Source organism: Candidatus Cloacimonadota bacterium, from assembly GCA_028706475.1.
GTDB lineage: Bacteria > Cloacimonadota > Cloacimonadia > Cloacimonadales > Cloacimonadaceae > UBA5456.
The window spans coordinates 1-47,092 of record JAQWBI010000012.1 but is presented as its reverse complement, the minus strand read 5'-3'; the positions used below and the strand labels follow the sequence as shown (position 1 = coordinate 47,092).

General features: G+C 45.6%; 34 protein-coding genes, 1 tRNA gene and 1 pseudogene. 29 read left to right on the top strand and 7 right to left on the bottom strand.

All coding sequences use genetic code 11. The annotated features are described in order from the left end of the window. Positions 1 to 403 precede the first annotated feature (403 nt). Positions 404 to 1,489: a hypothetical protein gene (locus PHF32_03870; GenBank protein MDD4559864.1), complete on the top strand. Its 1,086-nt coding sequence runs from the start codon at positions 404 to 406 to the stop codon at positions 1,487 to 1,489. A 69-nt stretch (positions 1,490 to 1,558) separates the two neighbouring features. Here PHF32_03870 and PHF32_03865 read toward each other — a convergent pair whose 3' ends face one another. The 6 genes from PHF32_03865 to PHF32_03840 are packed head-to-tail and all read right to left on the bottom strand — an operon-like array spanning position 1,559 to position 10,583. Then, the gene (locus PHF32_03865; protein MDD4559863.1) at positions 1,559 to 2,278 is read right to left on the bottom strand and encodes an ABC transporter ATP-binding protein; all 720 of its coding nucleotides are present in this window, start codon (positions 2,276 to 2,278) and stop codon (positions 1,559 to 1,561) included. Next, entirely contained in the window at positions 2,278 to 3,240 is a 963-nt protein-coding gene (locus tag PHF32_03860) for an ABC transporter substrate-binding protein (GenBank protein MDD4559862.1), read from the bottom strand. Before PHF32_03860 ends, PHF32_03865 begins: the two co-directional genes overlap by 1 nt. 33 nt (positions 3,241 to 3,273) lie before the next feature. Continuing rightward, on the bottom strand, positions 3,274 to 4,203 hold the full coding sequence (locus PHF32_03855) for a tyrosine recombinase (protein ID MDD4559861.1): 930 nt from the start codon (positions 4,201 to 4,203) through the stop codon (positions 3,274 to 3,276). Continuing rightward, a complete protein-coding gene (gene guaB / locus PHF32_03850; GenBank protein ID MDD4559860.1) occupies positions 4,157 to 5,611 on the bottom strand; it encodes an IMP dehydrogenase in 1,455 nt (484 codons plus the stop codon). Before guaB ends, PHF32_03855 begins: the two co-directional genes overlap by 47 nt. Positions 5,612 to 5,634: 23 nt before the next feature. Then, on the bottom strand, positions 5,635 to 7,356 hold the full coding sequence (locus tag PHF32_03845) for a hypothetical protein (GenBank protein MDD4559859.1): 1,722 nt from the start codon (positions 7,354 to 7,356) through the stop codon (positions 5,635 to 5,637). Then, positions 7,356 to 10,583: a hypothetical protein gene (locus PHF32_03840; GenBank protein ID MDD4559858.1), complete on the bottom strand. Its 3,228-nt coding sequence runs from the start codon at positions 10,581 to 10,583 to the stop codon at positions 7,356 to 7,358. Before PHF32_03840 ends, PHF32_03845 begins: the two co-directional genes overlap by 1 nt. Before the next feature lie 585 nt (positions 10,584 to 11,168). Here PHF32_03840 and dnaN point away from each other — a divergent pair. The 28 genes and pseudogenes from dnaN (at position 11,169) to PHF32_03700 (ending at position 45,897) form a co-directional block, all read left to right on the top strand. Beyond that, positions 11,169 to 12,338 (top strand): DNA polymerase III subunit beta, encoded by a 1,170-nt coding sequence (gene dnaN / locus PHF32_03835; protein MDD4559857.1) that lies wholly within the window; start codon positions 11,169 to 11,171, stop codon positions 12,336 to 12,338. Positions 12,339 to 12,349: 11 nt separating this feature from the next. Continuing rightward, positions 12,350 to 13,423: a DNA replication and repair protein RecF gene (gene recF, locus PHF32_03830; GenBank protein ID MDD4559856.1), complete on the top strand. Its 1,074-nt coding sequence runs from the start codon at positions 12,350 to 12,352 to the stop codon at positions 13,421 to 13,423. Further along, positions 13,420 to 14,667: an MFS transporter gene (locus tag PHF32_03825; protein MDD4559855.1), complete on the top strand. Its 1,248-nt coding sequence runs from the start codon at positions 13,420 to 13,422 to the stop codon at positions 14,665 to 14,667. The genes recF and PHF32_03825 overlap by 4 nt, the downstream gene beginning before the upstream one ends. A gap of 10 nt (positions 14,668 to 14,677) precedes the next feature. Then, the gene (locus tag PHF32_03820; protein ID MDD4559854.1) at positions 14,678 to 15,736 is read left to right on the top strand and encodes a spermidine/putrescine ABC transporter substrate-binding protein; all 1,059 of its coding nucleotides are present in this window, start codon (positions 14,678 to 14,680) and stop codon (positions 15,734 to 15,736) included. Between the two features lie 14 nt (positions 15,737 to 15,750). Further along, complete coding sequence (gene aspS / locus PHF32_03815; GenBank protein ID MDD4559853.1) at positions 15,751 to 17,529, top strand: aspartate--tRNA ligase; 1,779 nt, start codon at positions 15,751 to 15,753, stop codon at positions 17,527 to 17,529. Then, complete coding sequence (locus PHF32_03810) at positions 17,496 to 18,116, top strand: formyltransferase family protein (protein MDD4559852.1); 621 nt, start codon at positions 17,496 to 17,498, stop codon at positions 18,114 to 18,116. The genes aspS and PHF32_03810 overlap by 34 nt, the downstream gene beginning before the upstream one ends. Then, positions 18,076 to 19,356, top strand: coding sequence for a tRNA (N(6)-L-threonylcarbamoyladenosine(37)-C(2))-methylthiotransferase MtaB (gene mtaB, locus PHF32_03805; protein MDD4559851.1), 1,281 nt, complete (start codon positions 18,076 to 18,078; stop codon positions 19,354 to 19,356). The genes PHF32_03810 and mtaB overlap by 41 nt, the downstream gene beginning before the upstream one ends. Before the next feature lie 346 nt (positions 19,357 to 19,702). Then, positions 19,703 to 21,796 (top strand): HDIG domain-containing protein, encoded by a 2,094-nt coding sequence (locus tag PHF32_03800; GenBank protein ID MDD4559850.1) that lies wholly within the window; start codon positions 19,703 to 19,705, stop codon positions 21,794 to 21,796. After that, positions 21,783 to 22,223, top strand: coding sequence for an rRNA maturation RNase YbeY (ybeY, locus tag PHF32_03795; GenBank protein ID MDD4559849.1), 441 nt, complete (start codon positions 21,783 to 21,785; stop codon positions 22,221 to 22,223). Before PHF32_03800 ends, ybeY begins: the two co-directional genes overlap by 14 nt. Then, a complete protein-coding gene (locus PHF32_03790) occupies positions 22,223 to 23,476 on the top strand; it encodes a hemolysin family protein (GenBank protein MDD4559848.1) in 1,254 nt (417 codons plus the stop codon). The genes ybeY and PHF32_03790 overlap by 1 nt, the downstream gene beginning before the upstream one ends. Next, positions 23,466 to 24,167 carry a DUF3108 domain-containing protein gene (locus tag PHF32_03785; GenBank protein MDD4559847.1) on the top strand — a complete coding sequence of 234 codons (702 nt, stop codon included), beginning with the start codon at positions 23,466 to 23,468 and terminating at the stop codon, positions 24,165 to 24,167. Before PHF32_03790 ends, PHF32_03785 begins: the two co-directional genes overlap by 11 nt. Then, entirely contained in the window at positions 24,164 to 24,526 is a 363-nt protein-coding gene (locus PHF32_03780; protein ID MDD4559846.1) for a VanZ family protein, read from the top strand. Before PHF32_03785 ends, PHF32_03780 begins: the two co-directional genes overlap by 4 nt. Then, entirely contained in the window at positions 24,523 to 25,239 is a 717-nt protein-coding gene (locus PHF32_03775; GenBank protein MDD4559845.1) for an ATP-binding cassette domain-containing protein, read from the top strand. Before PHF32_03780 ends, PHF32_03775 begins: the two co-directional genes overlap by 4 nt. Positions 25,240 to 25,243: 4 nt before the next feature. Continuing rightward, complete coding sequence (locus tag PHF32_03770) at positions 25,244 to 25,771, top strand: Gx transporter family protein (protein ID MDD4559844.1); 528 nt, start codon at positions 25,244 to 25,246, stop codon at positions 25,769 to 25,771. Next, positions 25,752 to 27,824, top strand: a complete 2,073-nt coding sequence (locus PHF32_03765; protein MDD4559843.1) for a PBP1A family penicillin-binding protein — start codon at positions 25,752 to 25,754, stop codon at positions 27,822 to 27,824. Before PHF32_03770 ends, PHF32_03765 begins: the two co-directional genes overlap by 20 nt. A gap of 2 nt (positions 27,825 to 27,826) precedes the next feature. Continuing rightward, a complete protein-coding gene (locus PHF32_03760; protein ID MDD4559842.1) occupies positions 27,827 to 28,996 on the top strand; it encodes a glycosyltransferase in 1,170 nt (389 codons plus the stop codon). After that, positions 28,977 to 30,182 carry a putative sugar nucleotidyl transferase gene (locus tag PHF32_03755; GenBank protein ID MDD4559841.1) on the top strand — a complete coding sequence of 402 codons (1,206 nt, stop codon included), beginning with the start codon at positions 28,977 to 28,979 and terminating at the stop codon, positions 30,180 to 30,182. Before PHF32_03760 ends, PHF32_03755 begins: the two co-directional genes overlap by 20 nt. Further along, the gene (gene ricT, locus PHF32_03750) at positions 30,167 to 31,009 is read left to right on the top strand and encodes a regulatory iron-sulfur-containing complex subunit RicT (GenBank protein MDD4559840.1); all 843 of its coding nucleotides are present in this window, start codon (positions 30,167 to 30,169) and stop codon (positions 31,007 to 31,009) included. Before PHF32_03755 ends, ricT begins: the two co-directional genes overlap by 16 nt. Beyond that, complete coding sequence (gene rlmN, locus PHF32_03745; protein ID MDD4559839.1) at positions 31,000 to 32,034, top strand: 23S rRNA (adenine(2503)-C(2))-methyltransferase RlmN; 1,035 nt, start codon at positions 31,000 to 31,002, stop codon at positions 32,032 to 32,034. Before ricT ends, rlmN begins: the two co-directional genes overlap by 10 nt. Then, on the top strand, positions 32,031 to 32,804 hold the full coding sequence (gene deoC, locus PHF32_03740) for a deoxyribose-phosphate aldolase (protein ID MDD4559838.1): 774 nt from the start codon (positions 32,031 to 32,033) through the stop codon (positions 32,802 to 32,804). The genes rlmN and deoC overlap by 4 nt, the downstream gene beginning before the upstream one ends. A gap of 6 nt (positions 32,805 to 32,810) precedes the next feature. Further along, positions 32,811 to 34,220: an FAD-dependent thymidylate synthase gene (locus tag PHF32_03735; protein ID MDD4559837.1), complete on the top strand. Its 1,410-nt coding sequence runs from the start codon at positions 32,811 to 32,813 to the stop codon at positions 34,218 to 34,220. 50 nt (positions 34,221 to 34,270) lie between these two features. Further along, positions 34,271 to 34,347, top strand: a tRNA-Arg gene (locus PHF32_03730). Positions 34,348 to 34,353: 6 nt separating this feature from the next. After that, positions 34,354 to 36,126: an ABC-F family ATP-binding cassette domain-containing protein gene (locus tag PHF32_03725; protein ID MDD4559836.1), complete on the top strand. Its 1,773-nt coding sequence runs from the start codon at positions 34,354 to 34,356 to the stop codon at positions 36,124 to 36,126. 440 nt (positions 36,127 to 36,566) lie between these two features. Continuing rightward, positions 36,567 to 36,860: pseudogene (locus PHF32_03720) on the top strand (septal ring lytic transglycosylase RlpA family protein). 58 nt (positions 36,861 to 36,918) lie between these two features. Then, complete coding sequence (locus PHF32_03715) at positions 36,919 to 37,845, top strand: pseudouridine-5'-phosphate glycosidase (protein ID MDD4559835.1); 927 nt, start codon at positions 36,919 to 36,921, stop codon at positions 37,843 to 37,845. Beyond that, positions 37,845 to 38,675, top strand: coding sequence for a M55 family metallopeptidase (locus PHF32_03710; protein ID MDD4559834.1), 831 nt, complete (start codon positions 37,845 to 37,847; stop codon positions 38,673 to 38,675). Before PHF32_03715 ends, PHF32_03710 begins: the two co-directional genes overlap by 1 nt. 176 nt (positions 38,676 to 38,851) lie before the next feature. Further along, positions 38,852 to 39,646, top strand: a complete 795-nt coding sequence (locus tag PHF32_03705; GenBank protein ID MDD4559833.1) for a type III pantothenate kinase — start codon at positions 38,852 to 38,854, stop codon at positions 39,644 to 39,646. After that, complete coding sequence (locus PHF32_03700) at positions 39,643 to 45,897, top strand: hypothetical protein (protein ID MDD4559832.1); 6,255 nt, start codon at positions 39,643 to 39,645, stop codon at positions 45,895 to 45,897. The genes PHF32_03705 and PHF32_03700 overlap by 4 nt, the downstream gene beginning before the upstream one ends. Before the next feature lie 185 nt (positions 45,898 to 46,082). On the opposite strand, the gene PHF32_03695 is transcribed toward PHF32_03700, so the two are convergent. Further along, positions 46,083 to 46,877, bottom strand: a complete 795-nt coding sequence (locus PHF32_03695; protein MDD4559831.1) for a caspase family protein — start codon at positions 46,875 to 46,877, stop codon at positions 46,083 to 46,085. Positions 46,878 to 47,092 lie beyond the last annotated feature (215 nt).

The window sequence follows — 47,092 nt, the reverse complement described above, 5'->3', positions numbered from 1 at the left end:
AGTTTGGGGCTATATGAGCGTCTGAGGTAGCCTGAATGGTCATGTTTTTCTGCCCTGATCAAGTGTGTTCGCAATGCTATTTTTTTAAAAGAGGCTGCAAAAAGCCACGAAATTCTGACCCAGTAAAAGCTATACACACGTAGTCATTTTTGTTGCGCATGAGCCCCTGAGGTGATTACAACGGCAAGTCTGTATTACCATGAACCCAATTTTGAAGCGAATGTGGCAAATCTGAAAAATGAAATACCTGGACATCTGCAATGGCTAACATCATATCTTTAATTGCTATTATAGACATGAGAACTCGATTTTTTGGGGGAATGCCAGTTAAGCCTTTCCCTTGACAAAAAACCAGGGACGCTTATCCTATGTATAAATACCCATAATGATTAAGGAGACAAAAATGAAAAAACTAGTTCTTGTTCTCATCCCATTACTGGTGTTGACCGGCTTGTATGCCGTTGAGTTTGACATTAGCGGAGAAAACCGCGCCCGAGCGGCTATCTACAACGACGCCACCGAAGTTGATGGCGGTCATATCGATAACCGTTTCAACATAGGTTTCGATTCTCAATTTCACCAAAACCTGAAATTCCGAGTTGCTGCAGAGATCGGAGACATCATTTGGGGAAATGGCGGTGGAGCCGTCGGAACAGATGCTGCATTCGACATCAAAGAATTGAATTTCGATTTTAATATCGAAGCTATCGATGCCAACATCATCGTAGGTCAACAATACTGGAATGACAGAATGAGTCTGGTGTTGGACGACTACTTCTCTGGAATCATGTTGAAGAAGCAGTTTGGCGATACCATTGATACTGAATTCGCCTGGATGAAAGTAAGAGAAGGCACTCTTACACAGAAAGACGATCATGATGTTGTCATGGCTCATGCCAGAATGAACTCGGACATGCCTTTGGGTATGTATCTGTTCTTCGGCAACTACGAGAATGTGGATGCAAGCAATCTTACTCTGATGCCATATTTGAGCATGGAAATGGGTCCAGCAGTATTTGATGCCAATGTCTTCATGGATATACAAATGCAGAATGATGACACCGAGACAGGCTTTGGTGCTGCAGTGAAAGCCAAGATAGATATGGATATCCTGGAACTGGGAGCCGACCTGCTGCTGGCTTCCGAAAACGGTTTGAGCACAGTGAGCCCCTGGTATCAGAACGGTCTCTACATCTATGGAATCGGCAAACATCATGATGGCTTGAACCTCTATTGGAACACCCCTTACCAGGGTAACACCGATATGTTCGCGAGCATTGTGGGAAATGTACGCGCTCCAGTAGCTGAAAAGATCGCTCTCTTTGGTGCTCTTGGTTACCTCACCGATATCGGAATGGAGTTCAATGCCGGTATGGAATATGAACTGATTCCTGATCTGCTCAACATGGCTGCCTATGGCGCTTATGGCATACACGACAATGAAACTAACAACTATATACTTGGTACCACAATGGCCATAGAATTCTAGATAAAATCTTTAAGAAACAGTAAAGGACATCTGCATATCGCGATGTCCTTTTTTTATGTAAAGTTCAATCTACAAGAGCGACCTGATGGTGAAGCTTAAATCCTTTATGTATTGTTCATTGGCATTTCTGTCTATATTGATGTTGTCGGAGAACATACCGTCCTTCATCACCTGTATACGGTCAGATAGTTTCAGGGCTTCATCGATGTCGTGAGTCACTAAAAGCACCGAAAGATTGAGCCTCTTCACGATGCTGGCAATCCAATCCTGTAAAGCGTTTCGCGTAAGTGCATCAAGATTTGCCAGGGGTTCATCCAACAACCATACCTTGCTTCCCGTCATACAGGTACGCGCTAAAGCAACTCGTTGCCGCAGCCCTCCGGAAAGCTGCCAGGGAAGATAATCAGCATAATTTTGAAGGCCAAATACAGGTAGTAGTGAATAAGCTTTTCCGCGTTCTTCCTTGATGTTTCTGCCCTTGACCCTTGCCGGTAAGAGCAGATTGTCAATCACCTTCAACCAAGGGAAAAGCAGATCATCTTGAGGCATATAGCCCAAATATCCGGTCTTTCCCGTGATCTCTTCATCGGTATAGCGAATGCTACCGCTATCCGGCATTGTGATACCCGCAAGCAATTCCAGTAAAGTGGTCTTTCCGCATCCGCTGGCACCTACTATGCTCACAAATTCACCTTCCTGCAGCTCAAAATCGATCTCTTTAAGCACACGGGATAGCGAGCCTTTGAATATAAAGGATTTGCTTACTCCATGTGCGGATAGTATCGTCATCAGGGCATCAAGTACTTGTTTGTAAAGGCTTTGTCTACATTGATGGATTTGCTGATAAGCTTTTCGTCACTCATCCATTTCGCAAAGCCAAACCATACATCCGAACTCTGATATCCCCAGTATTTAGCATCGGCCTGATACTGATCCGCCAGATAGTTCATGCTAAGCCTTACCTGATCTGTATTAAGCTCAGGTACGTGTTTCAGTAAGATCTCCGAAGCTTTAGCCGGCTCTTTTATACAAAATTCATAGCCTCTTTTCACTGCTGCCAGAAACTTGGCAGTAGTCTCTGGATTATCTCTCAGATAGTCCTCACTGCTGATGATCACTGGTGTATAGTAATCAAATACAGGATTCAGATCTTTTAGCGGAAGATAGTTCAGTTCTATACCTCTGTGTTCTGCCAATACGCCATCCCAGCCATAGTATATCCATTCGACGTCTGCATCTTTACCGATGGTGGAGAAGAAGTCATATACTCCTGATATCACATCCACCTTGCTGATATCTCCACCGACTCCTTCCACTACATTGGTCAGTATTGCTAACTCGGAAGGGCTGTCCCAACTGCCATAGCGCTTGCCTTCAAAGTCCTTGGGGCTGTTTATCCCCGCTTCCTTCAGAGAAGCAAAACCGGATGTATTGTGCTGAATAACCGCCGCTATGGATTGCAAAGGGATGCCTTCACTACGAGCTCGAATCACGTTCTCCTGATAGCTGACGCCAAATTCGCTCTTGCCCGTTGCTACAATCTGATCTGTGATTCCTTGCCCCGGCTGCTGGATATCAACTACCAGCCCTTCCTCGGCAAAGTAGCCGAGTTCTTGAGCTACATACAGTCCCGTATGATTTGTGTTTGGAGTCCAGTCCAGGGTTACGCTCAGTTTGTCCCCTGCGTTCTTTGATTTTCCGCAAGCAGATAAAAGCAGTAGCATCAATGCGAATAGTGTAAGTCTTCTCATTATTTCTCCTATGTATCCTAAGTCATTATCTCGTTATGCGCGGGGATGGAATTGTCTGTGGGTTTCCACCAGCCAACGCATGTCCACATGTGTATAGATTTGGGTGGTATTGATGCTTGAATGCCCCAAAAGACTCTGCACAATACGCAGATTCACTCCAGCTTCCAATAAGTGAGTGGCAAACGAATGCCGATAAGTATGAGGGCTAATGTCATGTTTGATGCCGGCTTTGACCACCGCTTCCCGCAGGATTTTCCAGAAACCCATGCGTGATAGCTTTTTACTAAAGCGATTCAAGAACAGGACATCACTTTGGTTGAACTTCAGCAGAATGGGACGATGAGTACTCAAATAGGAATCCAGCAAAGGATCAAGAGATTTCAGATAAGGCACATAGCGTTGCTTACTGCCCTTTCCCCGCACCAGCACAATATGCTGTTCACGCTTGAGATCGTGGATGCTGAGTCCCAAAAGCTCCGAAATGCGCATCCCTGTAGCATAGAGTAATTCCATCATGAGTTTGTTCCGCACATCCAGACTGTCGTTCAAGGGCAAGCCATCAAGCAACTGCTTCATTTCTTCCACCGATATCGTATCCGGCATGTAGTTCTCGGTTTTAATGGCGGGTACCATATCGAAATCCAGCTTCAGAGGGTAATCGTTTTCCAACAGAAAATCAAAGAACTGCTTTATCGCTACCCGCTTGCGCCTTAAAGAGCTTTTTTCCATGCCCATTTCCTGCAAGGCTGAGAGGTATTTGACCACATCATCGGGCAGGTAGTCTCCCAGAGCTTTGACTTCAAAGGCCAGAAAGTCCTTGATGTCACGCTCGTAGGCCTCAATGCTGTTCTTTGCCATTCCCCGCTCCACTTTCAGGTGGTAGAGAAAGGATGATAGCATCGCGATGTGAGAGGGATCAATCTCCACTATGATAGTTTGGAGTTTCTTTGGTAATGCGCACATCGTGAGGATGAGATTCTTTGAGTCCCGCCGGGCTTATCTCCACAAACTCGGCTTCTCTTCTGAGGCTTGTCAGATCTTTGGCTCCGATGTAGCCCATGCCACTACGCAAGCCGCCGATCAACTGATATATATAGTCTTTCAAGGGGCCTTTGTAGGGTACCATCCCCTCTATTCCTTCGGCAACCAGTTTACTTTCGTCGTTTGTACTTTGGAAATAGCGATCTTTACTACCCCGCTTCATAGCTCCGATGGAACCCATACCGCGATAACTCTTGAAGCGTCTGCCATTGTATATGATGGATTCTCCCGGGCTTTCGTCGCAACCCGCAAAGAGGGAACCAATCATCACCGCTGCCGCCCCTCCCGCCAAGGCTTTAACCACATCACCGGAGAACTTGATACCACCATCGGCAACAATGCCTACTTTCGCAATTTCTGCTTCCTCTGCGCAATCCATCACTGCAGACAGCTGCGGTACACCTATGCCGGCAACTACACGCGTGGTGCAGATAGAGCCTGGACCTATGCCCACTTTTACTGCATCTGCTCCGTTATCGATGAGATAGCGGCAAGCTTCTTTTGTGGCCACATTTCCCGCCATCACTTCGATGTTGGTCATTTGCTTTACTCTGCGCAGCGCTTCTTGAAAGTGGATATGGTGACCATGCGCTGTATCCATCACAATTAGGTCCACACCAGCTTTAGCAAGTTCCTGAGCGCGTTCCAGATAGTCTCCCGATACTCCGATTGCTGCTGCTACCAGGAGGCGATTGTGCTTATCCTGAACCGCTTGCGGAAAATTCTGACGCTTGATGATATCGCGCACCGTTATCATTCCCTTCAATGCCCCCAGAGAATCCGTGAGCAGGAGCTTTTCGATGCGATGCTTTTGCAAGAGCTGAATTGCATCCTCCCAATCTATGGATTCGGAAGCAGTGATCAGGCGATCCCGGGGTGTCATCAATTCCTTAACCTTACGCTTCAGGTTGTTCTCAAAGCGGATGTCCCGATTGGTGAGAATGCCCACCAATTTACCGTCTTCCAGCACCGGGAATCCCCCGATTCCGTGTTTTTCCTTTAAAGCAAGCACTCTTGCCAAGTCATCTTCTGGTGAAACGGTGTAAGGATTGCTTATTACTCCGCTCTCCGCCCGCTTCACAATATGCACCTGATTGGCTTGTGATTCGATGCTGAGGTTTTTGTGGATTACACCCAATCCCCCTTCCCGAGCGATGGCAATGGCGGTATCCGCTTCGGTAACGGTATCCATCGCTGCTGAAAGCAAGGGAATCTTCAGCAAGATATTTGGAGTAATCCTGGTATTCAAATCAACCGTGGATGGCAATACGGCCGAGTGTTTGGGTAACAGCAAAACATCGTCGAAGGTATAGGCTTTGCGTATCTTCATCGTCTCTCCAATTACTATTTTTCTTACATACTCATTTGGGTTCCGGACACACGGCTTATCATCTGCCGGAAACGTGGTGAAAAGATGCTGTTTGGCTTCTCTTTCAGGTATTCTCTGGCTCCTTGCTGTATCTCTTCACTATCATGCAAAAGCGACATGCTCAAGAGTCTTGCGTAGTCTCCTGCCAATTCGTCTTGAAACTCATGTTTTAGCAGTTGTTCCGCTTTATCTATATCCCCCAGCCCCACAGCCCATTCGATGGCCAATATCAATAACTCTTCATCTTTGCTTTGTTCGTAGAGCTGAGCGAGAGTATCCACTCCCCTCCTGTTATACAGATGCAGATCCCGAATAGCCGATCCAAAGCTACTTTTCTGAGCGCTATCCATCTCTATGGACAACATGTTTAGATAGATTATATCGTTTGCATAATCCGAACCAGGATGATGCAAGACATACTCATTCATTAGGGAATCAGCAATAGTGCTTTCCCCTTGCATAAAGTGGGATAAATACAGCAAATAATCCCGCATGGGGCTTAGCTCCCCCCCGACTGCTCCTTTTAGGGCTCTCTGAGCGTTCTCGTAATCTTCGTCCAGGATTGCCAGCCTGGCGAGTTCCATTTGCAATTCCTGCACTTCACCATGATACACACAGTAATCAATGGTATCTTGCAGCCATTTTCTTACCTGATTCAGTTCCACTCTCAGAGCGAGGTCATTGTTTGCCCTCAATCTGCGAAGTTTCACCAATATGCTGCTTTTGGGGGTTCCGGCAGATTTTGTCCAGAGCGAATCATTCAGCAGTTCATCCAACACCACGGCACAAGAATCATATTGAGCGCTTTGATGAAAGATAGTAGCCAGATCAAAGCCATAAGTAAGTCTCTGTATAGCTTGCGGGCTGTTTTGCATCAGGAAGCGATAAGCATCCCGGGCGATGTTATAATTGCGCAGTTTCATTTGCTCAGCGGCGAAATTCTTCATATAGGTAATGGGCAGTAGCTTATACACATCCAACGCATCCTGATACCGTTCGAGCGCAAGCAGAGTGGAAGCGAGCAGCTCTTTGGCCACATTATTATCGGTTTCGGTAACCAATTGCTGCACCATTTGTAACAAGCTGCCGTCTTCTTTCACAATAGCTGCCACTTGATTACGCACAAACAAATTGCTGTTTTGCGCATTCCTTGTCAGATCCAAGTACTCCGTCATTGCTCTTTGATACTGCCCTGTCTGCATGGCTGCTGAAGCGATCTCCAATTGAAAGAGCTGATTACCATGTCGCTCCCGGCCTTTGTCATAGATGCGCAACGCACTGTTGAAATCTCCCTTTTGGATAAAGAATCCGGCAATCACCTGATATTTCGACTGGTTTGAGCCGTACAAATCCAGATACGAATCTGCCAGACTATGTGCTTCGTCGAGCCTGCCCTGACTGATCAACAAGCGTATTCTGAATTCGCTATATGCGTTTTCCGGTATTGGGCGCTGATATTTCGCCAGCATTGCTTCCACTTTTGCATCTTTGGAGATAGTAAAATACATCTGGATAAGCTGATAAATACTATTCAGATCGTCCGGATACTTCTCCAGTATCTGTAGAAAAGCTTCTTCTGCCCGGTCATACTGTCTTTGCATCATCAGTTGATTGGCTTGTTGCACCAATATCTGACGCTCATCATATTGCCCGGCCAGAGGCATCAGGAAAAGCCCAAGAATCAGCAAAAGGATTGTCTTCTTCATCATTGGCTGCTCTCTTCCAGAAGTTTCAAGTATTCCATTATAAGTTGCTGATATTCTCGAGGATATTTCTTAAAATCATCTTCCAGCATCATAGCGCGGCGCAAGCGGTCATAATCCACCTGCTGCGGCTGGTTTTCGGACGCTTTTCCACTGCTGCTTGTAGCTTGCCTGCGCTCGCTGGTATCTCTCTTATTGATAGAGCGTTGCGCGTCCAAAAGGCGGCTAAGGATATTCTCCTGACGCCTCAAAAGGTCTTTATCGATTTGATTGTTGCGCAAAGCACGCGCCACCGCTTCTGCTTCTTCGATGATTTGTTTGAGGGCATTACCCTGCTTCTGAGCCTCTGGATCCTGCTGCAGAGCGCGTTTCAGGTTTTCCGCCAGTCTCTCGTGATCGGAGGCCAGTTTACCCATCTGTTCCCTCGTTGCGCTGTCCATACTGGATCCTTGGGCTTGCATCTGCATCATCATTTGCTGCGTCAGCATATTCATCGCCATCTGTTCCTGCCCCATTTGCTCCAGCATCTGCATCAAAGATTGCATACCACCGCCGCTTCCGCCACCTGCTGATGAACTTTGCAGAGCCAGGATCAGGTCGTGTGCCATCAGATTCAAGCTTTCTTGAATGGTCTCTAGATGCTTCGCGATATTGGGGCTGTAGCTTTGTCCCAATACAGAGAATACCTCCCGGAAAGCCCGATTAGTCTGGCTTAGGTCCATGTAGAACTTCGGTGGAATCACCATGCTCACTTGAGCTTCGCTAAATAATTTGTTCAATATGATCTGTAAACCTTCGTAGGAAGAAATGAATTCCGGTACCAAAGGATATATGTCGTTCTGATATCGTGCTTTAGTCTCCTCGTGCTTTTTGGAAAAGATCAGAAGCTCGCGAATGGCTTGCTCCAAAGCTTGTTTCATCTGCATCTGAGAACCAGAATTCATGGAACTCTTCATTTCGCCCAGTTTCAGGGAGAAACGCCGCATCTTTTCCATCGCTGAGGCTTGAAACTGCATGGATTGGCTACGCTGGTTCTGTTCCAAGGCTTGCTGGCTTTTGTTGATATCCTGCTTAGTGTCGCTATTTTTCATGTCCTGCAGCAATTCCTGCAATTGCCTGGAGGCATTCGGATCCTCTTTCAGCATTTCCTGTAGCTTTTCCAGTTCTTCGGCCAGAGTGTCATACTTTTCCGATATCTGATCCTGGTCTTTAGCCAGTTTCTGATGGTCCTGGCTACTGTCTCCGGTCTTTTCGTGCAGACTACTCTGCATCCTTTCCATTTCTTCAGCTATCTGCAAGGCCTTTTGCACGGCTTGCTCGTTCTTTATACTCTCCAGAAGGGCTAGAGTCTGCTCGATATTCTTGGCAAAATCTTCCATAGAAAACTTGAATTCTTCCAGAGCTTTTTTGAGGGCTGCCGGATCTACGCTTTCCATAGCCCGCTCCAGTTTACGCATGGCTTCCAACATCTCTTCGGTAGCAATTTCCTGCATCAGCTCTTGTATACGCATCATCTTTTGCAAGGTTTCCTGCGAAAGAGTGCTGTTGGCCTGCATCTTGTCGATCAGTTCCTGATAATCTCCGGCAATATTATCAACTTCTTCCAAAAGCTCTTCTTGTTTGGACAGTATGTCTTGAAGCTGCTCTTTGTCCTCCCACTCCAGTTGCGGATCTTTTAGTAATTCCCTTCGCTTCTGTTCAAAACGTTCCTGCAGATCCTTACTTTCTTCCAAGCTCTCACCCAGATCTTGTTTACGTTGCTGTTCCTGCTGCTCAATCTCGGAGTAAATTTCCTCAATCGAAGGGAATCTGGCACGATACCGGGCACTAGTACCTTTTTGCGGTTTCAGAGCGTTGTCGTAGATCTCTGCCCAATAACTTACCACATCTCCGGGAAAGAGTTCCAAGTCTTGCAAATGCCACAGATAATCTGTATTGAACATCTTGTTTGATATCACTTGCCGGATACTACTTTGCCTTACTTCATCGCTGTTTACCTGATAATACAAGATGCAATTTGCCAGACCGAAATCATCATCAGCACTGATTATCAAGGGTAGCATCAGGTTTTGATTCAGTATAGTATCCTCTCCAGGAAAGATAATGCGAATCTGAGGCGGATCATCAGGGATTACTCTGATGAATTTCTCTTCAGGACGGGATTTTCTACCCAGCTCATCTACCAGTTCCAAGTACCAGGTATGTGGATTTGTTATCTTTAGTTGAACCAGGTGCTCAGAGGCGCTCAGAGCAGTCAAATCCTTTCGGGAAGCGTCATCAAAGACCATCGTAGCTTGCGTAACAGGAATATTGGTGATCACTCGCAGGTTTACCACGCTGCTCTTGTAGGCTTCGATGTTGCCGTAGCTGAGGCTGTCTGTATATGCTGGTAACGCAGTATAGGCAGGATATGAGTAATGCACTTGCCACTTTTTCACTATGGGCTCGTCCAATACCATAATCCGATATACAGGGCTTTGGGTGATCTCGTTTTCAGCGTAGTATTCTATGGATTGCTCAAGGCGGGGAAACAGATATGAATAGCTGCTGAGCCCTAATTCCCGCCAGGTATCCCCCACTCTGAAGTACAACTTGTAATTCAAGCGTGGATCGGGATCTTCTACACGGATTAATAGCTGTTCATTCTTACCGATTGTGATGCTGCCGGGGCTAAGCGTAATCTCTTCTTTATAAATGATTTTGGGAGCTCTATTGGTGTAAAACTGTTTGAAAGCGACTGCAAAATCCCCTTGAAACCAATACCAAAATCCGCAAACGGCTAGCAGATAAAAGCCTATTAACAAGAGTGCCCTACCCGTCAGTATCCGGGGTACAGCATATTTCTGCTGCTGCATCCGATCTATGGCAGAAGCCATCAAGGCCTTGCTGATGGGGTTTTGGGCGTCCCTTATGCTCAATTCCCAGGCATTCTGATATAGATCGTCTTCGGCTCCATGCAACATATCCAGATAACGCGCCACCTTTGTGTAGTCCCACATATCACGATAGCCTTGCAGGACTAGGTACAGAATGCATAAGGCCAGACCTACCCGGATGGCCAGATTTGCATAGAGCAAAGCCGGAGAGTGAGCCCCCAGGATCAACCAGAGAATAAAATACAGGTGCAAACCGCAAATGAAGAGCATAATACTGCCTGTCACGGCACGGATTGTAATGCCGAGATTGATGCGTGTGCGGTATTTGTTTAACTCTGCTCTGTACTCTTGCATCTGTTTCTCCCTTATCTTTAAGGATAAACAAAATAGATGCCTTATGCTGTCAAGCCAAAAACCACTCCAACTCGGGATAGTTCATAATCATTGCTGTGATGAGGTCTTTTCTGCCTGATTGTCACCGATTCTCCAGAGATTGTCTGTTTCTGACGGACGTTATTTTGCGTATCTCTGCATCTTGTTCTTTACGTGGAGATTCTAAGCAATCATGGTAAACAAGGTATCAGTCAATCGGATATGTCTGAATTCATTAACATAGCTCTCTGCTTTAGCGCTTGCCGATCGAGATGTCATCGGTTAATAATCGGGTGCTCACTCGATGATAACACGATGATATCTACTTCAGTATAGCTTCATATAAAGGGAGAGATACTGGAAATGTGGATCCCATTCAACTCTGCCAATTGCACTAATACTACCTTTATAACATGTCTGTATCCCAAGTATCACTTGAACTGTTTTCAAGCGTAGCTCAAGAGCTGTTCAAGCGGACTTGCCATAGTGATAAACTCAAAAGAAATCCTTGACGGAATACCAAAAGATAAAATTCTGGAAAGAAGAATAAAATGAACAGGGGTTATCATGAGATTTGCCATAGAAAAGAAGGAATTACTGCAAAGCGTACAACATCTGGCTAGCGTAGCTCCAGCAAAAAACGCCTCCCCCATCCTCACAAACTATCTCATCGCTGCCGATGCCGAGACTGGTATGGTGAAGATTACTACATCCGATCTGGACATCACTGTAGTAGTGGAATTTGCCGCAGCGGTTAGTGAAGGTGGCACCATAGCGGTTTCCGCAAAGCACTTCAATGAGATCATCAACTACATGCCCGAAGCTATGATCAACTTCTGGCGTCATGATGAACTGCTGATGATCCAATGTGCTAAGATCGATTTTAACCTGCTGATTGCGGATCACACCCTCTTCCCTGTGGTTCCGGAAGTGAATTTGGACAAGGCCATCAGCATTGATGCCCAGCTCTTTAACCGAATGATTTCCAAAACTTCCTTTGCCGTTTCAACGGACGTGAATCGCGCAGTGCTCACGGGTGTATGTTGGAAGATATTGCCAAACGAGCATTTGATGGCAGCGACAGACGGACGGAAAGTTGCAGAAATCCGCGTGAAAAACGTGAAGCTGCTGCCCTCTGCAGAAGCTGAAACATCCAGCGAAGAGAATATCTTTAACACTCCAAATGAAGATATCAACGAAAAGATCATCCCCGTGAAGACTCTTTCCTTCCTGCAAAAGATATTTGATAACAGCGCAAAAGAGATCAAGGTCTTGCTGGAACGCAGTAAAGTGATCTTCAGTTACGATAAATACGTGGTTTTCTCCCAAGTGATTGAACACAAATATCCAGAATATCAAAAAGCTTTTGTAACTGATCTGCAAAACCAGTTTGTGATAGATCGGGATGCCCTCCATAGCGCTATCCGCAGAGTGGCTCTGGTAGCCCCGGACGACAACATGCGCATCCGCTTTGAGTTGGACAGCGAAGCCTTTGAAGTAAACACCAGCAATCGGGATACTGGAGATGCAAAAGAAAACTTGGAGGACTACAACTTCCAGGGCAGCAAAACCGGGGTATCCTTCAACTACCGCTATATGCTGGGAATTCTGGATGCCATCGACAGCGATAAAGTGGTGATCAAACTGGGAAGTTCTAAAGATCCCTTGATGATCTACAATATGAACAACCGGGAAAACGAAGAGGTTACATTCCTGTTGATGCCTCTGCGTTCATAGCACCTCCAAGATTGAAGCTGAATACTATCGAGCTGCACTGTTTTAGAAATTACCGGCAGCAGCGTTTTGAATTTACCCCCGGAGGCAACTTGATTATCGGGGCTAACGGGAGTGGTAAGACCAATCTTTTGGAGGCAATAGCCTACACTTCCATCGGCAAATCCATCCGCTTTCACCAGGATCAGGATCTGGTCTTCAATTCTGCAGCGCAATTTGCTATCAACGCCCTTTACTACTCAGACCTGGATGTGCCCAAAAAAGTGCATTTGAGCTACGTGAATGCTCGCAAAGTCTTGAAAATCAACAATGAAGTAAAGCGGCAATTGAGTGCGCTTTTTTCGGAAGTAAAGATAATCTACTGCGCTCCAGATGACATCGGACTCATCAATGGTTCACCTCGGATACGACGGCAATATTTCGATCTTGCCATATCCCAGATCTTCCCGGATTATATCGCTGTCCTGCGCGACTATCTGCATGTAGTAGATCAGCGTAACCAATTGCTAAAGAGTGACTACAGCCCGTCGGAGAAGAATAGCTGGGATGCCAGATTTGCCCAAAACCTCTGCGCTCTGTATCCCTATCGAAAACAGTATCTGAACCTTTTGAACGATGAGTTTATGGGTTCCTACAAGGAAATCTCGGAGAACACCAGAAACCTGAAGATAAACTATGTTCCGGTCTTGCGCGAGGCCTTTGCCCTGGATCCGGACGACATCGTGAAGCACCTGCAGATGCTAGAGAATCGCGAGAAGCTCTGGCAGCGCTGTTTGTTGGGTGCACACTTGGATGATTACTCTTTCCGAATAGAGGATTTTGGTATGAGAGCCCGTGCTTCTCAGGGGCAGAAACGGATCGCGGTAATCATCCTGAAAATGATTCAGGCGCATCTGATTGAGAGCAATACCGGTATTCGTCCCATATTGCTATTTGATGATGTCTTTGCGGAATTGGACTACGTACATGGCGAGAAGATCAAAGCACTATGCAACAACAACTACCAGATATTTGTCGCCAGCCCTAAAGAAGATGTGCGCCAGATATTTGGCAATCTGCCCGTGATCCGGCTGGGGAGTAGTGCATGAAGCTAAAGATAAACAGACAGATCTTTGGCTGGATGATGTATGACTTTGCCAATTCAGCCTTTACTACCATCATCGTAACGGTGGTGTACAGCGTGTACTTCATGAATCAGGTGGTTGGAGGTGAACCAGGATACGCAGAAATGCTTTGGGGCAGAGCCATCGGCATCTCCATGACATTGGTGGCTCTTACGGCGCCAGTATTGGGTGCTGTGGCAGATTATTCACGTTCCAAAAAGAAGTTTCTCTTTATCAACTGCTACCTCACCGTCATCTTTACCGCTCTCCTGTATTTCGTGGGACCCGGCGACATCAATAAAGGCATGATCTTCTTCATCATTGCAAACTTTGGATTCAATTCTGCCAATGTATTCTACGACGCTTTTTTGCCGGAGATTACATCTCAGGAACACATGGGCAAAGTCTCCGGATTCGGATGGGCTTTGGGCTACCTGGGCGGACTTTTGTCGCTGCTGGTATCCCTGTTTCTCATTCAATATGATGTCCGCTATATCTTTCCGATTATTTCCGCCCACTTCTTTGTCTTTAGCCTCTTTACCTTCTTCTGGCTGCGGGAAGTCCAGCGTCCCTCCAAACGCACAAACTACTTCAAGACAGCCATAATGAGAGTGTCCAGCTCCATCAAAAACCTGAAGGACTATCCGCAATTACTGAAGTTTATGCTAAGCTACTTCATCTACAACGACGGCATCACAACAGTAATTGCCTTTGCCTCAATTTATGGCATCACCCGCTTTGGGATGGACACTAAAGATATGTTGATCTATTTCATTATAGCGCAATTTACTTCTATTTTGGGTTCAGCAGTCTTTGGATGGCTTACCGATAAAAAGGGAGTGCGTTTATCGCTGTCCATTTCCATTTTGATCTGGATACTTGTAGTTATCTGGGCTTTCTTCTGCAATTCTGCTTTCGAATACTATTTCGTGGGCTTGGTTGCGGGATTGGCCATAGGGAGTTCCCAGGCAAACAGTAGAACCATGCTGAGTATGCTAACTCCCAGAGCCAGAGAAGCTGAATTCTTTGGCTTTTATACCTTGACAGGCAGACTGTCCTCAATTATTGGACCAATGCTATATGGATGGATCGCACATAAGACTGGTGAGATCCGCTATTCCATATTATCCCTGATATTTTTCTTCATAATCGGTTTTGTAGTGTTGCAGTTCGTAAACCCTCAAAAGGGGATTGCTGATGCCCTACATACTGCCAAACGACATTCCTGATGGAGGAACAATGAAAAGAACAATGATACTGCCCCTTTTGGCACTAATCATCATCGCATCACTCGTGAGTGCTTGCAGCAAAAAGAAAAATACTCTATACATCTTCAATTGGAGCGACTACATCGATACAGGGCTCATCAAAGAGTTTGAAGAAGCCAACGACTGCAAGGTCAAATACAGCACATTTGACTCCAATGAAAACATGCTGACCAAGGTGAAAAGCTCCACTCAGTCTTTCGACATCATCTTCCCCAGCGGAGATCACGTAAGCATATTGGCCGAGCTGGACCTCTTGGAGAAACTGGACAAGAGTAAACTCTCAAACTATGGCAATCTAGACCCTATACTCCTGAAGAAAGCCCAGTCCTTTGATGTGGACAATATCTATTCCGTTCCTTACGCTTGGGGACTAACTGGCCTGATGTACAACAAGCAATTTGTTCCGGAAGAGATAGTTGCATCCGGTAGTTGGAATATCCTGGGAGACTCTTTCTTTGATGGTAAAAACAAGATCACGATGCTGGACGATGCCCGTGAAGTGATAGGCGCTGCCCTGATCTATAGCGGATTCTCTGTGAACGACACCAATCCTGAAGCTTTGGAAGCCGCTCACGCTGTCCTGAAGGTCTGGGATCGAAACATCACCCAATTCGATAGTGATTCTTATAAAAACGAGCTGCAAGATGGCACCACCTGGCTGGCTCAAGCTTACAACGGAGACGCTCTGCAGCAGATGCAAGAAAACGAAGACCTCGCCTTTATTCTGCCCAAGGAGGGCGCTGCAATGTGGATGGACAACATGGTCATGCTGAAATCCTCTCAGAACAAGGAATTAGCGTACAAATTCATCGACTTCCTACTGGACGCCGAGAATGCCAAACGTAACAGTGAATACACCATGTATCCCACCCCCAATGAAGCCGCAATGCAAATGATGGGTGAAGCATTCATATACAATAAACTAATCAATCCCGATGATGAGTACTTGGATAAATGCCATATGATCGAATATCTGGGCGAAGAAGCCCGTAATATCGATCAGATCTATGAAGACATCAAAATGAACTGAAGGAACTTTATAAAATGGACAATCTCGGATCGTTAAAACGCAGTCACTACAGCACTGATCTGGTTTCTGCCACAATTGGCGCCAGAGTAATGCTAATGGGATGGGTACATCGCCGCAGAGACTTGGGCGGATTGATCTTCATCGATCTCCGTGACGTAAAAGGTATCATTCAGATCGTTGTGCGCCCTGAAGCTACAGAAATCTTCGCCAAGGCAGAAAAAGTGCGCAATGAGTATGTGATAGCCGTAAGCGGTGTTTTGGCTCGCAGGGACGCTACCAATCTGAACAAGAATATGCTCACCGGAGAGCTCGAGGTTATCGCTCAGGATTTCTATATTTTGAACGACACTCAACCTCTTCCCATTCAGATTGATGGCAGCGCAATGGCCGATGAGGACTTGCGGCTCACATATCGCTATCTGGACCTTAGGCGTCCGCGCTTGCAGGAGATATTGATCACACGTGCCAAAGTAACCAGCCTCATGCGCCGTTTCCTGGATAGTGAAGGCTTTTATGAGATCGAGACTCCCATGCTTATGAAAAGCACTCCCGAGGGCGCCAGAGACTATCTGGTGCCCAGCAGAGTGCATCCAGGCAAATTCTACGCCCTTCCACAATCCCCCCAAATATTCAAGCAACTACTGATGATCTCCGGTTTTGACCGCTATTACCAGATAGCTCGCTGTTTCAGAGATGAGGACTTGCGTGCAGACAGACAACCGGAATTCACTCAATTGGATATTGAACTATCTTTTGCTACCTGTGAAGAGATCTTTGATCTTCTGGAAAGGTTGATGTACACGATCTTCAAAGAGATAAAAGGCATAGAACTCCCCTTGCCCTTCCCCCGGTTGAGCTATGCAGAAGCAATGCGTTTATACGGCTGCGACAAACCTGATCTGCGCTTTGGCCTCGAACTGGTAGATTTCACGGATATCCTTACTCTCAGTGAATTTCAGGTCTTCAAGACCTGTCTGGAAAACAAAGGCTGCATCAAAGCTCTGTGTATCCCAGGTGGAGCCCCATTTAGCCGCAAACAGCAGGATCAATTGGTAGAACTAGCCAAACATCTGGGCGGCAAAGGCGTGGCATTCGCCAAAGTAAGCGAGAACGGGCTGGAATCTGGAATCGCAAAGTTCATCTCAACCGATGAGGCAAAGGCTATGATCGCTGCCTCCAAGGCAAAACCAAATGATCTGTTGGCCATTGTTGCCGACACTTGGGACACTACTCACAAAGTACTGGCAGGGCTTCGCAATGAAATGGGGCAACTGCTTAAGCTATACGACCCCAGCACTCTCTGTTTTTGCTGGATCACGGATTTTCCGCTTTTCGTAGCCAAAGAAGACGGAAGCGGTTGGGAGCCTGCCCATCACATGTTTAGCTTGCCCAAGGAAGAACACATCCCCTGGCTGGATCAGCCGGATAAGATCGGGGACATACTGGGTCAACTCTATGACCTTGTTTGCAATGGTATGGAGCTTTCCAGTGGTAGTATCCGTTGTCACCGCTACGATATCCAACGCAAGATATTCGCAGTATTGGGATTCACAGAAGAAGAACTGAAGCCCCGCTTTGGATTCTTTCTCGATGCCCTCAAATATGGAACCCCACCCCACGGTGGTATTGCTCCGGGATTGGACAGACTGATCATGATCATGACTCAGGCAGATTCCATACGCGATGTGATCGCCTTTCCCAAAACACTGCGTGCCACCGATTTGATGAATCAAGCGCCTTCTGAGGTTGACGAGGATCAATGGCGGGAATTGCACCTGAAGTTCAGCGAATAATCACTCTTAGCAGTGGCAAATCCCGAGGATCAAACCTCCTTGCGCTTCATAGCTACTTCACCGATGAGCAGCTTCCACTGGTAGTACATCGCGCCATTTTTACCTCCGCAAAAGCTCCAGCGATCCCTTTATGCACAGAACGAGGCATACCTTCCGTGGTGATTGGTGCCAAAGATATGGCAATATTTGAAGCAGCATTAGCCACGATGGTGGAGCGTGAAAACATCGCTCTGATCGCTCTCTGCGGTTTTATGAAGCAGTTATCCAAGGACTTCATCGTAAACATAAAAATCCCCATTCTAAACATTCACCCGGCCCTGTTGCCAAAGTACGGTGGGAAGGATATGTACGGCATGAATGTGCATAGACAAGTGCTTGATAACCACGAACTTGTGTCCGGCGCCACCATCCACCGTGTGGATCCCCTCTATGATCATGGCGAGATTATAGCACAGATCACCACGGATATTTCTCAATGCCACAGCGCGGAAGAGATCGCCGCCAAGGTATTGAAAGTGGAACACCAAATCTATGGACCTGCCATCTATGCCGAAATCCGAACGCACAAAGCCCAGAATAGCCATTAGCACTCTGGGTTGTAAGACAAATTTCTACGAATCCGCTGTGATCGCCCAAAGCTTTGGCGACATCGAGCTTGTGGATTTCGACCAGAATGCAGACATCTATATCATAAATACTTGCACTGTAACCAACCGTACAGATTACAAAAGCCGTAACCTGATTCGCAAAGCCCTGGCTTTCAAGTCTGACAGGCCTTCCGTTAAAGTAGTGGTAACAGGCTGTTTTGCCCAGCGCTCTTTCGAAGAAATCTGTGCACTCGGCGCTGTGGACCTAGTGGTGGATAATCAAAACAAACTGGACATAGCAGATATCCTGGCCGGCAAAGAGAACCATTTTACGGACATCATGGATGCTACAGATTTTGCCTACAAGCCAGTTGACAGTATGCTCGGCCATACACGGGCTTTTCAAAAGATACAGGATGGTTGCGATTTCTATTGTGCATATTGCGCTGTACCCTACGCCAGAGGACACAGTCGCTCCGCCCGCTTTCCGGATGTAATTGAACAGGCCAAGCTTTTCGCTGCCAATGGCTTCAAAGAGATCGTGCTTGGAGGTGTAAATCTGGGTTTGTACAAATGCGGAGACAAAGACCTCGCCGATGTTGTAACAGGCATCGCAGAGATCCAGGACATAGAGCTGATTCGCATATCTTCAATTGAGCCACAGTTACTTAGCACGGGATTGCTACAGAATCTAAAAGCGGTGGAGAAGCTCTGCCCTCATTTTCACATTCCCTTGCAAAGCGGAAGCGACAGCATTCTGAAGAATATGGGCAGGCACTACAATACTCTTCTGATCAAGGAACTCGTGGATAGCATCATCAGTTATTATCCCGATTCAGCGATAGGTTTTGATGTCATCTGCGGCTTCCCCGCTGAAAGTGATGAGCTTTTCGATGAGACTTATCAATTCCTACAGAGCCTACCAATCGCCTATTTGCATGTATTTCCCTATTCCAAACGCAAAGATACCAAAGCGGAGAAAATGCCCGGCCATCTGCCAAATATAATAAAAAGCCGCAGGGTAAAAGCTCTTACAGAGCTCTCGAACAGTAAAAGGCTAGCATACATAACCCGCTTACGTGATAACGGTACTGTATGCAGAGGTATCAATGAATCTACATCGTCGAAATATGCCGAAATACTCTCCGATCATTATATACGGTTGCGGATTCCCGGTACTTATCCTCAGGGCACGCTGGTGAACTGCAATATTCGGGATTGCGAAGTACAGGCCAATTAAGACCCACTTGATAGATAGTTATCAAACTCGATAATAGCTTCAGGACTACTGTTTCTCACATCAGAAATCGCCCCTCCGCGTTGTAGAGCTCCTCAATCCTCACATATACAACAGGAAACATCAACAAGATATGCTCAGCTTATCCCGTATAGATCAAGTAGTACCGAAGCAGATATAAAGCAGTGATTAAGCAGTCATCACTCGATGATAACGGGATTATATCAACTTCGGTAACCGATAAACAACAGGGGGAGCAAAGGTCAGACAAGCAGTTGCAGTCTGGAAGTGAAGAAGGCAAGGCCAAGAAGGTTCTTGACAATATTGTGCTTACGCCTAAACAGGAAAAATGAATTCGAAATACTTATTGATTATAACTTTGGCGGCCTTGGTGATTGTAGGGCTATATCACATCTTTGCGGTTGGACGCTACAACTACCCGGAGTTCCAGCTACGGGAAGGTCAAGTAGCCGATACCGAGGTGATAGCTCCCTTCGACTTTCCGGTATTGAAAAGCCCGGAACAGCTTAGCCGTGAGCAGGAAGAAAGCGTGCAAAGCCTGGCGACACCATACCGCATCAATGATGAACCGCTGTTTGACGCCCTCAGTGCCATAGATCAGATTTGGTCTGTGTTTTACCGCTTTCCGGATACAAACGGTGAGGACTTGGCAAAAGAGTTTGACAAAGCAGGAATCAAACTTACTCCTAAAGCATTGGCATTTGCTGCTCAACAGGGACAAATCGACGCAGTGTATGAGAAACTGCGGAGCGAAGTCACAGATATCTACAATAAGGGAATTTATGCTGATATTCAAGGAGACTCCATCAGCATCTGGAATCTGGACACTGAAGAGCGGCGACCCTTAAGTGATTTTTACAACATCGAAGAAGCACAGTCCCGCTTGAAGGAATCAGTAAACAACGCAGCTTCTTTCATCGATGAAGTACACGGCATACTACTCAAGCCAAACATCTTGAAAGATGACGAACTAATGGCCGAACTGAGCCAACGCAAGCTAAGTCAGATTCCGGAAACAGAGGGCTTGGTTTTACAGAATGAGATCATCATTCGCAAAAATGCCAGAGTAGCCAAGACCGACATCGAAAAACTAGAGTCTCTTCAAACTGCATATAGAAACCGAAACGTACAAAAAAGCGCATTACAACAGATGCTGTTGGCCTTGGGCTTGCTGATCTTTGTATTTGTAATCCTACTATTGACAAATCACTATTATGGAGTATTCAATAAGGATTCCGCGGGGGAATTTTCGGACTATTTGCCCATCAATCTCGGCTTTGTTTTATTGGTACTATTCGCAATTCTTACAAATCATGTTTTAGGACTGAATGGGCTTTTGATTCCCTTTTCACTCACGGTGATATCTGCCGCCATTCTGATGGGTGCCGAATTTGGCATCATGTATGCCATTACTTCAGCTTTGATCATCAGTCCTTTTATAAATTGGGAACCCTTTACACAGGTGGTCTTCATTCTTAGCACGATCACCACAATCATATTCATCAAGCATCAAAAGGCTCAACATGAGTACCTTTCGATCTGGTTTTATTTGTTAGTGAGCGCCAGTGTAGCAAATCTGGCAATTTCGATCTACAAGAGTGATCCCATAAACATCGTGTTCCGGAATATCGGATTTAGCATGATATCCAGTTCAATCAGCATTATGGGAGTCTTGATGGTGGTTCCGTATTACGAAAAGAAATGGAACAGGGCTACAAAGCAGACTCTTTTGGAACTATTGGATTTCAATCATCCGCTGTTGAAGAAACTAGCAACATCGGCAGTGGGGACTTATCATCACAGCCTGATCGTGGGTAATCTGGCAGAACGCGCTGCAGAGGCAATCGGAGCAAATCCACTATTGGCCAGAGTAGGCAGTTATTACCATGATATCGGCAAGATTATCAATACAGAGATCTTTACAGAGAATAATGCCGATTCCTCGGACATTCACGATGATATGAGCCCGGATAGAAGTGCTTCGCTAATCAAAAATCATGTGTCGGAAGGGATCACGCTGGCCAAGAAGTATAAGATACCTCAACCAGTGATAGATGTAATCATGCAACACCATGGGAATAGCATTATCCGCTACTTCTATGATCGCGCGGAAAAGATGAATATCACAACTGACACTCAGAACTATCAATATCCCGGACCACGACCCCAAAGCAAGGAAGCCGCCCTAGTGATGATTGCAGACATCGTGGAAAGCACCACAAAAGCCAAAACTATCACAAATGAACAAGACATCGAAAAAATAATCGACGATACTATCTCACGGTTGATCCGAGAAGGTCAGTTCGATGAAGCACCGATTACCATGAAAGATCTTTCCACTATCAAACAGTCCATGCTCCCAGTCTTGGGCAGCATCTATCGTAAACGGCTAGATTATCCGGAAGAACATGACAAGCGTTGAGGTTCAGGGAGACTTACCTCCCGACATAAGCCAGGAACAGATAAGTGCAATCGCCCGGAGAATTCTGGCTCAAGAAGCTGCGGGCGTGGCTTTTGAGATAAGCCTGCTTTGCACTAATGACCAGGAAATGCAGCGTATCAACAGAATATACCGGGGAATGGATACGATTACAGATGTGCTTAGTTTTGTGGGAGAAAGTTTAGTGCTTCAGGGACTTGAGACCAGGTATTGCGATATTATCATTGACACAAATCAAGTATTTTTACAAAAGGGAAAAAATACTTATAAAGAGGAATTTTGGCAGGTTCTGATTCATGCCTTGCTACATTTGGCCGGCTATGATCATATCCGAACCGCGGACAAGAAAAAAATGGAAGACGCAGAAGATAATTACCGAAGGCAAATTCCGAAAGGGCATGACTTATGATGCCCGAAATCATTTATATTGTAGTTCTTTTAGCCCTATCAGCCTTTTTTTCAGCAAGCGAAACAACACTGTTTTCGCTAAATGTAATATATCTCAAGAAATTGGAAAACAAGGGCGGTCGCCGGGAGCTATTGGTTCTGAAACTTCTATCCAAACCCCGCAAGCTGTTGGTGACAATACTTCTGGGCAATACCTTTGTAAACATAGCTATATCATCGTTCAGCACCATTATTGCTTATGAGATAGCCACATCCAGAGCATGGGATTTATCTTTGGTCATCACCTTACAGATCATCATTGTGACCATCGTGATCCTCTTCTTTGGTGAGATCGTACCAAAGCTGATAGCACTTTCAAAAGCCAATGAATTATGCCTTGTTTTTGCTTATCCTGTGGCAGCCATTCAGTTTATCATAAGCCCTGTAGTGTGGATATTCGTGAAATTGAGCGACATAGTATCCAGCAAACACGGAGAAAAGAATCCCGGTAAACGCTTTACAGAAGAGGACTTTCACAACCTGATCCAAAGTGACTCTTCATCAGCATCCCTGGAAGAGCACGAGAGACGGATGCTGGTAGGCCTTTTCCGCTTTCGAGAAGCAGAAATTAGCGAGATTTATGTACCAAGGGTAAAGATTGTTGCCATCGAAGAAAATGACAGTCTGGACCACTTAAGACAGTTGATCGTAGAAAGCGGGTATTCCCGCATCCCTGTGTATAAAGAGACTATCGACGATATAGTGGGCATAATCTATGTAAAAGACCTTATCCTGTATCCCGAGAAAACGAGCATAGTCAAGCTGATGCGTCCTGCTTGGTTTATTACTGAAAACATGAAAGTGCAGACTCTATTGAACCAGTTTAAGCAAAAAAAACTGCAGGTCGCCGTTGTGGTTGACGAATACGGTGGAACCTCCGGCATAATATCTCTGGAAGACATTCTGGAAGAGATCGTGGGAGAAATCCAGGATGAGTATGACGCAGATGAAATACCGGAATTTAGCGAATGTGAAGACGGCAACTTCCTGGTGAGCGGTAACTATAGCGTACGGCAATTCAATCAGAAATTTTCCCGGGATATCTCCGTGGATGAGTACGATAATATGGCAGAGTTCCTTCTGGCAGAGTTCAATCACGTGCCACAAGTTGGAGAAATCTACAACTTGGATGAAAGCATGAAATTGGAAATCATGGATAGCGACGAGAAAAGCATCAAGCAAATCAAGGTGAAGTTTTGTGAAGATGACGAGTAAGCTGTTGCTATTAGCTATTTTACTAAGCTTTCAGCATGGTCTGTGGGGCTTGCACCTGAAGTATAAAGTCACTTCTCTAAAGTTGAATGTTGCCACTATCGACATGAAACTCTATCATCCCGAAATCTCCATTGCAGTGAAGAGCCGCATCAAAGTACCATTGTTTCCGCATTTGGATAACCAATACAAGATCGTCCATGATGATGTGTATCGGCCTCTGCAATATACCAGAATCATAAAACAATCCAGTTTGGAAGACTCAGTATTTACTGTCTATAATAAGAATAGTGTGCAAATGAAACAGAAGCTAACGGGGAAGATCTATAACTATAAAGTACAAGCAGATACACGCGATGTATTCAGCCTTCTGGCGAAGATCAGCAGCGATCCCAATTCTGAAGGCGATTACACTGTGGATGGTAACGGAAGGTTATGGCGCGTAAGAGTTAGCAAAGGGCGAACAGAGAAGATTTCCACTGCTTTGGGCAAGCAGACAGCCCGCCGTCATGACTTTTCTTTTAAAGCTCTGAGCCCCGAAAAAGCTCCCTACATCGATATGCTCACTTTCAACTTCCTGGATGAGGATACCATCCTTAGCCTGTGGGTATCCATGAACGGAGTACCCTTGAAGGCATACTTGAAAAAGAATATGACATCGATGAGCTGGGATATCATGAGCGTAAGTAAATGAAATCACGCGGCTATCTGACTATATCCATCCTGTGGATGTGTATTGTTTGGCTGGTTTCGTCACTTCCCGCCAGGGAATTGCCCCAAGTGCAGATAATTGGGATGGATAAAGCAGCACATTTTTTTGTATATGGTGTATGGGCAATACTGAACCGCTTGTATGCAGATTCACGTTTTAAAGATAAAATCCGCTTTGTAATTACACTCCTGTTTTTGTTGGCAATGGCAGCACTTGATGAGTATCATCAAGCCTTCATTCCGGGCAGGGATGTATCTTTCTACGATCTTGTTGCCAATTGGACAGGTATCTTCTGCGGTTGGTTCGGTACTATTCTGTTTCTGCGCCGGAGAGTTGAATGATAGCCGTTAAAGAGCTCAGAATCAGTCTTGGAGGCAGAGAAATCTTGCAGGGTATCGATTTTGTGTTGCCCTTTGGTGAGAATCTGGTGATATTGGGAAAAAGTGGCAGTGGTAAGACGGTATTGATCAAAAGCCTGCTGGGTATCTATCCCCCGGACGCAGGCAGCGTGATCATAGATGGCATCGATATCTACAACTGCAGCAAGGAAGAGCTGAACTCCATCAAGAAACGTTTTGCGATGGTTTTTCAACATGCCGCTCTTCTGGATTCGTTTACTGTGTTTCAAAATGTGGCGCTGCCTCTGTATGAACGAGGAGAAAAGGACGAAAACTACATCAGGCAAAGAGTGCAGGCATGCCTACAATTGGTGGGTTTGGAACACACTCTGAAGCTATATCCGGCAGAGCTTAGCGGAGGGATGCGCAAGCGTATTGGGATAGCCCGAGCTTTGGTGTACAAACCTGATTACCTCATTTTCGACGAGCCAGTCTCCGGCTTGGATCCCATCACAGCCAATGAAACGCTGTATTATATGACTCAGATCATCAAGAACAATACTGCAACCATGATCACTATCACTCACGACATCAGCACAATCGATCAATTGGGGCAAAAAGTACTGTTCATCCACAACGGAGAGCAGATCTATTATGATAGCTATAAGAACTTGATGAGCAGCGACAATTCGATAATCCGCAAATACTTTTCTTGAGCAAATGAAGACAAAAGAACTGGTGTTTTTGGGCTTTCTGACTGCCACAGCCTCCGTGGTATATATCATTGAAAACTTGATATTAAGAGCCTTACCGATTCCCTTCCTGCGGCTGGGATTGGCAAATATAGTGATGCTCTACTTGATAATGCATCGCAAAATATGGCAAGCTTATGTGGTTACAATTGCAAAGACAATTGTGGGAGGCATCGCCACTTTCACTCTGATCAGCCCAGCCATGCTGCTTTCACTAGGTGGAGGAATCATAGCTGTATGTTGTATGAGCGCAGGACTAATGATCCGGCCCAGATTGAGTGTCACCGGCATCAGCATACTGGGCGCTGTGAGTCACAACCTGACTCAATTGTTCCTGGCGCGATGGTTTATTATCACCCAGGACAGCCTTTTTGTGTTGACACCAATCCTGATCTTATTAGGATTGTTTAGTGGTATATTAACTGCGTGTTTATGCTACTACATTGAAGAAAGGATACCAAACCTGAAACTCAGATATGAAACGAAGAAAATCTAAGACACAGATACACAAAAACCTGCTGTATGTAGGAATTGGTTTTTGCATACTAACCGGTATGCTGTTGGGTATTGTCTGGTTTTATTCAGACGGTTTACCGCCCACAAGTGAATTGCGCAATTTCACTATGCGCAGTGGTTCCGAAGTGTACGACAGAAACGGCAAGATGGTATATCTCTTTGCCTTTGAAAAGCGTAAACTGGTCTCGCTGAAAGAATTGCCCCCCCATTTGATAGACGCACTTGTAGTTACTGAAGATAAGAATTTTTACAAGCACTTTGGTGTAGATATCATCGGTAACATCCGCGCTATAGTTATCGATATAGTGAGAATGGATTTCTCTCAAGGAGCCAGCACAATCACGCAACAGATGGCGCGTAATATGTTTTTGACCCTGGATAAACGGATCTCGCGTAAGATTAAGGAAGTGCTATTGGCCTTTAGAATTGAGCGCGAATTTAGTAAAGATGAGATTTTGGAGATATATTTCAATAAGATATTCTGGGGCGGGCAGTTGCACGGCGTGGAAGCAGCCGCACTCAACTACTACGGCAAACACGCTAAAGACCTTAGTCTGGCAGAGTCTGCAACACTGGTGGGCATGATTCAAAGACCAAACTACTACAATCCCATCAAGTATCCTGAACGGGCTAAAGCGCGTAGGGACAACATACTGGAGCGTATGTTAAAAAGCAAAGTGATCAGCGATACAGATTATGAATTAGCAGTATCGAGTCCTTTGCGAAAGATCGGTAGTTCCATGCGTCAAGCTTCGTCTGATTACTTCATCGAGCATATTCGTCTGTACCTGGAACACAAATATGGCACAGACCGCCTGTTTGAAGGTGGTTTGCGCATCTATACAACTTTGGATCAAGACCTTAGCGTTTATGCAGATAGTGTCTTGAACGATTATCTCATCGGCATCGAAAAGCGTTACAACTATCCAAACAAGATGGCCGATGTGAGCCCCAGCGCCTTTGATATCAACACACGATACCTTCAAGGCGGCTTGGTGTTGATGGAAAATAAAACCGGATTTGTAAGAGTAATGATCGGCGGCAGGAATTTTTCTCACAGCAAGTTTAATCGCATGACTCAGGCAAAACGCCAGCCAGGTAGTTCCATAAAACCGCTTATCTACACTGCAGCAGTTGAAAAAGGATATACTCCTGCTACTGTGATCAACGATGCGGAGATATCTTTAGTAGGCGGTGACGGCAAGAAATGGACTCCAACAAACTATAGCAAGAAATATTATGGTTATACCCGGATGCGTACAGCCATCACTCATTCTTACAACATTTGGGCTGTAAAAACAGCGATAGATCTGGGTCTGGATACACTTACCGATGCCTTCAACAGGTTTGGTATCCATCGTAAGGTTACGGATTATTCTGCTGCGCTGGGATCTTATGAAGTAACTCCCATCAATATGATATCAGCGTATACTACATTCCCCAATGGAGGAACCAGAGTAAGCCCGGTATTCATCACAAGAGTAGAAGATATGAACGGAAAAGTGCTGGAGAGGGGTTTCAGCACAAAAAGTAAGGTTACCACGGAAGAGGTGGCCTACATCATGACCAGCATGATGCAGTCCGTTACGACATCCGGTACTGGAGCTTCTGCGAGAAACAATTATCATTGGCAGGTAGCCGGTAAGACAGGTACTTCCAACGATCATCGTGATGCCTGGTTCATCGGTTTCAATCCGGTGTTTACTCTCGGTATCTGGAACGGTTTTGACAATAATGCAACTATTTCCGGAAGTGCCATCTGCACCCCGATTTGGGGAAAGATTATGACTCAGTGTATCAAGCTGGATAACAAAGGCAGGATTCCGCGTTCGGATGATACCCGATACAGCTTTAGTAAACCGGAGAAGATTGTGAGTTACAAGATTAACCCCAGTTCCGGTTTCCTGGCCAGCAGCGGCGGAATTGATGAGTACTTCATCGAAGGGAACATTCCTCCCGTTATGGATGACACTCTGCAGTATAACTTCTACCCAACTCGTTGGGGTTACAACGATTCTTTGGAACTCGAGTAATCGTGATCACACAGTATCTCTATTGGCTGTTACTGGCGCTTGTTGCTTCAGGTGCGGTTACTTACATAGTATTTGTAATTCGTTTCTACTTTGGCTGGAAAAACCTGTCCCAGAAGAAGAGCCACAAAAAGCTGAGAGTCTCCGTGGTAGTTGTGGGGCGTAATGAAGCCAAAAACCTTCCTCGCCTGCTTACTTGCCTGTTATCTCAGGATTACCCCAATGAGCTCTACGAGATTGTGTTTGGTGATGATGATTCCGAAGATGAAACGGAAGCCATTTTACAGCAATATATAAACCAAGGTCACAATATTCGCTACATCAAGTCTGTAGGGCGGGACGGCGTAGTATCACCCAAAAAAATGGTTCTGAACAAGGTAATTCTGGCTGCAGAAGGAGATATCATCCTTACTACAGATGCCGATTGCATGGTACCCTTTTCCTGGATCTCCAGCATGGTATCTTGTTTCACAGATGATGTGAGTATGGTGGCCGGATATTCACGCACATTGATCCCTGTTTGGAGCAAAGCAGGAATCCTGCAGAAATACGAACATCTGGATTTTGCGCTTACCTATATGGTGCTTGGTGGAGGATACACGCTGGGTAAAAGCTGGGCATGCATTGGGCAAAACCTGGCCTATAGAAAAAGCGCTTGGGAAGATGTGGGTGGATTCAAAAAGATCTGGCACCTGATGAGCGGGGATGACGTAAATCTGATGCAGCTCATGCGCCGTAAGGGACATAAGATTATATTCAACTTTTCGCCAGCATCTTTTGTACACACACATCCAGTATCCAGTTGGAAACAGTTCATCAATCAACGCAGCCGTTGGGCTTCGAACATGAAGTATCAGCTCAAGTTCAATCCGGAGTTTTTCTTCATTCTGTTTTCGATGGCATGCTTGTATTGGGGCAGCATCATACTCTTTTTTATCAACCTGAAGCTTGGTTTGCTAGTGCTCATGTATCGGATATTGATCGAACAGATCATGATATCGTATTCCCGCAAACACTTTGGCATAAGTGCGCGCATGCTGAGTTTCTACCCAATATGGCTGATTATTCAGACATTTATGCTGGTTTTCACCATGCTGTTGGGGCAGTTCAATATCTTTGTATGGCATGGGAAACGGCCCCCAAGAAGGAGATTAAATGCAAGTAATAATATTTGATGATAAACGCTTCAACAACTTCTTCCCCATCAGCCACACCCGTAGCGTGGGTGATTTGCGCTGTGGAATACTGAAACTGAGACAACGGCTTCAGTTCGTATTTGATTCCGATGATAGCATGGTAATCATTGAACCACGTTTGTATGCTCTTTATCGGGAACGTCATCCGGATTGGCAGATCAATGTGTGTCCTGATGGGCAGAAGCTATATCTGAATAGTCGTATCAAACTGGACTATGAGGCCATAACTGAGATCAAAAATCTATCTCCAGAAACCGCTCTAATACAGGGTGACGACATTGTAGCCTGTATGAGTTCTACTTCGTTTGGTTTTGGAGATCCGATCCCCGAAGGTCTAAGCACTACTGCTGCACAAACATTGCTATACAACTACATCTCAGATTTGGTGCATGATAATGCGCGGCTGATTGAGTGGGACTTTCAGAATGTCTTTTATGAGGCGGAAAACTACTTTGAGACCGAACCGGGAGTAACTGTATTGAATCCCTACAACATCTGGGTAGCAGAAGAAGTGACTCTGGCTCCAAACGTGGTTTTGGACGCTTCTTCCGGACCTATCGTATTGGATACTGGCGCTAAAGTAATGGCAAGCAGCGTTATCACCGGTCCTGCTTATATAGGCAAGAAAAGCTTGGTAAAGATCGGCGCAAAAATTTACGGAGGCGTTTCCATAGGCCCGCTCTGTAAAGTTGGTGGTGAGATCGAAGGAAGTGTCTTTCAAGCTTATTCTAACAAGCAGCACGATGGATTTTTGGGGCACGCATACATAGGCGAGTGGGTAAATCTGGGCGCAGACACCAATAACAGTGACCTGAAAAACACCTACAAGAACGTTAAGACATACATTTATCCGGAAAGAAGACAGATCGATAGCGGTAACCGTTTTATGGGTTGCATATTGGGAGATCACGTGAAAACAGGTATCAATTGTAGCATGAATACCGGTTTGGTGGTTGGGACAGGTTCAAACATCTATGGAAGCAAGCTGTTTAGCTCTTTCGTAGCGGATTACTCTTGGGGAGAGGCGGATAACCTGTGTGAGTATAGATTCCCAGATTTTATCCAAACCGCTTCAATTGTCAAATCCAGGCGCGGACTTGGTATGACCAAGGCAGAGATGGAACTGCTCAAAACACTAATGGAGAATAAATGCAAGACTATATAGAAGTTGAATTTCGCTCCGGACGCATGGGGTATTACCAGAATCCCGAACAGCTGCCCATAAACCCTGAAGACTTGATAATCGTCGAAGTAGAGCGGGGCGAAGATATCGCTCAGATAGTGCACATGGCCGTTCCCCGTGAAGAAAAAGAAATCCCGGACAGTAATGGCAGGATATATAAAATTCGCCGCTGCGCCACAGAAGAGGACTTTGAAAAGCTACGCAGTATCGGCTATGAAGAGGAAAAAGCCTCTCGTACCTTCAATGACCTGCTTTTGCGATACCCTTTTGAAATGAAACTTATCGAAACAGTATTCCAATTTGACGGTAATAAACTCACATTCTTCTTCACTGCAGATGGCAGAATCGATTTTAGGGTATTTGTGCGCGAATTGGCTACAATCTTTAAAACCCGCATAGAACTGCATCAGACAACCGGGCGCGACGAAGCAAAACGTTTGGGCGGCTTTGGCATGTGTGGACACCAATACTGCTGTTCCAGCTTTCTGAAGCGCTTCAATCAGGTTACTATAAAGATGGCTAAAGATCAAAACCTGGCTGGTAACCTCTCCAAGATCTCCGGACCATGTGGCAGATTGCTCTGCTGCCTGAATTTCGAAGAAGATTTTTATGTGGAGGAAGGCAAGGGTTTTCCCATCATCGGAACTTGTGTTCAATATGCCGATAGCCGAGCTATGGTGTATCGGATTGATGTATTGGCACAAAAGATTTACCTGAGTACAGAAGACCAAATTATAGTTGAAATGAATCCGGATGAATACTCCAGACTCCGAGTAATCAGCATTCCAGACTTGGAAACATGCCAGTAAATATCTTTGCACAGAAACCGGAAACTATACAAGCATCCCTGATAGGTAAGTTTCCAGACTATCGATACAAACAATTTGCAGATTGGTTTTACAAAAAGATGGTCTTTGACCCCCGGGAAGCTACAAACCTTCCCAAAGACTTTGTGGAATACCTTATGAATCATTTTAGCTGGCATCTCCCGGAGATCGATTGTAGCCTTACAGCTGAAGATCAGACCACCAAATACCGCCTTAGGCTGGAGGATGGCTCCTTGGTCGAGATGGTATTGATCCCATCAGCAAACAAGCGTACCCTCTGTGTTTCCTCGCAAGTGGGATGTGCCCGGGCATGCAGCTTTTGCGCCACTGGTACTCTGGGGTTGAAGCGTAGTCTGCATACTCATGAGATTGTGGGGCAGATTATGCTGGCTACAAGTTTATCTACTGAACCTCGCTTGAGTAATCTGGTCTTTATGGGCATGGGTGAACCCCTCGACAATCTGGATTCGGTATTGGAGAGTTTGATGATTATTCAATCTCCGCAAGGACTAGCCTTTAGCCCGCGGCGAACCACAGTGTCCACCAGCGGCATTCCCCAAGGTATCATTCGCCTTGCAGATAGCGGAGTAAAGACAAAACTGGCTGTCTCGCTGAACTCTGCCATAGATGAAAAACGGGAACGTTTAATGCCGGTAAACCGACTTTTCCCGCTTTCAGAACTCAAAGAAGCACTACGGTACTACCTCAATAAAAGCAGTTTCCGTGTAACTTTTGAATATATAATGATCCCGGAAGTGAATATGGGCGATGAAGATATCACGGCATTGAAACGCTTTGCAGGAGACTTGTCTTGCAAAATCAACTTCATCCCCTACAATACTGTTCCCAATTTGCCTTTTCGCAGTCCCAGCGAGATTGAGATAGACACCTTTCTGGCCAAGGCTCAGAGCCTCAATCAGGCTGTAACTCTGCGTCGCAGCCGTGGAGCAGAAGTATGCGGGGCATGCGGACAATTGGCAGGACTTAAAGGAGATAACAACACATGAAGAGCATTGAACAAATTACCAGAGACTTTTTCCCAGGCGAGGACTTGGCCCGTTGTGGCGGAGCTCATAAGATTTGCCTGCATTGCGCAAAGTGCCGGGCCGACGAGCCGGACGAAATATTCGACACCAAGCAAGAGCTAGCAAGTGTGATAGATGCCACAGTTCTGAAAGCTGATACCACAAAAGAGGATATAACCCAGCTTTGCGCTATGGCAAATGAGTATAAAACCGCTTCTGTCTGCATCAATTCATATTTCATTCCCCAAGCCAGTAAAATCCTGTTACCCCCAGTAAAGACTTGCACAGTAATCAACTTTCCCTTGGGAGCTGGGAGCCGTAAAGCAGTGAAAAAAGAAGCAAAAGCAGTAATCGAAGCCGGAGTGCAAGAGCTGGATATGGTACAAAACATCGCCGCAATCAAAAGTAAAGACTGGGATATGGCACTCGAGACAATAAAAGCTGTAGCCATCCAATGCCTTGAAGAGAAAGTACTGCTGAAAGTGATCCTGGAAACCTGCTATCTAAGTCGCGAAGAGATCATTATCAGCTGTCTCTTCAGTAAAAAGGCCGGTGCAAAGTTTGTGAAGACCAGCACTGGCTTTGGTACTGCTGGAGCCAAGGCTGAAGACATCGCTCTGATGCGGGAAGTAGTGGGACAGAAATTTGGCGTAAAAGCAAGCGGAGGTATCCGCAATCCTGAAACTGCAAAACTGATGCTGGAAAGCGGTGCAAACCGCATTGGTGCTAGCAGTGTAACAGCCCTATTGTAGGTAAAAATGAAACTGATTATTGCAGGATACAACATCGATGCAGGACTGATCGCAGAGCTGAAGGCAAAAAATGCCACTCCTGAAGTAATCTCCGCTGCTTATGCCCGCATTTCGCGTAGCAACAAGCGCGTGGATACTTTACGTAAGGAAGCTCTGAGCGCAGTGGAAAAAGCCCGTAGCTCAAACGAGAATATTATCTACGAAATGGGGCATGCCTCCATTGCAGAGCATGCTGTGTTCAACTTGGATCTGATTGATGTCTCACGTTTACTCACCGAGAGTGTTCAGCGCAGTCGATTGGCTTCATTCACAGAGAAGTCGCAGCGTTACGTGACCTTTAGCAAGGACTACCTGATTCCCAAGGAACTTAGCCGCAGAACTGCTCTTAAGCAACAGTACTGCGACTTGATGGACCGTCTGTTTACAGAGTATGAAACCAGCTATAATGCCTTGAATGAGTATTATATAATCCACAAAGCCGATATGAAACCAAAGGACAGGGAATGCCTGGCCAAAGAAGACGCCCGCTACATACTCCCCCTTGCCACAAAGACTCAAATGGGCATCACCATTAATGCCCGCAGTTTGGAACAGCTTTTACGCAGATTAGCGACCATCCCGCTAAAGGAAGCCTTGGAACTTAAAGAGCTGATCATCAAAGAAGTAAAACCTATCTGCCCCTCTTTGATTCGTCACACAGAATCTGATGGATACTTAGGGAAGGTAGACGTAAATAAAGTAGGATTCAGCGGATTCTTACAACAGGAATTACCTTGGCTAGCAGCGATAGATCTGGAAAACAAAGCCAGATTAATCTCCGCTCCGAAAAACGCTGATGACCAGATCCTTGCTGCTCTTATTTATCCTGAAAGCGAACTCTCTTGGCAAGACAACCTGGAGCTAGTCTCCCGCTTACCGAGATTGTCTAAAGAACAGCTATGGCAACAGGTATTTACCGGTATGAAGAGCTGGCACAAGGTACCCCGCGCCTTTGAAGCAGCAGATTTTGAGTTTGAGCTCTTTATCAGCGAATCCTGCTGGGCTCAATTCAAGAGACACCGTCAATGCACAATCCTGAAGAAGAAGGTCTATTCTGGCAATTTCCTGATTCCGGAAGCCATCAAAATGATTGGTAGAGAAGATCAGTGGAATAGCATGATCAAGGAATGTATCAGCTTTTCGGACATGATCCCAGAAGCCATTGAAGCAGTTCAAGACTATTTAAAACTAAATGGCTCCATTTGCAAGGTATATGTGAAGATGAACTGCAGAGAGTTGTACCATTTTATTCGCCTACGCAGCGATGAACACGCACAATGGGAGATTCGCGAGGTCTCGGAAGCTATCTGCAAAATTGTGAAAAAGCATGCTCCGAATTCGTCCCGTATGCTTTGTGGTAAAAGCTGTTTCAAGTAAATCTGTTGACAGAAAGCCGATAGCCAAAACTTATGACTATATCATTCTGCGTCCCTGTAGCTCAGCTGGATAGAGTGGCACCCTCCGAAGGTGAAGGTCAGGCGTTCGAATCGCCTCAGGGACGCCATAATATATGGCAAACGAAGTAATCCTTACTGCAGAGAACATCCATGTCGCTTTCGGTGACAAAGTTGTCATCGAGGATGCATCCTTTGGCATTCACGCTGAAGACAAACTGGGCATACTAGGTGTAAATGGATGTGGTAAAAGCACTCTCCTGAAAGTAGTGGCCGGCATTATCCAAGCCAACCGCGGTAACATTACGACTCGTAAAGATCTCAAAATCGCCTATCTGGAACAAAATGCTCCGATTGATCTTGAGTGCACAGTATTGGAACATGTGTTACCTAAACAAAAGGATATCCAGAAAGAAGAACATCACTACAAGGCAATCCTCAGTCGCTTGGGTATGGAGCTTTATGACACCAAAATGGGCATTCTCTCTGGAGGCCAACGCCGCAAAGCCGACCTAGCCAAGGCCTTGGCGCAAGAACCAGACCTGCTTCTGCTGGACGAACCTACAAACCATCTTGATCTGGACAGCATCGAATGGTTGCAAAACACCTTAATCTCCAGTAAAATAGCGCTGATATTCGTTACCCACGATCGTTATTTTCTGGATACCGTATGTAATCAGATCCTGAACATAGAAAATAAACAGTTTTTCTTTTATGAAGGGAACTACAGTGCTTATCTGAAGGGCAAAATCTTGCGGGATCAAGATAGCAAATGCAAGGAAACCCGCCGCCAAGCGCAGCTCTCCAAGGAATTGGCATGGCTAGCCAGAGGTGCAAAAGCAAGAGCCACAAAGCCCAAAAACCATGTGGAACGGGTGAAAGAACTATTAAGCAAGAGCTACCTGATTTCAAATAAAGAGCTCGATATCTCTTTCCAAACCGATCGTTTAGGAAAGACCATCCTGGAACTGCATAAGCTTAGCAAATCATACGATGGTAACACATTGTTCGAAGACCTCGATCATCACTTTCAGCCCTTGGAACGCATCGGAATATTGGGTCCGAATGGATGTGGAAAAACCACGCTTCTACGCTTGATTACCGGTGAAGAGAAGCCCGATATCGGCAGCATCAAAGTTGGTATGAACACTCATTTTGCTTATTATAAGCAGGAAGAAGAAGACCTGAACTTAATGATGAGTGTTTACGACTACATAGCTCAATATGCCGAAAGTATCCGTACAGCCGATGGAAGCAAGGTCTCTGCTACAGAGATGCTCAATCGCTTCCTCTTCGACGGCAAGATGCAACAACAGCGACTCTCTTCACTTTCCGGAGGAGAACGCAAACGTCTACAACTGTTAAAATCGCTGTTGTTCGGCGCAAATTTCATCATTTTGGACGAACCCACAAACGACCTGGACATCCCCAGTCTGGAGATTTTAGAGGATTATCTGGATGCCTTCAAAGGATGCCTGTTAATTGTATCCCACGATCGCTATTTCCTGGATCGGACAGTGGACTATTTGATAATCTTCGAGAATGGCAAGCTCCGAAAGTTTGCCGGTAACTATTCCGATTATCTATTGGTAAAACGCTATCAGGAAGAAGAAACTGAAGATTGTGAAAAGCCAAAAATCTGGAAACCGAAACGAGAAAACAAAGGATTGTCTTACAAGGAACAGAGAGAGTACGAAAGAATTGAATCTGAGATCGAGAAAATCGAAGCCGAGCTGTTGCGGATCGAGGAAGAACTAGGGAAAAGCGGCCTCAAGCACGATGAATATGCCATCATCGCCAAAGAGATAGATGACTACAACACAAAACACGAGATTGCTTTCAGCCGCTGGGTTTATCTTAGTGACAAAATAAATACAGTTACAGATTAAGTTAGTAGATTCCATCGCCATTTTGATTCAAAAGCATCATGAATAAAACCAGTTTTTCTGGGATGCATTTCGCAGTTACAGACCACTTGTTCAAGTGCTGAATCCACAGCATTTCAGAGCCAATCATGACAGATTATCGTATCACCTTAGTATATATATGACAATGAAATAAGACCAAGTTTGTCATTTTTTCTTGACAGATATCAACCTCCAAATCACTGTCACCCGAATATGAGATTAGGAACTCATTTTGGAGTAATATGAAGAAATTCAAAAAGAAAATATTGGTTACGTTTTTGGGATTGCAAGTCCTCCTGGTAGGGCCGGTAATCGCAGATTCTGTAGCCGGAATCGGCAATGAGGAGATCAGCCAGGATCAGACCGCTCTGGTTATTGATTCATTGCACACTCAGGAACCCCCGGGAATCGATCCGGAAATAATGGTCGCTTCCTACTACTCGAAGTACTTCCATGGTCGCAGAACTGCCAGCGGCGAAATTTACGATCGCTATGCAATGACCTGCGCACACAAAACTCTCCCCTTTGACACCAGACTTATCGTTACAAATCCCCAAAATGGTCAATCGGTTGAAGTACGCGTAAACGACAGAGGCCCCTTCCCCCATGGAAGAGACATAGATCTCTCTTATGCTGCTGCGAAAGAGATCGGCCTGATCCTACCCGGAGTAGCCCCCGTGGAAGTTATAATCGTACATCCCGAAAACGAACTTCCTCAGGATCAACTGGCTAGCAACTAGTCGCTATATCTGATACCGGTAACGAAACTCTACGATGACACCGGCAAAAGTCTATCCACTTCCCCTCAAGATATCTGCCCCCGTAAGACTAGCGCTTGCAGAGAATAAAGCAATAGTAGCACTGGAATCCACTGTAATCACACACGGTCTGCCTTATCCTCAGAACCTGGAGACTCTTTCCATGTTGGAATACTGTGCGCTTGAAAATGGTGCAACTCCTGCCACAATCTGCGCTTTGGATGGTGTGTTTCACATAGGCTTGGATGCAGAAGACATCAAGTTGTTGACCTATAAATTTATGCAACCGGAAGCTTTACACAAGCTTACCTCAAGGGATATCTCTATGGCAGCAGCCCGCAAATACAGTGGCGGGACTACAGTATCCGCTACGATGTATTTGGCACATCTGGTGGGCATTGATGTGTTTGCCACCGGTGGAATCGGTGGAGTGCATCGCGGATGGCAAAACACGATGGATATCTCTCTGGACATCAAGGCATTGGCGAGTATCCCCATGATCGTAGTATGCGCTGGCTGCAAGGCTATCCTAGACATCCCTGCGACCTTGGAGATGCTGGAAAGCTCAGGTGTTCCAGTATATGGATGGCAAACAGAGGAATTCCCCAGTTTCTACAGTCGTCAAAGCGGGCAAACAGTTGATCGTTTGGACTCGCTTAGCGAACTGGCTACAGCTTATCGTTATCATCAGGATTTGCCGCTTGTCTCCTCTGGAATGTTGATAGCCAATCCCATTCCAAAAGAATCGGAAATAGCCCGAGAAGAGATCGAGCCTTATATCCAGCAAGCAATCTCCGATGCCAAAGGCTTATCCGGCAAGGCATTAACCCCATATCTGCTGGCCATTTTAGCAGAAATAACCGAGAATAAATCTGTAAGTGCAAACCTGGTGCTACTGAAGAACAATGTAGTTCTAGCAGCCCATATTGCAGCGGAGTTGTGATGAAGATATACATATCAGTGGACATGGAAGGAATACCCGGAACCTTTAACTGGGAACAAGAAAAGATCGATCGCAGCAGTGTGCGAAAATGCATGATGGATCATGTGGAAATCGTTATCGACGAAATTTTGCAAAGTCACGTCGCAAAAGATCTTCAAGAAATCTGCATTGCGGATTCGCACAGCAATGGCGACAATCTGTTTTACCAGATTACTGCCCGCGATGAGAGGATCAATCTCATCTCAGGTTCTCCCCGTCCGGAGTATATGATGCCGGGATTTGACGGCAAATTCAATCTGGTGTTCTTATTGGGTTATCATGCCGGTACAGGGGCTATGAAAGCCAATATGGATCACACATATTCCAATAGCCGCGTCCAACATATCTGGATCAACGACAGGCCCATGAATGAAGCTCTTATAAACGCTGCTTATGCTGGATATCACGGGGTTCCGGTAGCCCTGGTATCCGGGGACAAGGCATTGGAAGACGAGCTAAAACCCATCCTGCCCGACATTAACTATGTATGCACAAAAGAGGGGCTGGCCAAGTTTGCAGCCAAAAACTACTCTTTGGCGCGGGTAAACCGGGAACTGCGAGATGCAGTACGTTCATCACTTGCCTTTACAAATCTTCAGGTCTATTGCTTTGATGCTCCCATCAGACTAAAGATCGAATTTTATTCCACTGCCATGGCGGATGTGGTGGCGCTGATGCCCGGAACCAAGCGAATAAACGGCAAGACCATCGTTTATGAACACGATGACTATGCCGTATTATTCAATGCCCTGATGGCTTTGATCACCTTGGCCTACGCCACTGGAATATAGATTACTACCGCCATATAACAGAGATTGTATCCTAAAAAGAAAAAAAAGTTCGTTTCGAAGGACTTTTCCGGCTACAAATCAATTGACACAATTGAGCCCTCTCTCAAATTAGCTCCAGCTGAGTTTTCCTAATGTTTTTTGTACTCAAAAATTCTGTTTGAGCAGGGATTATGCCAATGAACAATGAGAAAGGTCCTATCCTAGTAGTGGATATCGGAAATTCCAGTATAGTGTGCGCAGTGTTTGAAGATAATGAGTTACTTGCTCGTTATCGTATGCCCAGCACCATTCATGCCGGTACTCAGGAATATTTCAGCCGCATCGGGCAGATTATGCCTGAATATCCTCTTGCACTTTTCAAATACATCGCATTAGGCAGCGTAGTTCCCTATCTTACAAGTGTTTGGGATGATATGTTATCCAGACACAGCAACGCCATGATCTATCCTATCAATGGGCTTTCTCCCATTGGATTGAGATATCTAAATAAAGACAGATCTACTGTAGGTGCTGATCTGGTTGCCAATGCTTTTGCAGCCTGGAAAAAGTACAGGAGTTCTACTCTGATAGTAGATTTGGGCACCGCTACAACCATCCAACTGGTCACTGCCGATGCGCTATATGCCGGAGTAGCTATCGCTCCTGGGATGAAAACAGCCGCAAGCCAGCTCTTCTCGAAGGCCGCTCAATTAAATGAAATCAACCTCGTTGCCCCAAAAAACATCGTCGGATACGACACTGAGGAAGCTATGCGCTCCGGAATCGTTCTGGGCCATGCTCTTATGATAAGAGCTTTTATCGACGAGATCAGACACAATTATCCCCAATACGCACCTTATAAAGTTATCCTCACAGGCGGTCTGGCATCCAGTATAGCTGCTTTGTGCCCCGCTGACTACATCCTAGATAGCGACCTGACTCTCTGGGGCTTTTATTGGGCACTAATTAGCCTGATCTCCGAATCCGCATGATGTCTTCGCTCAAACGCCGGCTCATTCTCCTGCTCTGGTTCCCTATCATCCTCGGAGCCAATGTCTTCGAGCCGCGTTTGTATATCGACGGATATTATCCCATAGTAAACAATCGCCTAGACATATATAAACTTGGCAAAGGTCTGGATATCTTTAAAGAGCGTCCCTACGCTATTCCGGCGATAGACATTCCCCGTAATGAAGAGATCGATTTTGAAAACCAAAGAGTTATTATAAACACGCTTGTGGAAAACCAGCAACTGCACCCCCCCATCCCGCTTTCTTTTGACAAATATCTGGAAAATATGCAGAAACATACCTTCCGCAAGTCATTGAATGCGCAGATAAAGCAATACGTACAGACTGCCACATTGCCTACTTCAGGCCTCATTGGTGAGTTTGTGTTGGATCTTCCCACCATCGCTCTTCCCCGCGGAGTAAAACGGGTATTAGGGAACAAAGCAGGGCGCCTGAATCTGGATGGTACGCAGAAAATTTCCCTGCAGGTAAGCAGCACAAAGCGCAAACAGATACCTATATATGAAACTGAAAACCGCAGCACTTTCGACATTAAAATGGAACAGGAAACCAATCTGAGGCTTACCGGAACTATAGGCGAAAAGATAGCAGTAAACCTAAAGTACAACTCAAATCAGGATGAAGAACTCTTTGATCCCAACAATGTAAACATCAAATACACCGGGGATGAAGACGAGGTTGTTCATTCCATTGAAGCAGGAAACATCAGCCTGTCTCTATCGGGAAGCCGCTATATAAGCTACTCTACCAGCTCTCAAGGTCTGTTTGGCGTTACCAGTAAATTCAAACTGGGTGATCTTGATTTGTCGGTGATAGCCTCCAAAGAGGAAGGACAAAAGAATAGCATGAGCTATGTAGGACAGGCCCAGGCCGATAGCGTGGTTTTCCGCAGCAAGGACTATGTCCCCCGCACAATGTATTATATCTGCGATCCCTACGAGCTGTACGATATATACGATGAAAGCAACATCGGTGATAACCCCCCAGGATGGATTAATAATGCTATCCGCACAGACGGCTCTGGAGCTTGGTTTATAAAGAATCCGGATCTGTTACCCAAAAACGGTACGTTGAAAGTATGGCTGGACACTCAAAGTCCGTTGGACAACTTCAAATTCGCTCAGGGAGACACGATCTATATCAGCCCCACAAACAGCTATATACCCTATTATGAGGAATTGATTGAAGGCACGGACTTTATAACCGATTATGACGCCGGATTCATCACTTTACTTCGTCCTATAGACAGAAGCACTACTCTGGGAGTAACTTATACTAGAAAGGACAACATTCCGGTTAATTCCGCTGATTACTATACTGAAAGCCAGATCCCGGGTAATGAACTCATTTATCCTTTTGTGATCCGCCGCAGAAACCAAGACTACAACCCCCAAGATCCCAACAACGTGTGGCACTACCAGATGCGCAACATCTATAGTATGAACAAAACCAATATCAAGAGTGACGGCTTCAGCTTGGATGTGTACATCTTGGATTCGGACAACACACGCAACTACAACCTACCAGACAGTCTTAATACCGGAAACTTCATAACTTATATGGATTATCTACGTTTAGACAGCTCCGGGGACGGCATTATCAACGGAGATGATGCCACTGTAAATCTATCTTCCGGAATTGTCTTGTTCCCCTTCATAGAGCCTTTCAGACCTTTGGGAGAGGCGATACTGTATGAAGAGCAAATCGAATCTATCGGATTTGATGAAATTGAGTTTTATCTGGCAGTCAAAGGGAAAATTGGCAGAGAAGCAATCGACCTTTCACAAAGCGGAATCTTGAAAGGTAGTGTACGTGTAAAAGTAAATGGCTTGGAGCAAAAAGAAAACTTAGATTACCTGGTAGACTACGATTTTGGACGCATTACCTTCCTTACTGCCGCAGGAAAAGATCCGGATGCAAAGATAGAAATTGACTACGAAAGCCGCTCACTCTTCAGTGTAGCGAGCAAAACTCTTGCCGGTATGCGTGCAGATTGGCAAGTGATGGATAACGCCAAGTTGGGCGGTACTCTGATATACAGATCAGAAACCGTTGCCGACAAGAGACCCCGGATCGGTAACGAAAACATCCAGATGTGGATGGCAAACGTGGACGGGAAGATAGGCTTCAAACCTGCTTTTGTTACCCGATGGATAGATGCCCTACCGCTAATCTCAACCACTGCCAATAGCGAGTTTACCATCAGTGGTGAGATTGCTTACACCATTCCTACGATCTACGGAGATTCCGAAACCAAAAAGAAAATATCCTATGTGGACGACATGGAGTCCATTGTGGATAGCTATCCCTTGGGAGTGACCTTATCTACCTGGGTAATGGGCAGTGAACCCTATGGCACAAACCTTTCCAAGGGACGCATGAATTGGTACAATCCCAAGAATATCTACCGTGAACAGATCGAGGATCCCTCCACCCTTACAGAGCGGGAACGAAAGGAAAGCGCTACCGTTCTGGCTATGAAGCACTGGCCTGGGAGCATCTATATGCCGGGGGCCGGAGTGCAAAGCTGGAGTGGCATAATGAAGTACCTGGGCAATCAGCTCGACTTCACTCAAAAGAAATACATAGAACTATTGGTAAAAGTAGACAACTACGATAGCATCAATCGCCCGGATGCAATCCTAACCATAGATCTTGGCGACATCAATGAAGACTTTTACACGGAATATGGAGATCAGAGCGATTACAACTCTGAGGATGCCAATAGGGACGGTGTACTCACTCTGGATGAAGACCTCGGACTGGATGGTGTCTTGCATGGTGAACCAGGTCATGATCCCTTTGATCTGGCGGATAACAGTATGGATGCCAATGGAGATTATCCCCAGATAAACGGCAGCGAAGGCAACCGTGTTTTGGACTCTGAGGATATAGATAACGACGGCGTCCTGGACACTCTCGATCGCTACTTCAGCTACAGTATTTCTTTGGCGGACACTACCGGACAAAACCACGATGGCTGGGTGCTATATCGCATCCCGATCTCTGATCCGGAATACTACACGATTGTGAACAATCAAGCTGGTGCGGGACCCACATTGAAGAAAATATCCTATGCCAGAATGTGGGTACAATGCGATACTCCAGTTCGCGTGCTGGTTGCTGATGCATCGCTTGTGGGCAACAAATGGCAGGATTTCTTTGTGCGCGATTTAAACAATAGAATCCTTACCGAAGCGGAGCTTGCAGCATTCAATACTACCTATCTTTCCGGTTTGGTAAACAACCAGAAAAACTCCAATCACTACAGCTCGCCTCCAGGTACGGTTTATGTAGAAGACCGCAGAGAAACCACAGAATCCGCTTTGTCGCTTGATATTCGAAACCTGCAAAGCGAGCACCAGGTTCTTCTACGCCAAAGAATGATAGATCCATACAATCTCCTCCCCTATGAAACTCTGCGTTTTTGGGTATATCCGGAAGCTGCTGAAGGCTCATTTACCGATGATCTGGATATCTTTATCCGCATCGGAGCGGACTCGTTGAACTACTATCAGATCACTCAACGAATTCCCGCTGTGGAGTATATGAGCAAGATGGACAGCAACCGCTGGATGGAGCTTGAGTATGTGTTACAAGATATTACTGCGTTAAAAGAACAGAATCCCGGGGCGACATCCGATACTCTCACTGTAGGCGATATAACATACTACTATAAGGGAAGACCCACCCTTACTTCGATCCGGGAGTTGTATCTGGGAGTGATCAATCCTCGCACAGACACCCAAAATACGCCCTTGAACGGCACCATATATTTCAACGATATGCGCGTGACCAATCCTTATCAGGAAACCGGTGTAGCACAAAGAATAACTCTAAACTCCAAATTTGCCGATTTTTCGACCTTGGATATTGATTACGAATCCAAGAGCGAAAACTTCAATCCTGTGATCCAAAGGGGCAGAACCAGTACTTATACCCGCACGAAAAGCCTGAACATTATCAACAAGTACTTCCTAAACAAGTTCTTCCCAACTAGCTGGGGTCTGGATATGCCGGTTACTCTGCGGAGAAATCACACTGAAGGCACACCTCGGTACCGGGCAAACTCCGACCTAGTGGTGAGCAATATCCCCGATCCCAAGGAAAAAGCCAGGGAAACAACCGAAAGCACCACTTATTATGCCGATTTTGGCTACAGTCTGCGCAATGCTCCCAAAAGCAAGATCCTGCAATATACCCTGGGCAAGATCACATTATCCGGAAACATTCAACAGATAAACAGCCGTAATGCGACTAACGCAGACACCACTCTTACCTGGCGCGGTACCATGGGCTACAACCTCTCTTTTCCCGCAGATGTAACCAGCTTCAAATTGTTCAATAATTATCGTTTGGGCTTTTTCCCCACTGCTTTTACGAACAGTTTTACTATAAACACCAACGAACCAAACAGCTACAATTGGGAACTGCGTGATGGCGTGTACGATTGGTATGATCGTCCAAACACTCAAGCCACCAAGGTGTTCACCAGCGACAACAATATCACCTGGCCTCTGTTGAGTGACCTTAATCTGACCGGTAGAATAAATACAAAGCGAGATCTCAAGCAGAAGAACTATCTGAAGTCGGTCAATATCGGTAAACAAACCGAATACGTTCAAGATCTGGGTCTGAACTACAATCCCACTTATCTGACCAGGATATTCAATATCAGCACCAGTGTTAGCGCCAGATACACCGATTTGATGCGAAAGTACAATGAAACAGTGGACGGAGAGCAAGTTGAAGTGTATCAGAGCGATGGTAATACCAATAGAAGCATTCGTACAAACTTTTCCCTAATGAACTCCAATATGCTTGGTCAGTGGTTACAGAAGCTCAGAAGCAAGTACCCTCAAAAAGGCGACAGCCAAAAGCCAACTTACGATGAGGATATGATGCGGGATATGGATCCTGAGCAAATGAGCGATGAAGAGCGTAAACAGTTCGAGGAGATGATAAATCAGCAGGAACAGATGGATAAAGATGAAAAGGCCATGAAGGAAGAGGAGGAGCGTCGCCGCAGTGATGAAGAGCTCAAGAAGGAGGAAGAAGAGGAAAAGTTCAGGCAAATAGAAGAAGAACAGCGAAAAGAAGAAGAACTCAAAAATAAAGAGGAAGAGGAAAAGTCTGCAACTGACGCTGCAGAAGATACTTTTGAAAAGAAGGATTCTGAAGCAATGATGGATCCCGAAAAACCAGACCAGGACACAGACAGTCCCGAAAATAATCCAGACGAAACAATGCCGGAGAAAGAAGAAAAAGAGACAGAAGAGGAAGAGGAAGGCTCCGGATTCCATCCATTGGTAACAGTCGTAGATTATCTCTCCCGCATCAAAAACATTACTGCCTCATATCAGAACGGCTATGCCATGAGTTTTTCCAGAAAGACTGATCGGCCAAACTTCGCCTTCCAGCTCGGCGTACCTCATTCCATGCCCAGAGATTATATGGATGCAATCGGCAATGACAACACTATCACTCTCTCTTCCGGCATCATGTTTGGCAGAAATCTGGACAGCACTATCAACTTCGCTCATAGCTTCAACAGGCGTTACTCAGCTGCCAGTCAGCAGAATAAATCCACCACTTTCCCTGATATTACTCTCAGTCTGATGAACTGGGAACCCTGGTTGGGCTTATCCAACTACTTACAGGGCGCAAGGTTAAACACAGGATTCCAATACACTACAAGAGCCAGCGGAGATATCGACTGGGTGAAGCCCAAACAGGAGGCTAAAACCATATCTCTGAGCCCCTTGATCGGTTTCACCGGAAACATTCTGAACAAGCTGAATACAAACCTAAGTTTTTCTATGTCTGAGACCGAAAACATCACGGATATGGATACCTATAATATCGTAAAGACCAGTAACACCGTAACCATGAACGGTAATCTGACATACAGCTTCACTGCTGGGCGCGGATTCACAATTCCCTTTACCGGAAAGAAGATTCACATAAATAACCAGTTATCGTCCTCCATGGGTATCACTTACGACAAGACCAGAGACGTTACAAAAGGCCGCGACAACTCGCAAGTGGACAGAGATACCTCCCGCCTCTCCATCACTCCAGGCGCAAGTTACCAATTTGACCACAACATCCGTGGAGGTTTAAGCTCCAGTTATGAAGTAAATTCTGACCGCAAGCGGGACGACGGTTCCCAGATATTTAGCCTGGGAATATGGGTGGAAGTAAACTTGTAATCTCCCCAAATCTCAGCCCTCTGCTTCATCCTGATATTAAGCAGATATAAACGTGTTATCATCGAGTGAGCACTGCATTATTACTGCTTGATATCTACATCAAATCTCGCTAATACCAAGGGGAAGGATAGTAAAAATACGGATATAAAAAAAGGGCGGCATCAGAACCGCCCGAAATGCATCAATCAGAAGTTGTAACTTCCTCCCCCGTCCAAACCCCGATAGGAAGGTAGCCGGAAACGGAACTTCAACTGCTGAGTAGGCTCCCAAAACGTGAACGGAGCCTTCATATTGCTCTGCCAATAAGGTTTCTGATCCTTCGATGTATAGCTGTAAACCTCATCTTGCACGCTCTTCATCAAGACAGGGAAATCGTACATATCGCTGGTGATCTTGTTAAAAAGCGAATAGGTGAAAATGCTATAACGTTCTCCTTGAGCCCTCAGCTCTTTTCCGACGTCGGACGCCATGGCAAAGCCTTGATTAGCATTAAGACGCTGAATGGATTGAAGCCCTTTGTCCTTGGGGCACAGGGATTTTGGGAAACCACTGGGCAAAGTCCTGTTTTCCATAAAAAGGAAGGAATTGCTGGCCCTGCTGAGTGCTTCCAAAACTACATCCACGCTAATAAGAGTTTCATCCAGATCATCCAATTTACTCTTGCTATAAGGTAGGATATAATTCTTATCGGCAATCTGCTTCGTAAAACCGGCATAATAAAACACAGCTGTGTCTCCACTTACCAGGCTTTTCTTGAAATTATCCAGCGCCGAGATGGTGGCAGCGTAGTCCAAATCACTGTATTGGGATACCTCGTAGTCGATCGCCTTCAAGGCATCCGCAGCTAGCTGAGCATCGTTCAAACTGGTGGATATCTCATCTTTGTAATATCTGCTGTTGCCAATCACCAATGCTTTCCTCTGAGCAAAAGCACTAAAGCTGAGAATCATCAACATTAGCAAAACCGCATATCTTTTCATGGTTTCTCCTATTCAATTTTGCAGGACATCTTCCCTGTGTAATGGCTACAAGTCAAGACATTTCTCGCCAAGAGCCCGCAACAAGGATATGAGACTGTTCAATACCTCCCACTTCATTATGCTACTTTCCTTGTGTTCTTAGAGAAAAGCAGGTCGAGATGGTTCCAAGCGAGCTTTTCTTGACAAATATGGGAGATATTTAGACTGGCGATCAG

Coding starts and splice junctions, on each gene's coding strand:
- PHF32_03715 (MDD4559835.1), top strand. CDS start 36,919: ATGACACCGGCAAAAGTCTATCCACTTCCCCTCAAGATATCTGCCCCC.
- PHF32_03870 (MDD4559864.1), top strand. CDS start 404: ATGAAAAAACTAGTTCTTGTTCTCATCCCATTACTGGTGTTGACCGGC.
- deoC (MDD4559838.1), top strand. CDS start 32,031: ATGAAGAGCATTGAACAAATTACCAGAGACTTTTTCCCAGGCGAGGAC.
- PHF32_03695 (MDD4559831.1), bottom strand. CDS start 46,877: ATGAAAAGATATGCGGTTTTGCTAATGTTGATGATTCTCAGCTTTAGT.
- dnaN (MDD4559857.1), top strand. CDS start 11,169: ATGAGATTTGCCATAGAAAAGAAGGAATTACTGCAAAGCGTACAACAT.
- PHF32_03725 (MDD4559836.1), top strand. CDS start 34,354: ATGGCAAACGAAGTAATCCTTACTGCAGAGAACATCCATGTCGCTTTC.
- aspS (MDD4559853.1), top strand. CDS start 15,751: ATGGACAATCTCGGATCGTTAAAACGCAGTCACTACAGCACTGATCTG.
- rlmN (MDD4559839.1), top strand. CDS start 31,000: ATGCCAGTAAATATCTTTGCACAGAAACCGGAAACTATACAAGCATCC.
- ricT (MDD4559840.1), top strand. CDS start 30,167: ATGCAAGACTATATAGAAGTTGAATTTCGCTCCGGACGCATGGGGTAT.
- PHF32_03700 (MDD4559832.1), top strand. CDS start 39,643: ATGATGTCTTCGCTCAAACGCCGGCTCATTCTCCTGCTCTGGTTCCCT.
- PHF32_03735 (MDD4559837.1), top strand. CDS start 32,811: ATGAAACTGATTATTGCAGGATACAACATCGATGCAGGACTGATCGCA.
- mtaB (MDD4559851.1), top strand. CDS start 18,076: ATGCCGAAATCCGAACGCACAAAGCCCAGAATAGCCATTAGCACTCTG.
- PHF32_03765 (MDD4559843.1), top strand. CDS start 25,752: ATGAAACGAAGAAAATCTAAGACACAGATACACAAAAACCTGCTGTAT.
- PHF32_03705 (MDD4559833.1), top strand. CDS start 38,852: ATGAACAATGAGAAAGGTCCTATCCTAGTAGTGGATATCGGAAATTCC.
- PHF32_03775 (MDD4559845.1), top strand. CDS start 24,523: ATGATAGCCGTTAAAGAGCTCAGAATCAGTCTTGGAGGCAGAGAAATC.
- PHF32_03855 (MDD4559861.1), bottom strand. CDS start 4,203: ATGTGCGCATTACCAAAGAAACTCCAAACTATCATAGTGGAGATTGAT.
- guaB (MDD4559860.1), bottom strand. CDS start 5,611: ATGAAGATACGCAAAGCCTATACCTTCGACGATGTTTTGCTGTTACCC.
- PHF32_03790 (MDD4559848.1), top strand. CDS start 22,223: ATGCCCGAAATCATTTATATTGTAGTTCTTTTAGCCCTATCAGCCTTT.
- PHF32_03785 (MDD4559847.1), top strand. CDS start 23,466: ATGACGAGTAAGCTGTTGCTATTAGCTATTTTACTAAGCTTTCAGCAT.
- PHF32_03860 (MDD4559862.1), bottom strand. CDS start 3,240: ATGAGAAGACTTACACTATTCGCATTGATGCTACTGCTTTTATCTGCT.
- PHF32_03820 (MDD4559854.1), top strand. CDS start 14,678: ATGAAAAGAACAATGATACTGCCCCTTTTGGCACTAATCATCATCGCA.
- PHF32_03840 (MDD4559858.1), bottom strand. CDS start 10,583: ATGCAAGAGTACAGAGCAGAGTTAAACAAATACCGCACACGCATCAAT.
- PHF32_03770 (MDD4559844.1), top strand. CDS start 25,244: ATGAAGACAAAAGAACTGGTGTTTTTGGGCTTTCTGACTGCCACAGCC.
- PHF32_03825 (MDD4559855.1), top strand. CDS start 13,420: ATGAAGCTAAAGATAAACAGACAGATCTTTGGCTGGATGATGTATGAC.
- ybeY (MDD4559849.1), top strand. CDS start 21,783: ATGACAAGCGTTGAGGTTCAGGGAGACTTACCTCCCGACATAAGCCAG.
- PHF32_03710 (MDD4559834.1), top strand. CDS start 37,845: ATGAAGATATACATATCAGTGGACATGGAAGGAATACCCGGAACCTTT.
- PHF32_03865 (MDD4559863.1), bottom strand. CDS start 2,278: ATGACGATACTATCCGCACATGGAGTAAGCAAATCCTTTATATTCAAA.
- PHF32_03810 (MDD4559852.1), top strand. CDS start 17,496: ATGGCGGGAATTGCACCTGAAGTTCAGCGAATAATCACTCTTAGCAGT.
- PHF32_03800 (MDD4559850.1), top strand. CDS start 19,703: ATGAATTCGAAATACTTATTGATTATAACTTTGGCGGCCTTGGTGATT.
- PHF32_03780 (MDD4559846.1), top strand. CDS start 24,164: ATGAAATCACGCGGCTATCTGACTATATCCATCCTGTGGATGTGTATT.
- PHF32_03845 (MDD4559859.1), bottom strand. CDS start 7,356: ATGAAGAAGACAATCCTTTTGCTGATTCTTGGGCTTTTCCTGATGCCT.
- PHF32_03755 (MDD4559841.1), top strand. CDS start 28,977: ATGCAAGTAATAATATTTGATGATAAACGCTTCAACAACTTCTTCCCC.